The sequence below is a fragment of the Kitasatospora sp. NPDC048662 genome, assembly GCF_055587065.1.
This window is the reverse complement of the sequence record NZ_JBVJHA010000004.1, coordinates 288,022-344,060: the sequence shown is the minus strand read 5'-3', so window position 1 is coordinate 344,060 and position 56,039 is coordinate 288,022. Positions and strand designations below refer to the sequence as shown.

53 protein-coding genes (2 of these 53 only partly in view) are annotated in these 56,039 nt (G+C 73.5%); 22 read left to right on the top strand and 31 right to left on the bottom strand.

From position 1 onward, the window contains the following. The 5 genes in view from asnB to ACZ6R9_RS14830 are tightly spaced (at most 44 nt apart) and all read left to right on the top strand, a layout consistent with a single transcriptional unit that may run on beyond the window. A protein-coding gene (asnB, locus tag ACZ6R9_RS14850) for an asparagine synthase (glutamine-hydrolyzing) (protein WP_380478030.1) crosses the window boundary here: on the top strand, nt 1-534 show its end. The gene continues 1,299 nt to the left of window position 1, outside the view; only the last 534 of its 1,833 coding nucleotides appear in the window; its start codon lies beyond the left edge, outside the window; the stop codon is at nt 532-534. After that, nucleotides 531-1,112: a flavin reductase family protein gene (locus ACZ6R9_RS14845; protein WP_380478031.1), complete on the top strand. Its 582-nt coding sequence runs from the start codon at nt 531-533 to the stop codon at nt 1,110-1,112. Before asnB ends, ACZ6R9_RS14845 begins: the two co-directional genes overlap by 4 nt. Further along, nucleotides 1,109-2,587: a 4-hydroxyphenylacetate 3-hydroxylase N-terminal domain-containing protein gene (locus tag ACZ6R9_RS14840; RefSeq protein WP_465538438.1), complete on the top strand. Its 1,479-nt coding sequence runs from the start codon at nt 1,109-1,111 to the stop codon at nt 2,585-2,587. Before ACZ6R9_RS14845 ends, ACZ6R9_RS14840 begins: the two co-directional genes overlap by 4 nt. Then, nucleotides 2,584-3,468 (top strand): class I SAM-dependent methyltransferase, encoded by an 885-nt coding sequence (locus ACZ6R9_RS14835; RefSeq protein WP_465538437.1) that lies wholly within the window; start codon nt 2,584-2,586, stop codon nt 3,466-3,468. Before ACZ6R9_RS14840 ends, ACZ6R9_RS14835 begins: the two co-directional genes overlap by 4 nt. A gap of 44 nt (nt 3,469-3,512) precedes the next feature. Beyond that, nucleotides 3,513-4,355: a helix-turn-helix domain-containing protein gene (locus ACZ6R9_RS14830; RefSeq protein ID WP_465538436.1), complete on the top strand. Its 843-nt coding sequence runs from the start codon at nt 3,513-3,515 to the stop codon at nt 4,353-4,355. A gap of 10 nt (nt 4,356-4,365) precedes the next feature. Here ACZ6R9_RS14830 and ACZ6R9_RS14825 read toward each other — a convergent pair whose 3' ends face one another. Continuing rightward, nucleotides 4,366-5,277, bottom strand: a complete 912-nt coding sequence (locus ACZ6R9_RS14825; protein WP_465538435.1) for a hypothetical protein — start codon at nt 5,275-5,277, stop codon at nt 4,366-4,368. Continuing rightward, nucleotides 5,274-5,639, bottom strand: a complete 366-nt coding sequence (locus ACZ6R9_RS14820) for a hypothetical protein (protein WP_465538434.1) — start codon at nt 5,637-5,639, stop codon at nt 5,274-5,276. The genes ACZ6R9_RS14825 and ACZ6R9_RS14820 overlap by 4 nt, the downstream gene beginning before the upstream one ends. A 187-nt stretch (nt 5,640-5,826) precedes the next feature. On the opposite strand from ACZ6R9_RS14820, the gene ACZ6R9_RS14815 reads away from it, so the two are divergent. After that, nucleotides 5,827-9,354, top strand: a complete 3,528-nt coding sequence (locus tag ACZ6R9_RS14815; protein ID WP_465538433.1) for a CHAT domain-containing protein — start codon at nt 5,827-5,829, stop codon at nt 9,352-9,354. Nucleotides 9,355-9,414: 60 nt separating this feature from the next. On the opposite strand, the gene ACZ6R9_RS14810 is transcribed toward ACZ6R9_RS14815, so the two are convergent. Beyond that, entirely contained in the window at nt 9,415-10,473 is a 1,059-nt protein-coding gene (locus ACZ6R9_RS14810) for a tetratricopeptide repeat protein (RefSeq protein WP_465538432.1), read from the bottom strand. A 249-nt stretch (nt 10,474-10,722) separates the two neighbouring features. After that, nucleotides 10,723-11,946, bottom strand: a complete 1,224-nt coding sequence (locus ACZ6R9_RS14805) for an MFS transporter (RefSeq protein WP_465538431.1) — start codon at nt 11,944-11,946, stop codon at nt 10,723-10,725. Between the two features lie 206 nt (nt 11,947-12,152). Between ACZ6R9_RS14805 and ACZ6R9_RS14800 the strand changes: the two genes are divergently transcribed. The 3 genes from ACZ6R9_RS14800 to ACZ6R9_RS14790 all read left to right on the top strand — a co-directional run bounded on the left by ACZ6R9_RS14800 (nt 12,153) and on the right by ACZ6R9_RS14790 (nt 15,172). Next, nucleotides 12,153-13,403, top strand: coding sequence for an FUSC family protein (locus tag ACZ6R9_RS14800; RefSeq protein WP_380478040.1), 1,251 nt, complete (start codon nt 12,153-12,155; stop codon nt 13,401-13,403). 336 nt (nt 13,404-13,739) lie between these two features. Then, nucleotides 13,740-14,507 carry a hypothetical protein gene (locus tag ACZ6R9_RS14795; RefSeq protein ID WP_465538430.1) on the top strand — a complete coding sequence of 256 codons (768 nt, stop codon included), beginning with the start codon at nt 13,740-13,742 and terminating at the stop codon, nt 14,505-14,507. Continuing rightward, the gene (locus tag ACZ6R9_RS14790; RefSeq protein WP_465538429.1) at nt 14,504-15,172 is read left to right on the top strand and encodes a class F sortase; all 669 of its coding nucleotides are present in this window, start codon (nt 14,504-14,506) and stop codon (nt 15,170-15,172) included. Before ACZ6R9_RS14795 ends, ACZ6R9_RS14790 begins: the two co-directional genes overlap by 4 nt. Nucleotides 15,173-15,183: 11 nt before the next feature. Here ACZ6R9_RS14790 and ACZ6R9_RS14785 read toward each other — a convergent pair whose 3' ends face one another. The 3 genes from ACZ6R9_RS14785 to ACZ6R9_RS14775 are packed head-to-tail and all read right to left on the bottom strand — an operon-like array spanning nt 15,184 to nt 18,079. Then, nucleotides 15,184-16,770 carry a hypothetical protein gene (locus tag ACZ6R9_RS14785; protein WP_465538428.1) on the bottom strand — a complete coding sequence of 529 codons (1,587 nt, stop codon included), beginning with the start codon at nt 16,768-16,770 and terminating at the stop codon, nt 15,184-15,186. Then, nucleotides 16,767-17,666 (bottom strand): ATP-binding cassette domain-containing protein, encoded by a 900-nt coding sequence (locus ACZ6R9_RS14780; protein WP_465538427.1) that lies wholly within the window; start codon nt 17,664-17,666, stop codon nt 16,767-16,769. Before ACZ6R9_RS14780 ends, ACZ6R9_RS14785 begins: the two co-directional genes overlap by 4 nt. Nucleotides 17,667-17,695: 29 nt before the next feature. After that, on the bottom strand, nt 17,696-18,079 hold the full coding sequence (locus ACZ6R9_RS14775; RefSeq protein WP_380478045.1) for a hypothetical protein: 384 nt from the start codon (nt 18,077-18,079) through the stop codon (nt 17,696-17,698). 314 nt (nt 18,080-18,393) lie between these two features. On the opposite strand from ACZ6R9_RS14775, the gene ACZ6R9_RS14770 reads away from it, so the two are divergent. Both ACZ6R9_RS14770 and ACZ6R9_RS14765 read left to right on the top strand, forming a co-directional pair. Beyond that, nucleotides 18,394-18,585: a hypothetical protein gene (locus ACZ6R9_RS14770; RefSeq protein ID WP_380478046.1), complete on the top strand. Its 192-nt coding sequence runs from the start codon at nt 18,394-18,396 to the stop codon at nt 18,583-18,585. A 106-nt stretch (nt 18,586-18,691) separates the two neighbouring features. Continuing rightward, nucleotides 18,692-19,792, top strand: a complete 1,101-nt coding sequence (locus ACZ6R9_RS14765) for a PRC and DUF2382 domain-containing protein (RefSeq protein WP_465538426.1) — start codon at nt 18,692-18,694, stop codon at nt 19,790-19,792. A gap of 60 nt (nt 19,793-19,852) precedes the next feature. Here the strand turns inward: ACZ6R9_RS14765 and ACZ6R9_RS14760 are convergent, their stop codons facing one another. Both ACZ6R9_RS14760 and ACZ6R9_RS14755 read right to left on the bottom strand, forming a co-directional pair. After that, the gene (locus tag ACZ6R9_RS14760) at nt 19,853-21,112 is read right to left on the bottom strand and encodes an outer membrane protein assembly factor BamB family protein (protein WP_465538425.1); all 1,260 of its coding nucleotides are present in this window, start codon (nt 21,110-21,112) and stop codon (nt 19,853-19,855) included. Nucleotides 21,113-21,538: 426 nt separating this feature from the next. Further along, the gene (locus ACZ6R9_RS14755) at nt 21,539-21,961 is read right to left on the bottom strand and encodes a MerR family transcriptional regulator (protein WP_380478049.1); all 423 of its coding nucleotides are present in this window, start codon (nt 21,959-21,961) and stop codon (nt 21,539-21,541) included. A gap of 55 nt (nt 21,962-22,016) precedes the next feature. Between ACZ6R9_RS14755 and ACZ6R9_RS14750 the strand changes: the two genes are divergently transcribed. After that, nucleotides 22,017-23,018 carry an oxidoreductase gene (locus ACZ6R9_RS14750; protein WP_380478050.1) on the top strand — a complete coding sequence of 334 codons (1,002 nt, stop codon included), beginning with the start codon at nt 22,017-22,019 and terminating at the stop codon, nt 23,016-23,018. 75 nt (nt 23,019-23,093) lie between these two features. Here ACZ6R9_RS14750 and ACZ6R9_RS14745 read toward each other — a convergent pair whose 3' ends face one another. Further along, the gene (locus ACZ6R9_RS14745; protein WP_465538424.1) at nt 23,094-23,765 is read right to left on the bottom strand and encodes a response regulator; all 672 of its coding nucleotides are present in this window, start codon (nt 23,763-23,765) and stop codon (nt 23,094-23,096) included. Between the two features lie 43 nt (nt 23,766-23,808). Beyond that, nucleotides 23,809-25,002: a sensor histidine kinase gene (locus ACZ6R9_RS14740; RefSeq protein ID WP_465538565.1), complete on the bottom strand. Its 1,194-nt coding sequence runs from the start codon at nt 25,000-25,002 to the stop codon at nt 23,809-23,811. Nucleotides 25,003-25,167: 165 nt separating this feature from the next. Here ACZ6R9_RS14740 and ACZ6R9_RS14735 point away from each other — a divergent pair, with 165 nt between their 5' ends. Beyond that, on the top strand, nt 25,168-25,494 hold the full coding sequence (locus ACZ6R9_RS14735) for a putative quinol monooxygenase (protein ID WP_380478052.1): 327 nt from the start codon (nt 25,168-25,170) through the stop codon (nt 25,492-25,494). A gap of 487 nt (nt 25,495-25,981) precedes the next feature. On the opposite strand, the gene ACZ6R9_RS14730 is transcribed toward ACZ6R9_RS14735, so the two are convergent. The 5 genes from ACZ6R9_RS14730 to ACZ6R9_RS14710 form a co-directional block, all read right to left on the bottom strand. Next, nucleotides 25,982-26,611, bottom strand: a complete 630-nt coding sequence (locus ACZ6R9_RS14730; RefSeq protein ID WP_380478053.1) for a hypothetical protein — start codon at nt 26,609-26,611, stop codon at nt 25,982-25,984. 71 nt (nt 26,612-26,682) lie between these two features. Continuing rightward, a complete protein-coding gene (locus tag ACZ6R9_RS14725; protein ID WP_465538423.1) occupies nt 26,683-27,852 on the bottom strand; it encodes an aminotransferase class V-fold PLP-dependent enzyme in 1,170 nt (389 codons plus the stop codon). Between the two features lie 113 nt (nt 27,853-27,965). Further along, complete coding sequence (locus ACZ6R9_RS14720; protein WP_465538422.1) at nt 27,966-30,002, bottom strand: dipeptide ABC transporter ATP-binding protein; 2,037 nt, start codon at nt 30,000-30,002, stop codon at nt 27,966-27,968. Further along, the gene (locus ACZ6R9_RS14715; RefSeq protein ID WP_465538421.1) at nt 29,999-30,973 is read right to left on the bottom strand and encodes an ABC transporter permease; all 975 of its coding nucleotides are present in this window, start codon (nt 30,971-30,973) and stop codon (nt 29,999-30,001) included. The genes ACZ6R9_RS14720 and ACZ6R9_RS14715 overlap by 4 nt, the downstream gene beginning before the upstream one ends. Then, on the bottom strand, nt 30,970-31,956 hold the full coding sequence (locus ACZ6R9_RS14710; protein ID WP_380478057.1) for an ABC transporter permease: 987 nt from the start codon (nt 31,954-31,956) through the stop codon (nt 30,970-30,972). Before ACZ6R9_RS14710 ends, ACZ6R9_RS14715 begins: the two co-directional genes overlap by 4 nt. A gap of 414 nt (nt 31,957-32,370) precedes the next feature. Here ACZ6R9_RS14710 and ACZ6R9_RS14705 point away from each other — a divergent pair, with 414 nt between their 5' ends. Then, nucleotides 32,371-34,068 carry an ABC transporter family substrate-binding protein gene (locus ACZ6R9_RS14705; protein WP_380478058.1) on the top strand — a complete coding sequence of 566 codons (1,698 nt, stop codon included), beginning with the start codon at nt 32,371-32,373 and terminating at the stop codon, nt 34,066-34,068. Nucleotides 34,069-34,119: 51 nt separating this feature from the next. Here the strand turns inward: ACZ6R9_RS14705 and pip are convergent, their stop codons facing one another. Further along, nucleotides 34,120-35,091 carry a prolyl aminopeptidase gene (gene pip, locus ACZ6R9_RS14700; RefSeq protein ID WP_465538420.1) on the bottom strand — a complete coding sequence of 324 codons (972 nt, stop codon included), beginning with the start codon at nt 35,089-35,091 and terminating at the stop codon, nt 34,120-34,122. 140 nt (nt 35,092-35,231) lie between these two features. Here pip and ACZ6R9_RS14695 point away from each other — a divergent pair, with 140 nt between their 5' ends. Continuing rightward, complete coding sequence (locus tag ACZ6R9_RS14695) at nt 35,232-35,606, top strand: helix-turn-helix domain-containing protein (protein WP_465538419.1); 375 nt, start codon at nt 35,232-35,234, stop codon at nt 35,604-35,606. 113 nt (nt 35,607-35,719) lie between these two features. Here ACZ6R9_RS14695 and ACZ6R9_RS14690 read toward each other — a convergent pair whose 3' ends face one another. From ACZ6R9_RS14690 to ACZ6R9_RS14665, 6 genes are all read right to left on the bottom strand, one after another. Continuing rightward, nucleotides 35,720-36,322 carry a ClpP family protease gene (locus ACZ6R9_RS14690; RefSeq protein WP_380478061.1) on the bottom strand — a complete coding sequence of 201 codons (603 nt, stop codon included), beginning with the start codon at nt 36,320-36,322 and terminating at the stop codon, nt 35,720-35,722. Nucleotide 36,323: 1 nt separating this feature from the next. Next, complete coding sequence (locus ACZ6R9_RS14685; protein ID WP_465538418.1) at nt 36,324-36,953, bottom strand: ClpP family protease; 630 nt, start codon at nt 36,951-36,953, stop codon at nt 36,324-36,326. Between the two features lie 115 nt (nt 36,954-37,068). Continuing rightward, nucleotides 37,069-37,518, bottom strand: a complete 450-nt coding sequence (locus tag ACZ6R9_RS14680; RefSeq protein ID WP_380478063.1) for a 2-thiouracil desulfurase family protein — start codon at nt 37,516-37,518, stop codon at nt 37,069-37,071. An 89-nt stretch (nt 37,519-37,607) separates the two neighbouring features. Continuing rightward, on the bottom strand, nt 37,608-39,854 hold the full coding sequence (locus tag ACZ6R9_RS14675) for a protein kinase domain-containing protein (protein WP_465538564.1): 2,247 nt from the start codon (nt 39,852-39,854) through the stop codon (nt 37,608-37,610). Nucleotides 39,855-40,226: 372 nt separating this feature from the next. Next, the gene (locus tag ACZ6R9_RS14670; RefSeq protein ID WP_465538417.1) at nt 40,227-42,464 is read right to left on the bottom strand and encodes a protein kinase domain-containing protein; all 2,238 of its coding nucleotides are present in this window, start codon (nt 42,462-42,464) and stop codon (nt 40,227-40,229) included. A 70-nt stretch (nt 42,465-42,534) separates the two neighbouring features. Continuing rightward, nucleotides 42,535-42,912 carry a hypothetical protein gene (locus tag ACZ6R9_RS14665; protein WP_380478065.1) on the bottom strand — a complete coding sequence of 126 codons (378 nt, stop codon included), beginning with the start codon at nt 42,910-42,912 and terminating at the stop codon, nt 42,535-42,537. A 250-nt stretch (nt 42,913-43,162) separates the two neighbouring features. Between ACZ6R9_RS14665 and ACZ6R9_RS14660 the strand changes: the two genes are divergently transcribed. Continuing rightward, nucleotides 43,163-44,752: an MFS transporter gene (locus ACZ6R9_RS14660; RefSeq protein WP_465538416.1), complete on the top strand. Its 1,590-nt coding sequence runs from the start codon at nt 43,163-43,165 to the stop codon at nt 44,750-44,752. 66 nt (nt 44,753-44,818) lie between these two features. Continuing rightward, a complete protein-coding gene (locus ACZ6R9_RS14655) occupies nt 44,819-45,118 on the top strand; it encodes a CPBP family glutamic-type intramembrane protease (protein WP_465538415.1) in 300 nt (99 codons plus the stop codon). Between the two features lie 51 nt (nt 45,119-45,169). On the opposite strand, the gene ACZ6R9_RS14650 is transcribed toward ACZ6R9_RS14655, so the two are convergent. Both ACZ6R9_RS14650 and ACZ6R9_RS14645 read right to left on the bottom strand, forming a co-directional pair. Continuing rightward, nucleotides 45,170-45,415 carry a DUF397 domain-containing protein gene (locus tag ACZ6R9_RS14650; protein WP_380478068.1) on the bottom strand — a complete coding sequence of 82 codons (246 nt, stop codon included), beginning with the start codon at nt 45,413-45,415 and terminating at the stop codon, nt 45,170-45,172. Then, complete coding sequence (locus ACZ6R9_RS14645) at nt 45,412-46,251, bottom strand: helix-turn-helix domain-containing protein (protein WP_465538414.1); 840 nt, start codon at nt 46,249-46,251, stop codon at nt 45,412-45,414. The genes ACZ6R9_RS14650 and ACZ6R9_RS14645 overlap by 4 nt, the downstream gene beginning before the upstream one ends. 296 nt (nt 46,252-46,547) lie before the next feature. Between ACZ6R9_RS14645 and ACZ6R9_RS14640 the strand changes: the two genes are divergently transcribed. Then, the gene (locus ACZ6R9_RS14640; RefSeq protein WP_380478070.1) at nt 46,548-46,751 is read left to right on the top strand and encodes an ATP-grasp domain-containing protein; all 204 of its coding nucleotides are present in this window, start codon (nt 46,548-46,550) and stop codon (nt 46,749-46,751) included. Then, the gene (locus ACZ6R9_RS14635; protein WP_465538413.1) at nt 46,748-47,842 is read left to right on the top strand and encodes a methyltransferase domain-containing protein; all 1,095 of its coding nucleotides are present in this window, start codon (nt 46,748-46,750) and stop codon (nt 47,840-47,842) included. The genes ACZ6R9_RS14640 and ACZ6R9_RS14635 overlap by 4 nt, the downstream gene beginning before the upstream one ends. 51 nt (nt 47,843-47,893) lie before the next feature. Here the strand turns inward: ACZ6R9_RS14635 and ACZ6R9_RS14630 are convergent, their stop codons facing one another. The 6 genes from ACZ6R9_RS14630 to ACZ6R9_RS14605 all read right to left on the bottom strand — a co-directional run bounded on the left by ACZ6R9_RS14630 (nt 47,894) and on the right by ACZ6R9_RS14605 (nt 54,069). After that, nucleotides 47,894-48,427 (bottom strand): DUF2087 domain-containing protein, encoded by a 534-nt coding sequence (locus ACZ6R9_RS14630; RefSeq protein WP_465538412.1) that lies wholly within the window; start codon nt 48,425-48,427, stop codon nt 47,894-47,896. Nucleotides 48,428-48,587: 160 nt separating this feature from the next. After that, on the bottom strand, nt 48,588-49,523 hold the full coding sequence (locus ACZ6R9_RS14625) for a helix-turn-helix domain-containing protein (protein WP_465538411.1): 936 nt from the start codon (nt 49,521-49,523) through the stop codon (nt 48,588-48,590). 148 nt (nt 49,524-49,671) lie between these two features. After that, nucleotides 49,672-50,349 (bottom strand): YoaK family protein, encoded by a 678-nt coding sequence (locus ACZ6R9_RS14620; protein WP_380478080.1) that lies wholly within the window; start codon nt 50,347-50,349, stop codon nt 49,672-49,674. A gap of 80 nt (nt 50,350-50,429) precedes the next feature. Then, complete coding sequence (locus ACZ6R9_RS14615; RefSeq protein ID WP_465538563.1) at nt 50,430-52,328, bottom strand: amidohydrolase; 1,899 nt, start codon at nt 52,326-52,328, stop codon at nt 50,430-50,432. Nucleotides 52,329-52,369: 41 nt separating this feature from the next. Continuing rightward, nucleotides 52,370-52,972 (bottom strand): CE1759 family FMN reductase, encoded by a 603-nt coding sequence (locus tag ACZ6R9_RS14610; protein WP_465538562.1) that lies wholly within the window; start codon nt 52,970-52,972, stop codon nt 52,370-52,372. A gap of 5 nt (nt 52,973-52,977) precedes the next feature. After that, complete coding sequence (locus ACZ6R9_RS14605; protein ID WP_465538410.1) at nt 52,978-54,069, bottom strand: LLM class flavin-dependent oxidoreductase; 1,092 nt, start codon at nt 54,067-54,069, stop codon at nt 52,978-52,980. Between the two features lie 292 nt (nt 54,070-54,361). On the opposite strand from ACZ6R9_RS14605, the gene ACZ6R9_RS14600 reads away from it, so the two are divergent. From ACZ6R9_RS14600 to ACZ6R9_RS14590, 3 genes are all read left to right on the top strand, one after another. After that, nucleotides 54,362-55,024 carry a hydrolase gene (locus ACZ6R9_RS14600; protein ID WP_380478083.1) on the top strand — a complete coding sequence of 221 codons (663 nt, stop codon included), beginning with the start codon at nt 54,362-54,364 and terminating at the stop codon, nt 55,022-55,024. A 5-nt stretch (nt 55,025-55,029) separates the two neighbouring features. Further along, nucleotides 55,030-55,512 (top strand): DoxX family protein, encoded by a 483-nt coding sequence (locus tag ACZ6R9_RS14595; protein ID WP_380478084.1) that lies wholly within the window; start codon nt 55,030-55,032, stop codon nt 55,510-55,512. A gap of 110 nt (nt 55,513-55,622) precedes the next feature. Then, nucleotides 55,623-56,039, top strand: partial view of an acetate uptake transporter family protein gene (locus ACZ6R9_RS14590; protein ID WP_380478085.1) — the 5' portion only. It continues 291 nt past the right edge of the window; the window shows 417 of its 708 coding nt (coding positions 1-417); its start codon is at nt 55,623-55,625; its stop codon lies beyond the right edge, outside the window.

The following is a 56,039-nucleotide window of genomic DNA, read 5'->3' as shown; positions in this document are numbered from 1 at the left end:
GGCGCTCTCGCCTCGGTGCCCCGACTGGACGGCGAGGACCCGGCGGCGGCGAAGGTGCGGGAGACCTTCCACCTGGCGCTGACCCGCTGGCTGCCGCCGCTGCTGGACCGGGTGGACCGGGTGTCGATGTCGGTCGGGCTGGAGGTGCGGGTGCCGTTCTGCGACCACCGGCTGGTGGAGTATCTGTGGAACGTGCCATGGGAGTTGAAGTCCCCCGGTGGCCGCCCGAAGGGGCTGCTGCGGGACGCGGTGCGCGACCTGCTGCCGCCGCAGGTGGCGGACCGTCCCAAATCCGGTTACCCGTCCACCCCGGCGGTGCGCTACACCGAGGTGCTGACCGCCCGCGCCCACGAGCTGCTGGCCGACCCGGCCGCGCCGGTGTTCGACCTGGTGGACCGGGAGTTGGTGCGCCGCCACCTCGCCGAGGGCCGGCCGCTGCCCGGCCCCCGCACCGCGCCGAACCCGGTCGGCGGCCTGGACCACCTGGTGCAGGTCGACGAGTGGCTGCGCGCCTACCGGGTCGGCCTGCGGTGAGCGCGCCCGCCCGTGCGGCGCTCACCGAGACCGCGTTCCGTTCGGCCGCCCGGCACTGGCCGACCGGCGTCGCCGTGCTCACCGTCCGCTGGGCGGGCGTCGAGTACGCGAAGACCGTCTCCTCCTTCAGCACCCTCTCGCTCGACCCGCCATTGATCGGCGTCGCCGTCTCCCCGCACAGCCCGCTGACGGCCGCGGTACGCGCGGCGGGACGCTTCGCCGTCGCCGTCCTGGGCGAGCAACAGGCGGCGCTGGCAAGCCGGTTCGCCACCCCGGGCGCGGGCCGGGCGATCGGCCGCTTCACCGACCTGGCCACCCTCGCCGACCCGACCGGCGGGCCCGTACCGGTCGGCGCGCCGGCCTGGTTCGACGCCCGGCTGTACGCCGAACTCCCGGTCGGCGACCACCTGTTGCTGGTCGGCGAGGCCCTCACGGCCGGCGAGACCCTCACGGTCGGCGACGCTCTCACGGCCGGCGAGGGCACCGGCCGCCCGCTGCTGCACCACGCCGCCCGCTACCGGCAACTCGGCCCCGAGATCACCCCAACCAACCGCCCCGCGCAAGGAGTTGACGCATGACCCTGCCGCCCCCGGAGCCGCGAGGCCTGCTCACCGGCGCCCGCTACCTGGCCGAACTCGACGACGGCCGCGAGCTGTACCTGGACGGCCGGCGCGTCGCCAACCCCGCCGTCCACCCGGCGTTCCGGCCCGCCGCCGAGGAACTCGCCCGCCTGCTCGACCTCCAGCACCGGCCCGAGCACCGCGAGTTGCTCACCTTCAAGGACCCGGAGACCGGCCGGCGGCTGGCCCGCGCCTACCAACCGCCCACCAGCCTGGAGGAGTTGCGCGTCCAGCGCCGCAGCGCCGAGTTCTGGCACGCCGAGGCGCTCGGCCAACAGGGCCGCTCCCCCGCCTTCATGGCCTCGATCGCCGTCGGCGTGCACGACTTCCGCCACCAACTGGCCACCGCCGACCCCCGGTTCGGGGCCAACGCCGAAGCCTGGTACCGGCATTGCGCGCAGAACGACCTGGTGCTCTCGCACGCGCTGGGCGACCCGCAGATCGACCGGTCGGCGAACCCGCTGGACGATCCCGACCTGGCGCTGCGCGTCCTGTCGGAGAACGAGCAGGGCATCGTGGTGCGCGGCGCCAAGCAGCTCACCACGCTCGCTCCGCTGGCGCACGAGGTGCTGGTGTACCTGTCGGCGTCCTTCGCCCAGGGCCGGGCCGAGCAGTTCGTGGTGTGGTTCGCCCTGCCGCTGAACACCCCCGGCCTGATCACCCTGGCCCGCGAACCGCTCGGCACCGCCCCGTGGGGGCACGGACACCCGCTCGGCGCCCGCTACGACGAGCAGGACGCGATGCTGTTCTTCGACGACGTCCTGGTGCCGTGGGACCGGGTGTTCCTGCTCCGCGATGCCGACCTCGCCCGCCGCGGCCTGGCCCGGATCAACGCCTGGAGCGCGTACGTCGGCCACATCCGCTACCGGGAGCGCCTGCGCACCCTGCTGGCCACCGCCACGCTGCTCGCCGAGTCGATCGGCGTCAGCCAATTCCGCAACATCCAGGAGGACTTGGGCCGACTCGCCGGGTACGCCGAGCTCACCGAGTACTTCCTCGACGCGGCCGAGAACCGCGGCGCCCTCACCGACGCCGGCCTGTTCGCCCCCGGCGACACCTTCGCCTCCCGGGTCTGGTCCGCCGAAGTCGCGGGCCACGCCGTCGAGATCGTCCGGAAGATCGGCGCCTCCGGCCTGCTCATGCAGCCCTCCCCCGGCGACCTCGCCAACCCGCGACTGCGCCCGCACCTGGACCGGTACATGCGCGGACGTGACATCGACGTCGCCCTCAAGTCCCGCCTGTTCAGGCTGGCCTGGGAGCTCACCGGGGACGGCTTCGGCCAGCGCCAGGACCTGTACGAATACGTCCACCGCGGCGACCTCGCCCGCAACCGCATCACCGTCTTCCACCGCTACGACCAGTCCGCGACCAGGGCCCGCCTGCTCGCCCTGCTCGACGACCCCACCGCCAACGCTCAGGAGGCCCGCGCGTGAGCCCGTCCGCCGTCGAGATCCAGGCCCGCACCCTCGCCGGGTACGCCGACGCCAGCCGCCTGCGCCAAGTCCAGGACCGCGACTGGGTGTTGGACCGCGTCACCGGCACCCCCGAGACGCTGATCGACCTGGGCAGCGGCATCGGCCAGCTGCTCGCCACCGCCCTGGACCGCTTCCCCTCGCTGCGCCTCGCCGTCGGCCTGGAACGCTCCGCACACCGGATCGCCGAAGCCACCGACCGGCTCGCCCCGTACGGCGACCGGGCCGTCCTGCACTCCGCCGACCTCACCGCACCCGAGCAACTCCCGTACCGCGCCCAGGTGATCACCCAGACCTCGGTGCTGCACTGGCTGTACCCGGACGAGGACCGGATCTTCGCCTGGGTCGCCGCCCACCTCGCCCCCGGCGGACGCTTCCTGCTCACCACCTACCACCCGGCCCGCGACGCCCACGGCCTGGGCGGCGAGGACGAGTTGGTCCGCGAGGCACTCACCGCGCTCGGCACCCCCGCCGCCGACGTCCCCGCGCTGCTCGCCGCGCACGGCGTCCTGCCGATCGCCACCCGCACCCGCACCGTCGACGACCTGATCGCCGTCCTCGCCCCGCACCTGCGCCTCGCCGGCCACGCCGAACGGGACGCGACCGTGACGGTCGACTCGGCCGCGCAGTACGAGCACTTCCACGCCGCGACCTTCGGCGACTACTACGCCCGGGTGCTGCCCGCGGAACGCCGCGCCGACTTCTACCGGGCCGTCGGGGCCGCCGCGTGGCGCCGCCAGGACACCCGCGGTCAGGTCAGCCACATGCCGGTCCGGCTCTGGGAGTTGACGGCACATGAGGAGTTTGTTTCAGGAACCGGAAGCCGCCCGCCACGCACCTAGGCTGAGGCGACGACCCCGGAACCACCCGCGACGAGGAGCCGCCCGTGTCCACCCCCGCCGTCAGTCAGGAGCTCGGCGCCTTCCTGCGCGCCCACCGCGAACGCCTCCAGCCCTCCGATGTCGGACTCACCGCCACCGCGAGGCGGCGCACCCCCGGGCTGCGCCGCGAGGAGGTCGCCTCGCTGTCCGGCGTCGGCCTGGCCTGGTACACCTGGCTCGAACAAGGCCGCGTCACCGCCTCCCGGCAGGTCCTGGAGGCGGTGGCGCGAGCCCTGCGCCTGGACGCGGCCGGCCTGCGGCACGCGATGCGACTGGCCGGCTACCACGAACCCGCCCCCGCGCAGCTCGCCGCCGAACGGCTGGCCGACGCGGTCCGCCCCGTCCTCGACTCCTGGACCGCCAGCCCCGCCGTCCTGCTCGACCGGCACTTCGACCTGCTGGCCTGGAACGCCGCGTGGACGGCCCTGTGGGGCTCCCCCGAGAAGGTCGGCGCCGACCGCCGCAACCTGATGTGGCTGATGGCCGTGGACCGCCACCTGCGCACCGTCCTGCACGACTGGGAACCGCTCGCCATGAACGTCTTCCAGCACTTCCGGGCCCAGGCCGGCCCCGCGATCGCGGATCCCCGCACCGACGAGCTCTACCGCCACCTCGAAGCCGACGCCCCCGACCTGCGCCAATGGTGGGGCTGCCACACCGTCGCCGAACTCACCGCCCGCGAGGTGGTGGTCTCACCCCCCGCGAGCGGCGCGGTCCGACTGACCCTGAGCTCGTTCCACCCGGTGGACGATCCCTCGGCACTGGTGCTGCTGTTCACCCCGAACACGGCCGCGGACCTCGCCCGGATGACCGACCTGACGACCCGCCCGCTGCGCGCCACCGCGTAGTCGCACCCGTTCAGTGCCCCTTGCGCAGTGTCCGGGTCACCGACTCCCCGTCGGCCGGGGTGAACGGCCCGTCCGGCCGGTGGCCGAGCGCCGCCGCGAGGGTGTGGACGTGCAGGTCGACGGCGGACTCGACGAGTTCGGCGAGGTGTTCCATGCTCTCGCGGCCCCGCCACCGGCCGAGTGCCAGCACGGCCGTGCCGATGGCGGCTGCGGGCCACCACCACAGGCCGAGGGCGAGGTAGAGGATGCCCCAGGCGGCCGTTCGGGCGGCGGTGGTGAACGCGGTCTGTGCTTGGGCCAGCGGCACTCGCACCTCGTCCGGGAGGATCAGCCAGAGCCGGGGCCAGACGGTGGCCAGGTCGAGGTCGTAGGCGGTTCGGACGCGTTCGCCGACGGCGAGCATCCGGTCGCCGGTCCAGGTGGGTCGCTGGGGCCGAATCGACGCGATGCGGTCGCGGGCCGCAGCCGTCGCCACGGTGTCCGGTGCGGTCACGGGACCCGGGCCGGGCTGCCGCGCCGAGCGCAGCAGCCGTGCTTTCTCCCGCAGGGCGTCCTCGTGGCGGGCGGCAGCCTCGTCCCAGCGCCGCCGGCGCCGGCGTACCAGTGGCCGTCCGTACCGGCCCCAGGGGCCGGTCCAGATCCGGACCATCAGCTGTTCGATTCCCTGGGCGGCCGCGGAGGCCGCCACGGCCAGGGTCACCAGACCGAGCGTCACCAGCAGGGTGGCGGCACCGCCCCGGGCGGCGGGCGAGGCGGCCAGCCGGTCGAGTTCGGCGCGCAGCAGGGCCGTGTCCGACCAGTGGCCGTGGCCGAGTGTCAGGGCCACAGCGGCGGCGCCGACGAACGCCACTCCGGGCAGCATCAGGGTGACCAGCCACCGCTCCGCGAGCTTGCCCCCGAGCGAGGCGAGCCAGGAGTTCACCGTTGCCGGTCCGTCCGGAAGCGCGGCAGCGGACTCGCCCACACCGCGCACCTGGGGGCCTGGGCGGCTCCGGGCCGGGGGATCTCGACCCGGTCGCACAGATCGCCGGGGCAGACGTACACCTCCTCCAGCGGTCGCGCCGGGCCGAGACCGGGCAACGGCTGGAAGGGGGCCTGCCCCGGTTCGCCCCGGACGGTGGCTTCGCCGACACCGGCGAGCCCCTCCCGCCTGAGCATTTCCGCCAACTCGGCGATGGTGTCGCGGACTTGTTCGTCGGTGGTGTTCCTGGCCCGCAGCCTGGCGAGCACCCCGGTGAACTCCGGTCCGACCAGCTCGTCCACCTCGACCAGGTCCTCGCACATCCGTGAGAGTCGGGCGGATGTCTCCGGCGTGACACGGACCCGCGCCGCCGGCTCCCGATGGCCCATCCCCGTCCCCTCCCCGTCCGCGCCTCCCGACCGCAGGCCCGGACAGTGCGCCCGCGATCACGCGTATTGTCGAGCGTAGTCGAGAAGTTGACGGTCCGACAGATGATCGGCGGCAGCGGGAATGACTCGAGATGACGGCACCTGGTCGGTGCAGGCGCGCATCCAGGAGGCGCAGCGCCTGATCGCGGAATACCAGCGGGGACTCGGGGACGGGCGCCTCTTGGACAGCGCGGAGCAACTGCTGCACAGCGTCCGCGGCCCGGTTCCGGCGATGGCCCGTGCGACGGTGACACACACCCTCGGCATCGTCGCCGTTCTGCGCTGGGAGTCCACCGGTCTGCGCGAGCGTCTGGCCGAAGCCGTGACGCTGTTCCGCGTCGCGCTGAACGAGGTAACGGGCCCGGGGTCCGAGCCCGCCCCCGTGTTCCTGGTGAGCCTGGCGCAGGCCCTGCTCCAGCACGGCGGCGGACCGGCGGAGCTCGACGAGTGTGTGACGGTCCACCGGCGGCTGCTGGCCGTGGGCAGCGAGGCCGATCCCCGGTACGTCGATCACCTGCACGGCGCCACCGAGGCGCTGAGGGCCCGGTACCGCTCGACCCGGCAGCGCGCCGACCTGGTGGAGTGCCTGGAGCTGTACCGGCGGGAGGCCGAGCTGCTGCCGGCCGGGGACCGGCTCCGCGCCGAGGTCCTGCGTGCCAGGGCCGGCGCTCTCGACGAGCTGTGCCAACGGGACTCCGGACGGCCCGTCGCCGACGAGGCGGTCGCGGCCTGGCGGGCCCTGCTCGCCGTCCCGCCGACAGGTCACCGGGAGCGCCCGGCGGACCGGTTCCGTCTGGGCGCCGCCCTGCTGCGCCGCTACAAGCGCGCTCCGGCGCGGGAGGATCTGGAGGAGGCGGTGCTCGTGCTCGACGCCGCCTATCGGGAGGCGCCGCACCCGGGCGGCGGAACCGTGTCGATGGCGATGGCGCTCTGCGAAGCCCTGACGGCCCGCGCGGCCGTCCGGGAGTCCGGCGGGTCCGCCGCCCACGATCTGGACCTCGCTCTGGCGGTGCTGCGTCACGCGACGGGCGTGCTCGGTCCGGAGAACCCCGACTCGGTCGCCCTCGGGGTGATGACCACCATGACGCTCCGCAGGAAGTACGAGGCGACCGGTGGGATCGAGGTGCTCGACCTGGCCGTCCGGGAAGGCCGCCGGGTGCACGCCGCCGCCCGCAGCGTCGACCGCGGCAACCTTGCCGTCGCCTGCGGAACCCTCGCGGAGGCACTGCTCGCCCGCCACAGACTGACGACCCGCCCGGACGACCTCGACGAGGCGATCGCCCTGTTGCAGGCGGCGACCGCCAGCGCCTCGCCCGCCAACCGCACGGGTCTCGCGCAGACCCTCGCGAACTGTCTGCTCGCCCGGGCGGCGGGCACCCGGCACACCGGCGACGTCCAGGACGCCATCGCCGTCCTGCGCGCGGCCAGGGACGCACTCGGGCCGGGCGACCGGTCCGGCCGGCATGCAGGACTGTCCATGAGTCTGGGCAACGCGCAGCTCAGACTGTTCGAACGTACGGGTGACCCCGCCTTCCTCCTGCGCGCCACCGAGGAGTACGGGGTCGGGCTCGACTCCCTCGACCCCCGTGATCCGCAGTACCGAGGCGCCCTGGCCGATATGGCCCACGCACTGCGCACCGCTCACGAACTCACCCGTGCCCCGGAACTGCTGGATCTCGCGGTGGGCCACTTCCGCCGGGCCTTGGCGCTCTGCCCGGCGGAACACGAGGAGCGCTGGCTGCACCTCGACAACCTGGGCTATGCCCTGCGCAAGCGGTACGACGCCACCGGCGACCTCGCCGACCTGCGGGAGTGCACAACTCTCCTGCGGGAGGCGGTCGCCACGTTCCCCGCGCAACACCCCGGGCAGATGGCCGGTCGTCACTCGCTCGCCCAGGCGCTGCGCGCGGAGCATCTGCACACCGGAGACCTGGCACTGGTCCGCGAGGCCGCCGAGGTCTCCGCCGCGGCCTCGCGGGTGCTCACCGCCCGGGTGAGCGACCGCATCGTGGCCCTGGACAACCTGGGCCACTGCCGGGCGACCCTGGGCGACTGGCCGGGTGCGGCCGACGCCCTGGGCGACGCCGTGGCGCTGCTGCCGCGACTCGCTTCGCGTGACCGGTTGACCATGGATCAGCACCACGATCTCGGCGGCCTGTCGGGGGTGGCCGGCCACGCCGCGGCCTGCGCGCTCAACGCGGGCCGGCCGGAGCGGGCGCTGGAGCTGCTGGAGCAGGGCCGCGGCATCCTGCTCGGACGCCGGCTGGCGGCCGGCGACGGCCTCGCGCCGCTGTGGGCGGCCGACCCGGACCTGGCTCGCGCCTTCGCCGACCTGCGGCGCGCGTTCGATCCACCCGTCCCGGGCCCCGGTTCCGGTCTTCGTGCGGCCGCGCCCTGGGCGTCCGGCCGGGGCGGCGGCCGCGAGGCCGAATGGGCCCGGTTGCTCGACCGGATCCGCGCGCTGCCCGGTCTCGGCGACTTCCTGCGGCCCGCCACCACCGGCGAACTGCTGGCCGCGGCCGCCGGAACCGCGGTCGTCCTGATCGTGCCCGCCAGGTACCGCTCCGATGCGCTCATCCTGCGCGACGGGCGCCTGGAGGTGCTTCCGCTCCCGGAGTTGACACCGGACGAGGCCGCCGACCGGGCCGAGGCGCTGCACGCGGCCGTCGCCGAGGCGCATGACCTGACGGTCCGGGCAGGCCATCGGCTGGCCGCGCAGCAGACGGTCCGCGAGGTCTTGGACTGGCTGTGGACCACCACCGTCCGGCCGGTGCTCGACCACCTCGGCCACCGCACGCCACCACCGCCGGGCGCGGCCTGGCCGAGGGTCACGTGGTGCCCGACCGGGCCGATGGCGTTCCTCCCGCTGCACGCGGCGGGCACGGATCCCGGCCGGTCCCGGGCCGACCGGGGAAGAGCCCGGCGCGGACCGGACGAGTCGGGGTCCGCGCTGGACCGCGTGGTGTCCTCCTGCACGCCGACCGTCGAGGCGCTGATCCGGCTCCGCTCACGCCCGCCGGCCCACCCGGCACGGCGCAAGTCGTGCGTGGTCGCGATGAGCACCACGCCCGGTGGGTTCAGCCCGTTGCCGTCCGCGATCCCGGAGGCCCGGATCGCGGCGGCCTCGCTCCCGAACGCGCGGACGGCGGCGGACGGCGGCGCCAACCGCGCCCGGGTGCTCGCCGAGCTCTCCGACGCCACCCACGCCCACTTCAGCTGTCACGCCGTCGCCGACCCGGCGAACCCCGGGGCGGGGCGGCTGCTCCTCCACGACCACGCCGACCGGCCGCTCACGGTCGGCGACATCTCGGCGATCGGCCTGGACCGGGCCGAGTCGGCCTACCTCTCGGCATGCTCCACGACCCGCCCCGCGCCCCGTCTCGGCGACGAGGCCGTGCACATCACCGGGGCGTTCCTGCTGGCCGGCTTCCGGCATGTCATCGGCACTCTGTGGCAGACGGACGACGCCGCGGCGCTGGAGATCGCCCGGCAGTACTACGCCGCGCCCGGGGCGCCGCCGTTCGCGCTGCACACGGCCGTCCGTGCGCTGCGCGACCGCTACCCCCGCACACCGACGCTCTGGGCGGCGCACATCCACACGGGGGCGTGACCCGACGGCGCGCGGACGGACCGTCCGGCCGCCGGGCCGGGGCGCGGCCCCCGGCGTCGGTCATTCCGCGCGCCCACCGCCCCGCAGGCGTGCCAGCGTCTCCCGGGCTGCCACGGTGTCGGGGTGGGCGGCGCCGAGGGCCCGCTCGTGATCGGCCAGCGAGGTCCGGGCCTGGTGTTCCGCCTCGTGGTGGTCGCCTGCTGCGGACAGCATGCTCACGAAGGCGGCCTGCGCCGCCAGGGTCTGCGGATGGCGGACACCGAGAGCCGACCGGTACTCGGCGACCGTTTCGGCCATGACCCGGACGGCCGCATGGGGCTGTCCCTCGCCGAGAAGAGCGTCGGCCAGACCGTGACGGGCGTGCAGCACCACGGGATCCCTACGGCCGAGTGCCTTCTCGGTGTCGTTCACCAGCCGCTCCGCCAGGCTCACGGCCTCACGGGTCCGGCCGAGGCTGATCAGGACCGTCACATGGTTGCTGCGGGCCTGGAGCGTGGCCGGGTCCGTCGGCCCCTTGGCCCTTTCCAGTCCGGCCGCCGCCGCGGCACAGATCTGCTCCGCGTCGTCGAGCCGCCCCTGGCCGCGCATCGCGCCGACCAGTTTCATCCGGGCGAGCAGGGTCTCCGGGGCGTCCTCGCCCAGCGTCCGGACCATGCCCGCGACGACCGGGCGCAGGACCTGCTCCGACTCCGCCGGCCGGCCGAGCTGGAGCAGGAGTTCCCCCAGGTTCATGCCGCTGACCAAGGTCTCGCGGTCGTCGGGGCCCAGAACCCGGCACCTCTTCTCGTACACCGCCCGCTGCAGCCGCTCCGCCTCGGTGTACTCGCCGCGGATATGGAGCGCGAACGCCAGGCTGTGTTCACTCGCCAGGGTGTCAGGGTGGTCGGGCCCGAGTGCGAAGCGCTTCGCTGCCAGCAGCTCGCGGTGGATCGTCACCGCCGTCCCCGTCTCACCCTGGTCCACCAGCATCCGGGCGTAGGCGGTACCGATGCGCAGGGTCATCGGGTCGGTGGCACCGTACTGCTCCACGGCCTGGTTGTACCTCACCGCCAGGCTCATCAGCGGCCCGAGCTTCACCTCTATGACGGGCGTTCCGTGCGCCTCCGTCGTGCTCGTCACGGTGAAGGGCTCTTCCGGGCCGCCGCCCTGGCCCGTCTTCCGCTCGGCACCGCCGTTCCTTCCGAAGAACCGACGCCATCCGCCACCGCCCACCGCTGCCCCCTCGGTCTCGGCTCGGCCCGGCCCTGCTTCGGGGAACGCCGCCGTGCGGCCGTCGAGTCCTCCCCCAGGAGCGACCGACCGAACGGGCCGTCCGAACAACGACAAGGTTCTTCCCGCTCCCGGAGGACGGCAATCGGGAGTGCCCGCTCACCTCCTCGGCCGCAGGCTCCGCGTCACCAGCCAGGCCCCGCCCGCCGCGACCACCGCCAGCGCGACGCCCACCACTGACGCCCCGTCGGAAACCTTCCCGAAAGCGCCGATCGCCCACGCTCCGACGCCCGTGCCGGCGTACATCGTGGAGGTCAGCCAGGCACTGGACGTCGCCCGGTGGGCGGGGGCGAGGGTGCCCGCCAGCGTCTGCTGGTCCGTCACGAAACCGCCGGAGGCGACGAACCAGACCAGCACGCCCAGCAACGAGAGCACCAGCCCAGGACCGGCAACGGCGAGGGCGATGCCGGCGGCCAGCAGCAGGGCCCAGACCGGGAGCAGCGGCAGGTCGGTCCGGCCCGCCGCGCGGGCCTTGTCGCCGAGGCGGCCGCCGAGCAGGGAGCCCGCCACGCTGCCGGCGCCGACCAGGATGCCGACCAGGCCGAGGGCTTGGACGGAGAGGTCGAAGCGGTCGCCGAGGACGGCGCCGAGGAAGGTGTAGGCGCCGAGGTTGGCGGCGTTGAAGGCGGTGTTGACCAGCAGGGCGCGGCGCAGGGCGGGGTGCTGCCAGGCGGCGAGGACGGCGCGGACGGCGCCGCTGGGCGACGGGGCGGGCGTGCTGGGGGCGACCTGGCGGAGCAGCAGTGGGACGGCGGCAGCCGTGCCCGCGGCGAGCGCCCAGAACGCGGCGCGCCAGCCCGCCGCGCCGGCCAGCAGGCCGCCGAGCGGGACGCCGACGACCTGGCCGGTGGAGAACAGGGCCATGCCGAGTCCGAGGGCGCGGCCGCGCACCGCGTCGGGGGCGGTCTCGGCGATGTGTGCCCAGATCGCGGGGCCGGCGGCCGCGGCGGCGAGTCCGGCCAGGGCGCGGGAGAGCACCAGCAGGGTGAGGTCGGTGGAGAGTGCGGCGGCGGCGTTGGAGAGGAGGAACAGCGCGGTGCCGGCCAGCAGGGTGCGCCGGCGTCCGAGGCGGTCGCTGGCCAGTCCGAGGAATGGCGCGCAGACGGCGTAGACCAGCACGTACGCGGTGACGCTGGACGCCGTGGCGGCCTCGCCGGCGTGGATCGAGCCGGCGATGGTCGGCAGCAGCGGGGAGACCAGGAAGGTCTCCGTCCCGAACAGGAACAGCAGCGCGAACACCCCGGCGTACCGCCACCGCCGGAACGCCGGTTCGGCCGCCGGTGTCTCCGCCGCGGCCTGGGGAAGATCGGACACGTCGCTCACGGCGACCACCACCTCGTCAGCGGCGCGCGGCGCGTCCTCGGACCGCGGACGCCGTCGGCCGCGCGCAGGGGGTACGGAGGTCCGATGCGGCCATCCTGGGCAGCCGCCGGTCCCGCAACCAGACAGGCGTTGGTCCTGTGACCGCCGCTCACACGCTGACGGAGCGCCGCTGTGTGCGCGGCGGCAGGACGCGATAGAAGGGCCGCATGCGTGTTGTTCCGGAGTCGGTGGCGGCGGTGGTGCGTCGCGGTGCCAGGGACCCGTTCGTGGTGCAGACGGTGCGGGCCACGGTGGCGGCGACGCTGGCGTACGTGGTGGCGACCTGGCTGAGCCGGGAGCCGGTGCCGTTGACGGCGCCGCTGACGGCGCTGCTGGTGGTGCAGGTGACGGTGTACTCGACGCTGAAGACCAGCGTGCGGCGGGTCAATTCGGTGGTGGTCGGGGTGCTGATCGCGATCGGGTTCTCCGCCGTGGTGGGGCTGTCCTGGTGGAGCCTGGGGCTGATCATCCTGGCGTCGCTGACGGTGGGGCGGTTCGTGCGGGTGGACGAGTTCGTCCAGGAGGTGGCGATCAGCGCGATGCTGATCCTGGGCGTCTCGCAGGTCACCACGCAGGCCTGGGACCGGGTGCTGGAGACGCTGATCGGCGCGGCCGTCGGCCTGCTGTTCAACCTGGTGTTCGCGCCCCCGGTGTGGGTGGACACGGCCGGGGAGAAGATCGAGGACCTGGCCCGCCGGGCCCGTCACCTGCTGCTGGACCTCGCCGAGGAGTTGGGCCGCCCGGTGCCGGTGGAGCGGGCCGCCGCGCGGCTGCACGAGGCGCGCCGGCTGGACCAGGCGATCGCCGAGGTGGACGGTGCGCTGCGGCAGGCCGAGGACAGTCTGCGGCTGAACCCGCGGATCAGCGAGGGCCTGCTGTCGCGGCTGGTGCTGCGCACCGGCCTGGACACGCTGGAGATCTGCGTGGTGGTGATCCGGGTGATCGCCCGTTCGCTGACCGACCTGGCCAAGCGGCGCACCGTCGACGAGCGGCTGTTCCCGTCGGAGGTCGCGGTGGCGCTGGAGGAGCTGTTCGCGCACATCGGCGGGGCGATGGTGAGCTTCGCGGTGCTGGTCACCACCCAGGTCAGCCGCAACGCGGACGAGGCCGAGCAGCGGCTGACGTCCGAGCTGGCCGCCGCCTGGAGCTGCCGGGAGAACGTCGCCCACCTGCTGCTGCGCCGCATCCAGCAGGACCCGCAGGCCTGGCAGTTGCACGGTGCCCTGCTCGCCGAGGTGGACCGGATCCTGGACGAGCTGGACCTGGAGCACCGCACCCGCCGCCTGATGGAGGAACTCGACCGGGCCTCGGTCGCCGGCCGCGAACGCTTCTCCCGCTTCGCGGGCATCCGCCGCCTGGCCCGCGGCGAACGCCTGCGCCCCCGCCGCCGCCCCCGGCCGGACCGGCAGGCGGCCTGACGCTCCGGCCGGGGACGGCCCGGACCGCCTGCCGGTCCGACGGCGCGTCAACCGTGACGACGGGAGGCGCGCCAGGTGGTGAGCACGCTCGCCGCCACCGCCGTCGTCAGTGACCCGAGCACGGCCGTGGCGAGCGTGGGCAGGTGGCAGGTGCCGGCCGTCCTGCGGTACCTCGGGGCCTGACGGGCCCTCGGGGTGGGGGAGCTCGGCCGTTGGTGCGAAACGTCGTACCGGACCGGAGTGTTGTCGCGGCGGGGCGGCGAGGGCCCGGTGACGCTCGTGGGGTGTCGGCGCGGTGCCGGCAAAAAAACTCCCGTCCACCCTCAGGAGTTCTCCATGGCCTCAACCCTGGCCGGGCGGCGTCTGCTTGCCCTGCGTGCCGGTGTCCTCGCCGGTGCCGCCGCGCTGCCGCTGGCCGCGCCCGCGGTGCCGGCGTTCGCCGCGCCCGGCGACCGCGGCGACGTGAAGATCCACAGTACCGGCGTACCGCTCAACGATCCCCGGGACGAGACGAAGGTCTGCAGGTTCTACCTGGACGCCCTCAACTTCGACACCGTGCCGTTGGTGTCCTGGGAGATCGACCAGCAGCAGCCGGCCGGCACCAAGGCGCTGTCCGGATCGATCGTGCTGACCGGCGGCACCGGACACACCACCAACCTCTCGGTGCCGGACGGCAGTTACAGGCTGACCTGGAGCTTCGTCGGCCAGACCGGGCCGGCCCGGCAGAAGACGTTCACGGTCGACTGCGCGTCCGGCGACCCGTCCTCCCCGGCGCCCAACGCGGCCAACGCGCCCGCCGACCCGCCGGGCAACCAGCAGGGCAGCCAGCCAGGAACTCAGCAGGGCGCCCAGCAGGGCAGCCAGCAGGGCAGCCAGCCCGGTTCCCAGCAGGGCTCCCAGCACGGCAGCCAGCAGGGTGACCCGCCGGCCGCGCACCCGGCCACCCAGCCCAAGCACCAGGGCGACATGCCCAAGGGCGGGATCGCGGCCGGTGTCGGCGGCGCCTCGCAGGGCATGAACCCGGCGGAGATCGCCGTCGGCGGCTCGCTGCTCGTCGGGGCCGCCTGGCTGGTGACTCGCCGACTGCGCCGCTCCCGCCGTTGACGGCACCTCGGCGGACTCCCCGCCACCGCCCGGTCCGTGGCGCCGACCCCCTGGTGGTCGGCGCCACGGCCGTGGCGTTGCTGTTCGGCGCCATGCTGGTGCGCGACGGCCTGTCCGGCTCCCAGCCGCCCCCGCCCGGCGCCGCCGCTTCCGTCCCGTCGCACGACGGCGGGCTCGCCGCGGACTCCCCCGCACTGGCCCCGTCCGCGCCGCGCCGCCTGCGCATCCCGTCGATCTCCGTGGACGCCACCTTCACCGACCTCGGCCTCGACGCCAAGGGCGCGCTGGAGACCCCGCCGGCCGAACGCGCGAACCTGGTCGGCTGGTACCGCGACGGCGCCGCCCCCGGCGAGGACGGCACTGCCGTGGTCGTCGGCCACGTGGACGACCGCCGCGGCCCCGGCGTGCTGTACCGCCTCGGCCTGCTGCGCCCCGGCCTGGCCATCAGCGTCACCCGGGAGGACCGCAAGGTCGTCACCTTCACCATCGACCAGGTGCGTTCCTACCCGAAGACCGCTTTCCCGTCCGAAGAGGTCTACGCGAGCACCGGCCGGGCCGAACTGCGGGTGATCACCTGCGGCGGCCACTACGACCACAAGAACGGCTACGATTCCAACACCGTGGTGTACGCCCACCTGACGTCCAGCAGCCCGGCCCCCGCCTGACCGGTCAGCGTCTAGCGTTTGACGTCGCGTCGGGCCGCGCCGGTCAGGAACGCCGCACCGAGCAGGGCCGCCGCCAGGGCCGCGACCAGCAGCGGGTTCAGCCCCGCCGGGTGGCCCGCGTCGCGGACGGCGCCCATGAAATCGATCGGGGCGACGTGGTTGATCAGCAGGTACCACAGGGGCAGGTACAGCGCCTGGAACGGCCGGTGGCTGCGGGCAAGCGTGCCGAGTCCGAGGGCCAGGGCCGGGACGAACAGTGCACCGGCGAGCCAGTGGGCGGCCCCCGTCGAGTCGCCCGCGACGAGCATCCGCAGCAGCGGGCCGAGGCCGGCCACCGCCGCCAGTGCCACGCCTGACGCCCATTCGGCCAGCAGGCGCAGGCGAGGCGCGGGGTAGGCGGCGAGCAATTCCTCCAGGCCGTGCTCGACCTGCTGGGTGCCCAGGCGGGACCAGATCAGCACCGGCCAGAGCCACAGCACCGGCAGCAGCAGCCCGGTGGCGAGCGGCAGCGGCACCGCGAGGGCGGCCGCGCCGAGCGCACCGGTGACGGCCCACCAGGTCCATGGCACGCCCTGCACCAGGATCCGGGCCTGCCCGGCCAGCAGCCGCCCGAACGCCCCGGACCGGACCGGCGCGGCCGTGGGCAGCGCACCGAAGGGCGCGGGCGCCGCCATCGGTTCGTCGGCCACCGGTTCGTCGGCCACCGGTTCGTGGGCCACCGGCGCCGAGGCCGTCCGGCCGGGGTTGCGGGCCGGGTCGAAGCGGCCGAACCACAGCGCGGGCAGCACCGCCAGCACGGCCGCGCACAGGACGATCACCGGCCGGGTCGCCAGGAAGCCGCCGGTGAAGTGCGCGCCGTCCCAGACGAAGGTGTGCAGCGGTTGCGGCACCTGGGTCAGGCCGAGACTGAACTCACCGTCGCCGACCGCGAGTTGCTGCCGGTCGAGGGCGTCGGTGAGGGACTGCGTCAGCTGCTGCACGCCGATCCCGCCGAGCGGGGCGCCGGCCGACTGCCCGCCGATCGCGAACACCAGCGACAGCACGAACCAGACCACGTTGCCGAAACCGGCCCGCAGCGGCGGCACCGTCTCGAACAGGACGGCGGCCGCGGCGGTCAGCGCGATCAGAGGCAGGGCGATCAGAACGAACGGGCCGAACAGGGCGAGCGGATCGACGGACCGGTCCTCGCCGCGGACGAGTTGCAGGACCAGCGCTGTGCCGGCCAGCACGCCGAGCATCGAGCCGAGCACCAGCAGGTTGGCGAGGAACTTCGCGGCCAGGTAGCCGCCGGCGCGCAGCGGGGTGGCGGCGAGGATCTCGCCGACCCGGCCGGCGGCGTCCCGGGCGATGCCGCCGCGGACCACCCAGAATCCGCCGACCGTGAGCCACAGCGCGCCGGCCAGGGCGGTCGCGGTGCCGACCCAGGCGCTGTTGTAGACGCCCCGGTTGCCGCCGACGTCGAGGATCACCCAGTGGCTGTCGGCGGCGGGCACCGCGAGGTAGCCGAGTGCGACGGCGGCCAGCAGTGTCACCGCGTACACGGGCCGGCGGACCCGGTCGCGGAAGTCCCCGGCGGCGAGCCGGACGAGCGCGGTCATCGCAGGGCCTCCGGCCGGGCGGGGGCGCCGTGCACGGCGGCCAGGTAGGCGTCCTCCAGGTCGGGCGGCACAGGCACGGCGCCGGGAGTGGGCGGGTGCCCGGCCAGGACCCGCAGGCGGACGCCGTCGGCGGTGCGCACCGCGCGGCCGACCTGGTGGCGGGCCTGCACGGCGGACACCTGGGAGGGTGCGACCAGCGTCTCCCAGACCTGTCCGTCGAGTTCGCGGAGCAGCTGGTCGGGGGTGCCGCGGCGCAGCAGCCGGCCGTGGGCGAGGACGGCGAGGTCGGCGGCGGCCGCTTCGACGTCGGAGACGATGTGGGTGGACAGCAGCACGATCCGGTCGGCGGCGAGTTCGCCGAGCAGGTTGCGCAGCCGGACGCGTTCCTCGGGGTCGAGTCCGGCGGTCGGCTCGTCCACCACCAGCACCCGGGGGTCGGCGAGCAGTGCCTGGGCGATGCCGACCCGGCGCAGCATGCCGCCGGAGTAGCCGCGCAGTGGGCGGCGGACGGCCTCGGTCAGGTTGACGAGTTCGATCAGCCGGTCGATCCGGGCGCGGGCGGAGCGGGCCGAGAGGCCCTTGGCGGCGGCCAGGTAGGCCAGGAACTCGCGCGCCGTCAGGTTCGGGTACACGCCGAAGTCCTGTGGCAGGTAGCCGAGTTCGCGGCGCACCCGATCGGGCTGGGCGAGTGCGTCGGCGCCCCGGTAGCGGTAGCTGCCGCGGGTGGGGCGGGTGACGGTGGCCAGGATCCGCATCAGTGAGGACTTGCCGGCGCCGTTCGGGCCGAGCAGTCCGGTCAGTCCGGGGCGCAGGGTCAGGGTGAGGTGGTCCAGGGCGCGTTTGCCGCCGCGGTACTCCTTGCCGATGCCGTCGAGTTCGATGGTCAGGTCCGTCATGGGTGGGTCTCCGTGGTGCGCGGGGGCGGTCAGCCCTTGAGGTCGGTGGGGCGGCCGTCGCGGGTGACGGCGACGTTGCGGGGCACTTCCACCCGGAACCTGGCCTCGCAGTCGGCCAGACCGGTGCAGCCGGCGTGCAGGTCGAGGGTGCCGTCCTCCAGCGTCCAGCTGAGCTTCTTGCCGCCGACCTGGGCGCCGGTGTCGAACCAGCGGGTGACCTTGACGTCGGTACGGTCGGCGGGGATCAGGTCGGTGGGGTTGCCGTGCGCCTTGACGTCCAGGGTGGTGCCGGTGAACGCGAAGGTGTGTTCCTCGGGCTCCGCCTCGGAGGCGTCGGCGCAGGCGGTCAGCGGCAGCAGGGCGGCCACCGCGAGGGCGAGCAGGACGGTCTTCGGGTACGGACGTCGGTTCACCGGTTCCTCCGGGCGATTCGGTCGGGTACAGTGCCGAGCCTCGCCGATCCGGGCGCGCCTGCCATCTGCCGTTCGGCAGATATCCGCCGGGCCGTGGGGTCTGCGCAACGACCGGTGCCGGGCCGCGAGTTCGGCGAGAATGGCGGCCGCCGCCCCGGACCCGGGGCGAGGAGGGGCGGTCATGGCTGGTCGAGGGCCACCCCCGGCTGGGTTTCGGCCTGGGCATCCGCCGCGCGCCCGGCCGCGGCGGGCCCTCGCCCGAGCCGGAGGGCGAGCGCACGCCGTTCCTCGGGATCCTGTGCGAGGACGACCGGTTGCGCGACGCGATCGCCGGCCGGCTCGGCGACAGGCAGTGGGGCGGGTACTGGGCCTGCTGGGAGTACGCCCCGCTCACGCCGCAGCCGGAGGGCGCGGAGTTCCTGCCGCACGCCGCCCGGGAGATCGCCGGGGCGGTCGAGCGGCTCTGGCGCGACCACCTGCCCACCGTCGAGGCGCTGAGCGGATGACCTCACCGCTTGCGTCCGGCCGGTCGCGGGCCGTACTGCCGGGGCTTGGACTCGCGCGGGCAGACCATCCGCCCTGACGCTGGACAGGTGAAGGAGGCGTGAATTCATGATCACCGAAGAACAGATCCGCTCCGTGCTGCACCACCCCGTGCACGACGCCGACGGCAACAGAATCGGCACCGCGGACCACCTTTTCCTCGACGACGCCACCGGCCGGCCGGAGTGGGTCAGCATCAAGACCGGACGGTTCGGGTCCAACCAGTCCTTCGTACCGGTCCGCGACGCCGAGATGGTCGGGGACCACCTCCAGGTCCCGTACGGCAAGGACAAGGTCAGACGCGCCCCGAACGTGGACGTGGACAGCGGCGGCCACCTCTCCGAGCAGGAGGAACGCCGGCTGTTCAGCCACTACGGCATCGAATGGGACGATGCCTGGAAGGCGGCCAACGAGCCCGGCGAGGGAGGCTGGGCGCACCGCGACAGCGGGAGCGCGGCCACCACGGGCCGGGCCGGGGGGACGGGTCGGGACGAGACCACCACGGCGGCGACCGCCCCGACCACCCCGACCGCTCCGACCGCCACACCCGCGCCGACCGACACCCCGGCCGCCGGCCGGGACACCTCCACCCGGGTCACCGCCACCAGCGGGGCGGGCACGACCGGCGCCGCGGCCACCGGCGTGGCGGCGACCGGCGGCATGGCGGGTGCCCGGACCACCGAGGCCCGGACGGCTCGGGACGAGACCATGGCCCGGTCCGAGGAGCGGATGCGCGGCCGGACGGGGCAGGACGAGGTGATGACCCGGTCCGAGGAGCGGCTGCACGTCGGTGTCGAGCGGTACGAGACCGGACGCGCCCGGCTGCGCAAATACGTCGTCACCGAGGAGGCACGGCAGACCGTGCCGATCCGGCACGAGGAGGTCCGGGTCGTGCGCGAGCCGGTCACCGAGGCGAACCGGACCGCCGCGATGACCAGTGAGCCGATCGCGGAGGCCGAGTACGACGTCGTCCTGCACGCGGAGCGCCCGATCGTGCACACCGAGGCCGTACCGGTCGAGCGGGTGCGGCTGGTGACCGAGGAGCACGTCGAGCAGCGGACCGTCACCGGCGAGGTCCGCAAGGAACGCATCGAGGCCGAGCTGCCCGACGGGACGGCGGCCCGGCGGTCGATGACCGGCGAGGACAAGGGCGGCCCGGCCCCCCGCTGACGGCACCTCGTTCCGGGCCGGGGACCGCGACCGGCCGATCCGGTCGCGGTCCCCGGGCCGTCAGTGGTACACGCCGTAGGAGTCGATCGAGTTGGTGCCGGGCTGCTCCGACGACTCGCAGACGGTGAGCAGCCTGCCCGGGGCCTTGACGAACTCACAGCCGGCGGCGGGACCGGGCGAGTGGCCGTCCGGGCGCGTCAGTGCGCCCTTGACGGTGGGCTGATCGGACTTCAGGTCGTAGGCGATCAGATCCTGATGGCCGGCGACGCCGCCGGTGGTGTCGCCGTCGGTGACGAACAGCACCTGGTCGGGCGAGATGTCGTCGACCAGTCGGTAGATCTTTCCGGCGGGCGTGCGCCAGAGCAGTCTGCCAGTGTTCAGGTCGAGCGCGGCGTAGCCGTGGGTCTGCTGGTACTCGGCGATCAGCAGGTGCTTGTCGGCGACCATCCGGTACCGGCTGTCGAAGTGGAACTTCTCCAGCTCGCCGGTGAGTTCGATGAGCTTGCCGGCGCCCTCGTGGGTGAAGGTCTGGATCCAGCGGTGCTCGGAGTCGGTCTCGAACAGCACCGTCACCGGGTCCTCGCCGAGCACCGCCAGGACCTTGCGGCCGTCGGCCGGGTACGAGTCGTTTCCGCCCTTGGTGTCCAGCTGGGAGAAGACCGTCACGCCCTCGCCCGGGCAGTCGCTGGTCATCACGCCGTGGTAGTCGCCGAGCGCGTACCGCTTCGTGCACTCGCCGCTGTGCGGGGCCGGCCGGGGCAGCGGGAGGGTGGTGCCGAGGCGGGCGTCGAAGCGGGTGACGCCGGCCTGCCCGAGGTCCGCGGTGATCATGTTGTCGTTGGCGGTGAGGATCGGCGTGGAGCTCTTGACGCCGCCAGCCAGGTTCTTGGACCACAGCACGGTGCCCGCGTTGGTGTCCACCGCCGCGATCACCGAGCAGTCGCCGCCGCCCGCGTCGTACGCGACGGCGCCCAGCCCGTTGGCGGTCGCCCGCCAGGACATCGCGCACGGCCGGCCCACGTGGTCCGGCGGCTTCAGCGTCCACTTCGGGGCGCCGGTGGCCCCGTCGAAGCCGCGCACCCCGCCGCCGTCGGCGAACACCACGGTCTGGTTGACGGCCCACAGGCCCGGCAGTCCGGTGAGCCCGGTCCCGCTCGGCTGCGTGCGCGGCACGCTCTGCTCCCAGTCCCGGGTCAGCGTGTTGCCCGGCTCCCGGACCCTGGTCGCGGCCGCGTCGCCGCCCTGGTGCCGGAAGTACACGAAACCCCCGACGCCGAGCAGCCCCAGCACCACCACGACCGCCACCACGGCGATCGCCACCGCCGCGCCCCGTCCGCGCGGAGCGGACCCAACCGGCGGCCCGGGCGGGCCGGGTGGCACGGGCGGGCCGGGTGGCACGGGCGGGCCGGGCGGCCGGCCCCAGCCGGGCGGCGGCGGATAACTGGCGGGCGGCGACGGGTAGTTGCCTCTGGGCGGTGGGGGCGGCGGTGCCGGGTAGCCCCCCGCCGGGGGTTGTGGTCCCCAGGGCGGAGGTGGTGCCGCCCCGCCGAAGCCTTCGCCTGCGCCGCCGTTGTTCGTCATGCCCCCGTAGCTTTCTTCGCCGATCCGTCCGGGCGGCGGCACGGTGCGTGTGCCACCGACCGCCGGTAGGGCACGGTAACCAGCCGGTCCGTGACGGGTCGTCAATCCAGGGGTTGACCTTCCCCGGCCCGCTACCGCGCTGGTTGCAGCGCCCCCGTGCGGGTGTCAGGCGGTCGGGTCCCAGAGGCCGCCGGCCTCGCCGCGGGCGAGGTGTTCGGCGTAGACGCCGACCTTCCAGGAGATGACGGAGCGGCACTCCTCGAGTTCCCGGATCCGGGCGTCGACGCGCCGCCGGTGCGCTTCGAGCAGGCCGAGGCGTTCCGCTTCGTTGCCGGGCCCGGAGCGCACCAGCTCGGCGAAGCGCCGGAGTTCGGCCAACGGCATTCCGGATTCCCGGAGTTTGACGCAGATCAGCAGCCACTCGACGTCGAACGCGGTGTATCTGCGACGGCCGCCGGCGGTGCGTCCGACCGGTCCGACCAGCAGGCGTTCGCGCTCGTAGAAGCGCAGCGTGTCGATGCTGAGTCCGGTCCGCTCGGCGACCTCGCCGATGCCGAGCGGCTCCGCAGGGGTCCCGGTGGCTGCCATGGCCGACAGCCTAGGACTTGAGCTGGACCTCGCTCCAGCTCGTAGCGTCCTCGCCATGACCAGTTCTGCCATCACCCGCCCTGCCGTGCCCGCCACCGTTCAGCGGCCGATCGGCTCGCCCTTCTCCGCTGCCAGTACCGCCCAGGACGTGCTGGCCGGCCTCGACCTGTCCGGCACGAACGCCGTCGTCACCGGCGGCTCCTCCGGGCTCGGCCTGGAGACCGCACGTGCGCTGGCCGCCGCCGGGGCCCGGGTCGTCGTCCCGGCCCGACGTCCCGGGCCGGCCCGCGCCGCGCTCGCGGGGGCGGCGGGCTGCGAGGTGGTCCCGATGGACCTGGCCGACCTCGGCAGCGTGCGCGCCGCCGCCGACCGGATCGCCGACGCGCTCCAGAGGATCGACCTGCTGATGGCGGTCGCCGGGGTGATGGCCACCCCCGAGCGGCGCGTCGGGCCGGGCTGGGAGAGCCAGTTGGCCGTCAACCACTTCGGACACTTCGCCCTGGTCTGCGCGCTCTACCCGCGGCTCGCCGCCGCGGACGGCGCGCGCGTCGTGGTCAACAGCTCGGCCGGCCACGCCCTGACCGAATTCCGCTGGCAGGACCCGCACTTCGGTACCGGCTACGACAAGTGGCTGGCCTATGGCCAGGCCAAGACCGCCAACGCCCTGTTCGCCGTCCACCTCGACGCGCTCGGGCGCGGCGACGGTGTCCGGGCCTTCTCGCTCCACCCGGGAAAGATCATCACCGGCCTGCAGCGGGAGATGACCCTCCGCGAACAGATCGACCGCGGCTGGATCGACGAGCAGGGCACGGTGATCGGCGCCGGGTTCAAGACCCCGTCGCAGGGCGCCGCCACCGGCCTGTGGGCCGCCACCTCCCCGCTCCTCGCCGGACACGGCGGCCTGTACCTGGAGGACTGCGAGGTCGCCGGCAGCGCCACCCCGGGAACGCCGATGGACGACGGCGGCGTCCACCCGCACGCCGCCGACCCGGACGCGGCCGCCCGTCTGTGGGAACTCTCCCTCGCCGCGACCGGCGCGCCACCGATCACCCGCTGACGCCCGCCGCCCGCGCCCGGGGGCCTTCGGCACCGGACCTCCGGACGCCGCCGATCACTCGCTGACGCCGCCCGCTCAGGGGCTGTCGCTGCCCGGGGTCACCAGGCCGCTCTCGTAGGCCACCACCACCGCCTGGGCGCGGCTGGTCAGGGCGAGTTTGGACATCACGCGGTTGAGGTGGGTCTTGACGGTGGCGACGGTGACCACCAGGCGGGTGGCGATCTCCTCGTTGGTGAGGCCCTGGGCGACCAGGTGGAGGACGGCGGTCTCGCGGTCGGTCAGGGCTTCGAGGGCGGTGGGGCGCCGGCGGGACGGGTCGGCGCGGCGGGCGAAGGCCTCGACCAGGCGGCGGGTGACGGTGGGGGCGAACAGCAGTTCGCCGCCCGCGATCAACTCGACTGCGGCGAGCAGGCGTTCGGGCGGGGTGTCCTTGAGCAGGAAGCCGCTGGCACCGGCCTTCAGGGCGGCGTAGACGTACTGGTCCAGGTCGAAGACGGTCAGCATGACGACCTTCGGCTTGGGTTCGGCGGCGTCGGCGAGGATGCGTTCGAGCGCGGCGATACCGCTGATGCCGGGCAGCCGGATGTCCATCAGCACCACGTCGGGGCGGTGGCGGGCGGCGAGTTCGACCGCCTCCTCGCCGGTGGCGGCCTCGCCGGCCACCTCCAGTCCGGGTGCGGCGCGCACCAGGGCGGCCAGCCCGGCCCGGATCAGCACCTGGTCGTCCACGATCAGAACGGTCGTCACCCGCACCGTCTCCCCCCGTCGGCGGAGCGGCCCTGCGCCGCCCCTACCCATCGGCCGCCGGAACCGGGAGCGAGAAGGCCACCGCGAACCCGCCGTGCGGCCGGGGGCCGGCCTCCACCGACCCTCCGTAGAGTTTGACGCGCTCACGCATTCCGATCAACCCGAGTCCACCGCCCGGCAGTTGGGTACCGGGGCCGCCACCCGCGCCGTCGTCGGCCACCTCGGCGTCCAGGCGGTCGGGACGGTACCGGAGGGCGATGGTGACCCGGACGGGCGGGCCGGCGTGCTTGATCACGTTGGTCAGCGCCTCCTGGACGACCCGGAACGCGCACAGGTCCACGCCCGGGGCGAGCGGGCGGGGCCGCCCCGTGACGGCGACCTTCACGTCCAGCCCGGCGGCGCGGGCACGTTCGACCAGGTCGTCCAGGCGGTCCAGGCCGGGTGTCGGCGAATAGGGGCCCTCCTCCTCGCCGGACGCCTCGGGGGCGAGCCGCAGCACCTGGAGCAGGCCGCGCATCTCCTCCAGCGCCTCCCGGCTGCTCGCCCCGATCGAGGACAGTGCCGCCCGCGCGGCGGGCGGGTCGGAGTCGAACACGTAGCCCGCAAGACCGGCCTGCACAGCCAGCGCGGACAGGTGGTGGGCGACCACGTCGTGCAGCTCGCGGGCGATCCGCACCCGCTCCTCGACCACCGCGTGCTGCGCCCGAAGCTCCTGCTCGCTCCTCAACCGCTCGGTCAGCTCGGCCAGTTGGGCGTTGCGCCGGGCCAGGCTCCGGGTGCCGGTGGCGAACAGCCACACCGCGCCCGTCCCGATCAGCGACTGCGCCAGCGACACCTCGACACTCACCCGGGCCGCGAACCCGGCCGCCAGCCACAGGCCCGCCACCACCGCCGCCGCCCCGGCCGCCGACCGGGCCGGGCGGCGCACGATCACGCTGTAGCCGGCCAGCAGCGGCGACCACGGGTTCACCGACGGCTGGTACCCGGCCGCCAGGTACACCAGCAGCCCGGCGGCCGACACCAGCAGCACCGTCCACGGCAGCCGCCGCCGCAGCGCCAGCGGCAGCGTCACCAGCAGGCACAACCCGACCGCCCAGCCGTCGAAGGCCCGCCAGTCCTCGAACCGGTACCGCTCCTGGTACGCCTGCACCGAATAGACGACCGTCACCGCCGCCAGCACCACCGCCAGCACTGTGTCGACCACCAGCGGATCGAGCCGGATCCGCCTCCCACCCATCTGCACACCGGCAGCGTAGACACCCGCCGACCGCGGCACGTCAACCCTGGGGTTGACCCCGGTGCGCACGTGACAGCGCAGGTGGGGGATCGTTGGAGTTCGCACGAACGACTTTTCCGCGGGCCCGGCCCGGCCCCGGAGCACGAGAACGACGAAGGAGACCCCATGATCTTCATCGCGGTGAAGTTCACCGTCCGCCCCGAGCGCAGCGACCAGTGGCTGGACCTGGTCGCCGACTTCACGGCCGCCACCCGCAACGAGCCGGGCAACCTGTTCTTCGAGTGGTCGCGCAGCGTCGAGGAGCCGCACCAGTTCGTCCTGCTGGAGGCCTTCGCCGACGACGAGGCCGGCGCGCAGCACGTCAACTCCGCGCACTTCAAGGACGCCATGGAGAAGATGGCCGGCGCGGTCGCCACCACCCCGGAGATCGTCAACGTCAAGGTCCCCGGCAGCGGCTGGTCCGAGATGGCCGAGCTGCGCCCCACCAACTGACCTTGCCCAGCCCGGTTTTCGGGCACCGGCGCAGGAACGGCCCGTGGCCGCCGGCCGTCTCGGGCGCCGCCGGCAGGATCCGGATGATGGGGATTCGCGCCGGGGGTGCCCGGGACGCCGGGGAGGTCGCCCGGCCCCACGTCGAGCCGGGAGCACGCGCATGCGGGGCCGATGCGCGGCGAGTGCCTGTCGGGGCCGCTGGAGCCGAGCAACTCGGCTTGTGACAGCGAAGATTGACGGATCGCTTCCACCTGGCGCCGGTGGAGAACGGGGCGGCGACGTGCGTCATGCCGCGCAGCGTGCGCGAGGCGGTGAGCCGGGCAGAGGCACGGTCGGGTTTCTCGGCGGGCGCCGTCGGCAGGATCGGCCCGTGGCCGGCGGCCGTCACCGTTCGCCGCCCGATCACGGCCCGTGCCGCGCGTGGTGGCCGGGCGCTCCGTGGTGGTGCGCCCGGCCCGGGGCGGGCGGGGTGTCCGGCGCGTCCCGGTCAGCCGGCCTCGCGGCGGGCGGGGCCCTGGGCGGTGGCCGCGCGCAGCAGCGCGGCGACCGTGCGGCGGACGGCGGTGCGGCGGGTGGTGGCGGCCCGGAGCAGCCGGGCGTCCACGCAGAGGATCTCGGCCAGCAGCCGCAGGCCCGGGTCGGGCGCCGACAGGCGGGCCGGCACGGGTGGCTCGAACTCCTCGTCCAGTTCCCGTAGTTCGTCCGGTCCGTACTGCTCCGGGTTGCCCAGCAGGGCCAGCCAGCCCAGGTACAGCGCCCGGTGGTCGCCGGCCGCCAGGCCCGCCCGGACACCGGCCAGCCGCTCCAGCGGGTGGTCCGCCCTGGCGCCGCGTCCGGCGAAGTCGGTGCGGAACGCGATCAGGCCGTGTTCGCCGACCGTCCACGCCTCGGCGCCGTACTGCTGGGCGAGCTCCGGCGGAACGCCGCCGCCGGGCAGCCGGAGGATCACCTCGCGGGTGCCCCAGGGCGAAGCGGCGAGGTGGATGTCGAAGTGGCGTTCCATCAGCCGCCTGGGGTCGGTGCGGAACACCCCGATCGCGGTGCTGGTGAGCAGCGCCTCCCCCGCCGGGCCTTCGACGGGACGGGCGTCGTCAACGGTGAAGAACCGGTACGTCATGCCTTGCTGCCTCGCCTCGGTGCGGGAGCGGTCGCCGGGGCGCGCGCCGGTGCCGCGGTCGGTTCCCGGTGTCACAGCTGCGCGACGCCGTCGAGCAGCCGGCCGATTTCGGCGTCGGTGTTGTAGTAGTGCACCGAGGCGCGGACCACCTCGAACGGCTTCTGCGCGCGGGTGTCGAACCTGGCGGCGGACGGCCGGGACACCATGGCGGTCACTCCGGCGGCCCGCAGGCCGTCCACCAGGTGCTGGGCGTCGCGGCCGTCCTTGGTGAAGGTGACGATGCCGCTGCGGACCTGCCCCCGGTCGTGCACCCGGACGCCGTCGAGCCCGGACAGGCCCGCGCGCAGCCGGTCGGCCAGGGTGTCGATGCGCTCCCGGATCGGGTCGAGGCCGAGGTCGAGGGCTTCGTCCACGGCCGCGCCGAGGCCGAGCAGGTCGGCGTAGCCGCGCTCCCAGCTCTCGAAGCGGCGGGCGTCGGGGCGGATCTCGAAGGTGTCGGGGCCGGTCCAGGTGGCGGCGTGCAGGTCGAGCACCGGCGGGTCGAGGCTGGTCACCACGTCCCGGTCGACGTACAGGAAGCCGGTGCCGCGCGGGCCGCGCAGGTACTTGCGGCCGGCGGCGGACAGCAGGTGGCAGCCGATCTGCCGGACGTCCAGCGGGAGTTGGCCGGCCGACTGGCAGGCGTCCAGCAGGTAGAGCGCGCCGGCCCGGCGGGCCAGCGCGCCGATCTCGGCGGCGGGCTGCACCAGGCCGTCGTAGGTCGGCACGTGGTTGACGGCGACCAGCCGGACGCCGCCCTGGTCGAGCATCTCGGCGAGGGCGTCGAGATCGACCTGCCCGTGCTTGTCGTCGGGGATCGGTTCGACGGAGACGCCGAAGCGCTGCTTGGCCTGGAGGAACGCCAGGCCGTTGGACGGGTATTCGCTGCGCGAGGTGAGGATGCGATCGCCGGGGCGGAACGCGATGGCGTAGAACGCCATGTCCCAGGCCCGGGTGGCGCTGTCCACCAGGGCGATCTCCTCGGGCCGGGCGTTCAGCAGGCGGGCCACCGAGGCGTACACCGCCTCCACCCGCTCGCTCTCCCGCTCGGCCGCCGCGTAGCCGCCGATGCGGTTCTCCAGTATCAGGTGGTCGATGACGGTGTTGGTGACGCGCTCGGTGCGCAGCGCGGACCCCGCGTTGTCGAAGAACGCGGTCTCGGTACAGCCCGGCGTCCGTGCCCGCAGGTGCGTGATGTCCATGGTGCCAACTCTCGTTCGGGCGGGCGCGGTCGCCCACCGCCGCGCTACTCCTACCCCGCGCACGGCGGCGGGCATGCCTGGCTCGGTGCCCGCCCCGTCGGGCCGGCGGGGCGTCAGGCGCCGGTCGGGAAGTGGCAGGCGGCTGTGTGGTCCACGCCGGGGGCGGCAGGGGTGGGGGGCGGCGGTTCGGTGGCGCAGCGGGTGCGCCGGTCGGGGGTGAGGGCGGCGTGGACGGGGCAGCGGGCACGGAAGGGGCAGCCGAGGTGGCGTTCGGCGGGGGACGGCGGGTCGCCGGCCAGCAGCAGCCGGGGGCGGGCCCGTTCGGCGGCCGGGTCGGGCAGCGGGACGGCGGCGAGCAGGGCGCGGGTGTAGGGGTGGCGGGGCTCGGCGAAGACCCGTTCCACGGTGCCGGTCTCGACGGTGCGGCCGAGGTACATGACGCTGACCCGGTCGGCCAGGTGCCGTACCACGGACAGGTCGTGGGAGACGAACAGGTAGGCGAGGCCGAGTTCGGCCTTCAGTTGCTGGAGCAGGTTGAGCACCCCGGCCTGCACGGAGACGTCGAGCGCGGAGACCGGCTCGTCGAGGACCAGCAGGTCGGGGCGGACGGCGAGGGCGCGGGCGATGGAGATGCGCTGGCGCTGGCCGCCGGAGAACTCGTGCGGGTAGCGGTCGGCGTGGGCCGGGTCCAGGCCGACCTGGCGCAGCAGTTCGGGGATCCGGCGGCGGGCCTCGGCGGCGGGGGTGTGCTGGGCGAGCAGGGGTTCGGCGATCACGTCGCCGACCGGCATCCGCGGGTCGAGGGAGGCGGCCGGGTCCTGGAAGACGATCTGGACGCGGGCCCGCAGGCGGTGCGCGGCGGCCCGGTCGAGGTGGGCGGTGTCCTGGCCGAGCAGGTCGATCCGCCCGCCCTGCGGGGCGGCCAGACGGAGGATCTCGTACAGGGTGGTGGACTTGCCGGAGCCGGACTCGCCGACCAGGCCGAGGGTCTCACCGCGCCGGATGTCCAGATCGACGCCGTCCACGGCGAAGGTCTCGCCGGTGCGGCGGCGCAGCAGGGTGCCGCGGTAGCGGGGGAAGCTGCGGGTGAGGCCGGTGACGGTCAGTACGCTCTCGCGTTCCTCGCGCGGCCGGGGTTCGGCGGCGGGCACCGCGGGGACGGGGTAGACCTCGGCGGGGGCGGGCCGGGTGGCGGCGAGGTGCTCGGCGCGCACGCACGCGGCCAGGTGTGCGCCGTCGCCCGCGAGTGGTGGTTCGGCGGTGCGGCAGCGGTCCTCGACCAGCGGGCAGCGGTCGGCGAACGGGCAGCCGGGGCCGCGCAGTTCACCGGCCACGGGCGGGCGGCCGGGGATCGGGACGAGTGGTCCGCCGCGGCCGTCGAGGCGGGGGACGGCGCCGATCAGGCCGAGCGTGTACGGGTGCCGGGGCGCGGTGAACAGCTCGTCCACCGGGGCGGTTTCGACGATCCGTCCGGCGTACATGACGGCGACCCGGTCGGCGCTGCCGGCGATCACGCCGAGGTCGTGGCTGACCAGGACGAGTGCGGCGCCGGTCTCCCGCTGGGCGGTGCGCAGCACGTCCAGCACCTGGGCCTGGATGGTGACGTCGAGGGCGGTGGTGGGTTCGTCGGCGAGCAGGATGTCGGGGTCGTTGGCGACGGCCATGGCGATCATCGCGCGTTGCCGCATGCCGCCGGAGAACTCGTGCGGGAAGGCGTCCAGGGCGCGGGCCGGGTCGGGGATGCCGACCAGGTCGAGCAGGTCGGCGGCGCGTTTGCGGGCGGCGGCCCGGCCGACGGCCTGGTGGACCCGGACGGCCTCGGCGATCTGGTCGCCGATCCGGTAGACGGGGGTGAACGCGGACAGCGGGTCCTGGAAGACCATGGCGATCCGCCGGCCGCGGATCTCCGCGAGCTGCCGGGCGGGCAGCCCGACCAGTTCGCGGCCGTCGAGCCGGACCGAGCCGCCGATCCGGGCGGTGCCGGGCAGCAGGCCGAGCACGGCGAGCGCGGTGACGGACTTGCCGGAGCCGGACTCGCCGACCAGGCCGAGGGTCTCACCGCGCCGCAGGTCGAGGTCGACGCCGCGGACCGCCGGGTGGTCCCCGAAGTCGACGGTGAGGTTGCGGACGGTGAGCAGGTCGGGGGTCACGGGGTGCTCCGGCGCGAGGGGGTGACGGTCTTGCGGTTCTGTGCCCGGCGGGAGGGCCGGCGTCCGGCCGCGGCGGTGGGGTCGAGGGCGTCGCGCAGGCCGTCGCCGACCAGGTTGACGGCCAGCACGAACAGCACCAGCAGGCCGGCGGCGAAGTAGAACAGCCAGGGGAAGACGGGGGCGTCGCCCGCGCCGGCCGCCAGCAGGGTGCCGAGCGAGACGTCGGGCGGGCGCACACCGAAACCGAAGTAGGAGAGCGCGGCCTCGCTCATCACGGCGCCGCCGACGGTGATGGTGGCGTCGATGATCAGGAAGGAGGAGACGTTCGGCAGGATGTGCCGCCAGATGATCCGGAACGGCCCGACGCCCATGAACCGGGCGGCGGCGACGAATTCGCGCTCGCGCAGGGAGCGCGTCATCGAGCGGATCACCCGGGCGGTGATCATCCAGTTGAAGACGGCGAGCAGCAGCACGAACGCGATCCAGCCGCTGCCGCGCAGCCGGGGCGAGATCACCGCGATCACCAGGAACGCCGGGAAGATCAGCATCAGATCGACCAGGAAGGTCAGCAGCCGGTCCGTCCAGCCGCCGAAGTACCCGGCGCAGGCGCCGACCAGCGAGGCCAGAGCGGTGGAGAGCACCGCCACCAGCAGGCCGATCACCAAGGACTTCTGGAGGCCTCGGACGGTCTGCGCGAACACGTCCTGGCCGAGGCCGTTGGTGCCGAACCAGTGCTGCGGGGACGGGGGTTGGCGCAGCGCGGTGTAGTCGGGGGTGGCGTAGTCCCAGGGCGTCAGGTACGGCCCGAGAAAGGCCAGCAGGAACAGCAGCGCCAGCACCACCAGCCCGAGGACCGCTCCGCGAGAGGCTGCGAGCCGCCGGGCCGCCAGCCGGAGCCGGCCTGCGGGTGCGGCGCCGGAGGTGGTTTCGGCGGTCACCGGGCCGGTGCCCGGGACGGACTCGGTGCTCATGCCGTCCTCACTCTGGGGTCGAGGGCGGCGTGCAGCGCGTCGGCGAGGAAGCCGGCGGCGAGGACGACCACGGCGGCGAAGAGGTTGACCGCGACGACCGAGTTGACGTCCTGTTCGTTGACGGCCTGGATGAACCACTCGCCCATGCCGTGCCAGCCGAAGATGGTCTCGGTGAAGGCGGCGCCGGTGAACAGGCCGAGGAAGGCGTAGGCGAACATCGTGGTCATCGGGATGATCGCGGTTCGCAGGCCGTGTTTGAGCAGGGCCCGGCCGCGGGTGAGTCCCTTGGCCTCGGCGGTGCGCAGGTAGTCCGCGCCGAGCACGTCGAGCATGGTGGAGCGCTGGTAGCGGCTGTAGGTGGCCAGGCCGCCGAGGGCCAGCGAGAGGGTGGGCAGCAGCAGGTGCAGGCCCCAGTCGGCGAGGTGGGTGCCGAGGCCGCCCGCCAGGTTGGGCGTCTCGTAGCCGGTGAACGGGATGACGTCGTGGCCGGCGGCGTTCTTCGCGGCGATGGCGCCGTTCTTGAGCAGCAGGGCGAGCAGGAACACCGGGGTGGAGAGCAGCACGAAGGACAGCACGGTGAGCGCCCGGTCGGAGAGCCGGTACTGCCGTACCGCGCTCCACGCGCCGGCGGCCACGCCGAGCAGCATGCCGAGCACGCTGCCGATCAGCAGCAGTCGCAGCGAGACCCAGATCCGGCGGCCGAACTCCTCGTTGACGGAGGTGTCGTGGATGGTGCGGCCGAGGTCGGCGTGCAGCAGGACACCGTCCGCCCAGGTGGCGAAGCGTTCGACCACGGGGGTGTGGTCGTTGAGGTTGAGCGCGGTCAACTGCCGGTCCACCGCGGCGGCGGAGGGTCGCGGCTGCTTGGCCTCGAAGTAGGCGCGCGGGCCGAGCGCGCTGCCGGTCAGCGCGTAGGCCAGGAACACCGCGGCGGTCAGCAGGACGACGTAGTAGCCGAGCCGCCTGGCCAGGTAACCCGTCACGGAGCCCCTCCGGCCTGGTTCGCACACCTGCGGAACATGGTCATTTGCCTTCGCTAGTACGGACTTTGACGCACTTTTGCGCAGCAGTTGTACGCCACGCCCGACCGGCCCGTCCAGGGTCGATCGCGTCGGCGGTTCGTCCGGTCCGGCGAACCCGCTGGTCACAGCTGATCAGACGGGTACGGACGGGGTGTTGCGGCGGTGTTTCACTCCGTTTCGTTTCGATCAGTTCCGCGCATCACCCTGGTGGGGGCAGCTGATGGGCTGTTACGTTCGGCCCGCCGGTATCGATTTGGCTGCCCACGATCAAGCGCCGCCACACCTGACGACGGCCACTGGCTCTTCGAAACCCTCCGAAGCCCCCCGAAGACCCCGCGAACCCCCCGAACCCTCCGAAAGCCGAGGACTCCGCCGATGGACACATCGCCCGCCACCCGTCGAATCGGCCGCGCCGCTGCCGCCGCTCTCGCCGCGCTCCTGGCCGCGACCGCCTGCAGCAGCAGCCAAGGCGGCTCGGCGGACGGCGCCACCAAGACCGTGGTACCGACCGTGGACGCCGAGGACAACAACCCGCAGCCGCTGGAGAACATCAGAGACGGCGGCGAGCTGCGCGAACCACTCCAGCAGTGGATCACCCAGTGGAACCCGTACCAGGTCGACGGCACCTACGGCGACGCGGTCGAGATCATGGGCTACCTGGAGGCCAAGCTCTTCCGCTCCGACGCCCAGGGCGTCTACCACCCCGTCCCCGAGTACCTGGTCTCCGCGCAGGTCACCTCCACCTCGCCGCAGGTGGTGACGTACAAGCTCAACCCGAAGGCGGTCTGGTCCGACGGAACGGCAATCGGCTACCGGGACTTCGAGGCGGTCTGGAAGTCCTCCAACGGCAAGGACCAGGCGTTCAACCTGGCCGACTCCTCCGGCTACGAGCAGATCTCCGCCGTCGAGCAGGGCGCCGACGCCAGCGAGGTCAAGGTGACCTTCTCGGAGCCGTACGCCGACTGGCAGAGCCTGTTCAGCCCGCTGCTGCCGGCCTCCGGGATCTCCACCCCGCAGGCCTTCAACGAGGGCTGGATCGAGAAGGTCCCGGTCTACGGCGGCCCGTTCGTCCTGGCGAACGCCGACAAGACCGCGCAGACCATCACCCTGACGCCCAACCCCCGCTGGTGGGGCCCGAAGCCGAAGCTGGACCGGATCACCTTCCGGGTCCTCGACGCCGCCGCGATCACCCAGTCCTACCTCAACAACGAGATCGACTTCGCCTCGGCCGGCACCGCCGCCTCCTACGGCCAGCTCAAGGACGCCAAGGACTCCGTGATCCGCACCGGCACCCCCTGGGACGAGGTGCACATCTCCTTCGGCGGCAACGGGGCGCTCGCCGACCAGAAGGTCCGCCAGGCGCTCGGCAAGGCGCTGGACCGGGCATCGCTGATCAAGGTCGCCAACAAGGGCGTGCCCGTGGAGTTCAAGCCGCTCGACAACCACCTGTTCATGACCAACCAGAGCGGCTACCGGGCCAACGCCGGCGACTGGGTGACCTACGACCCGGCGACCGCCAAGAAGTGGCTGGACGAGGCGGGTTGGAAGGACTCCGGCGGCACCCGCAGCAAGGACGGGCAGCCACTGGAGCTGCACTACGTGATGAGCGACGGCTCCACCCAGGCGCAGGCCGACCTGGCCACCGCCACCCAGAACATGCTCCAGCAGGTCGGCGTCAAGCTCACCATCGACAAGGTGCCCAGCAAGGAGTACTTCTCCAAGTACATCGACCAGGGCAAGTTCGACCTGGCCAGCTGGCGCAACACCGGCTCCTTCCCGCTCTCCAAGACGGTGCCGATCTTCCGCGCCCCGCAGGGCGACAACGTGTTCGGCAACTACTCGAAGCTGAGCACCCCCGAGATCGACGGCCTGCTGCGCAAGGCCGCCGCCACCCTCGACCCGGCGAAGGCCGCCGAGCTCTACAACCAGGCCGATGTGAAGATCTGGGAACTCGGCCACACCGTCGAGCTCTACCAGCGCCCCAGCATCGTCGCCGTCCGCAAGGGCCTGGCCAACTACGGCGCCGGAAGCCTCGCCGACACCGTGATCACCTCGGTCGGCTGGCAGAAGTAGCTCCGCCGTGGACGCCCCGCCACGCGCTGCGACGGGGCGTCACTTTTCCTGCTACCGGCGGTGCTTGAAGTCCTCCAGGGCCTGTCGGACGGTCTCCGTCATGGCCTGGCTCCCCACGTGCCCGGAGTCGTCGAAGATGTGCAGCTTCGCGTCCGGCCAGGCCTTCGCCAGCTCCCACGCGGTCTGCGCCGGGCAGCCCATGTCGTACCGGCCGTGCACCAGCACGCCCGGGATGCCCGCCAACTTGTGTGCATTGCGCAGCAGTTGGTCCTCCTCCAGCCACGCGCCGTTGCTGAAGAAGTGCGAGCAGATCCGGACGAAGGCGATCCGGTCGTCCATCTCACGGTTGCTGTACATCCCGGGGATTCCGTTCGGCTCCCCCTCGATGACCGCGTCCTCCCACGCCAGCCACTCGTTCGCGGCCTTCTCCCGGACCGCCCGGTCCGGGTGCTCCATCAGCCGCGCGTACGCCGCGAGCAACTGGTAGACGTCACCGCCGCGTTCACTCTCCGGGACGCCGTCACGGAACCGGTCCCACGCCTCGGGCCGGAACCCGCCGACGCCCCGGTAGAGCCAGTCGGTCTCGGCGCGGCGGGTGGTGGTGACCGCCTGGATGACGATCTCGCCGACCCGCTCCGGGTGCTGCTGCGCGTACGCCAGGATCAGCGTCGATCCCCAGGACGCGCCGTCCAGCAACCACCGATCCACACCGAGGTGTTCACGCAGCCGCTCGATGTCGTCGATCAGGTGCTGCGTGGTGTTCAGCGCCATGTCCGCCGCCGGGTCACTGGCGTGCGGGGTACTGAGCCCGCAGTTGCGCTGGTCGTACCGGATCACCCGGTAGCACTCCGGATCCCACGCCCGGGTCGGCCGCTTCGGAAACCCCGCCCCGGGCCCGCCGTGCACGTACAGCGCGGGCTTGCCCTCGGGGTTGCCGAGCTGCTCGTAGTAGATGCGGTTGCCGTCTCCGGTGTCCAGGAAACCACTGTCGTAGGGGTGCATCGGCTCGTAGAGATCAACCATGACCGTCGATCCTAGGACGTGGACCGCCCGCACCGCTCAGCTTTTCTGACCTGCCGTCAATCCGCCCGGGCAGGCGGTACTTCACCCACAGCAGAACGGCGCTCCCTTCCCCTCGCGCGCGGGATGTCTACGCTGAAGAGGTGAGCACTCAAGGCCAGAACGAAGCCCGTGTCATCCCGCTGCGCCCGCAGGGCGGGGGGGCCAAGCAGCCGCCGGCGCCGAAGGAACCGCTGTGGCGCGATGTGGTGGGCGGTGTGCTGCGGCGTGAACGGCTCGCCCAGCAGCGGACGTTGAAGGACGTCTCGGAGGCGGCCCGGATCTCCATGCCGTACCTGTCGGAGCTGGAGCGCGGCCGCAAGGAGGCCTCCTCCGAGGTGCTCGCGGCGGCCGCCCATGCGCTGGGGCTCGGGCTCGGCGATCTGCTGTCGCTCGCCCAGGACGACCTCGTCCGCTACTCGCAGATCCGCCGCGCCGCGCCGGCCACTCCGTACAACGGGCTGTGCCTGGCTGCCTGATGAAACGCGGGTGAGTGCGAAGCCGGGGGCGGGAGGTACCCCCCCGTGCCCCGGTTTCGCACCCCTCGCACCCGCTCGCACCCGCTCGCGCCCCTGATGTGCATTCACCTGGGTCAGACTGGAAGCAACCGCCGGCTCAGCACCTCGTCGGCCAGGCCGTAGGCGACGGCCTCCTCGGCGGTGAACACCTTGTCGCGGTCCATGTCCGCGCGCAGCGTCGCCGGGTCGTGGTGGGTGTGCCGGGCGAGCACCTCCTCGACCTGCGAGCGGATCCGCAGCATCTCCTTCGCTGCCAGGCTCAGGTCCGAGACCGTCCCCTGCCGCCCGCCGCTGGCCGGCTGGCCGAGCAGCACCCGGGAGTGCTGGAGCACGAACCGCCGCCCCGGGTCGCCGCCGGCCAGCAGCACCGCCGCCGTGGACGCCGCCTGGCCGACGCAGAACGTCGAGATCGGCGACTGCACGAAGGTCATGGTGTCGTAGATCGCCATCAGCGAAGTGAACGATCCACCGGGCGAGTTGAGGTAGATCGCGATCTCCTCCCCCGGGCTCGCCGACTCCAGGTGCAGCAGCTGCGCGATCACCACGTTGGCCACGCCGTCGTCGATCTCGGTGCCGAGGAAGATGATCCGCTCGTTCAGCAGCCGGCTGAACACGTCGTAGGAGCGCTCGCCCTGAGCGGTCCGCTCGATGACGTAGGGAACCGTGTACGAGCCCATGTCACAGCCCCATCCGTCGGCGGTTCGCGGCCGGGCGGATGTCGGCCAGCGACTCCACCACCTGGTCCACCATCCCGTACTCCAGGGCCTGTTCGGCCGTGAACCAGCGGTCCCGGTCGCCGTCCCGGGCGATGGTCTCCGCGCTCTGGCCGGTGTGCGCGGCGGTGATCCGCTCGATCGCCTGCTTGGTGAACTCGAGGTTCTCCGCCTGGATCGCGATGTCCGAGGCGGTGCCGCCGATGCCCGCCGACGGCTGGTGCATCATGATCCGCGCGTTCGGCAGCGCGAAACGCTTGCCGGCGGCGCCCACCGTCAGCAGGAACTGCCCCATGCTGGCGGCGAATCCCATCGCCAGCGTCGAGACGTCGTTCGGGATCAGCCGCATGGTGTCGTAGATCGCCAGGCCCGCCGTCACCGACCCGCCCGGGCTGTTGATGTACAGGCTGATGTCGGTGCGCGGGTCCTCCGCCGAGAGCAGCAGCAGCTGCGCGCACACCCGGTTCGCCGACACCTCGTCAACCTGGGTGCCGAGCAGGATGATCCGCTGCGCGAGGAGCTGCGCCGCGAGGTGGTCGTCGAAGCGGCTGGGCGGCGTGTCGCCGTCCTCCGCGCGGGGTTGGAGCGAACTCATCGGGGTCTCCTCGTCGGGGCCGGAGTACGTCGTTCACTCCACTGTTCACCCCGCACGGCCCCCGGCAGACGCTTCTCTGCCCGCCGCAGATTCGCCGACGGCAGAGCCCGCCGGCTCAGACCCCGGGGGCAGGGCGCACCGTGATCCCGTTGCGCTCCAGCAGCGCCGCCGTCACCCCGTCGCCAGGCACCAGCACACCCGCGAACGAGCCGTCGTACACCGCGCCCCGGCCGCAGGACGGACTCCTGGGCATCAGCACCGCCTCCGTGCACCCGGCCCGCTGCGCCGCGACCAGCGCCCGCTCGGCCCCCGCCACGAACTCCGCCGTCACATCCTGCCCGCCGTCGTCCACCACCCGCGCGGTCCCGTCCAGCACGTCGTACCCGTCGCCCCCGATCAGCTCCGCCGGGGGCCGAGGGGTGGGCAGCCCGCCCGCCACCTCGGGGCAGAACGGCACCGCCCGCCGCCCGTCCAGGAGCTCCGCGAGCGCGGGCGACGCCTTGTCCCGCCCGTCGAACCGGCACGGCACCCCGCGCAGACACGCACTGACCAAAATCGCTTCCACCCACCCAGGCTACCGGGCCCCACCCCCACCCGACCCCGCCCCTGACCTGCCGGAACCTTCAACCGGCCACCCGCCGCACTGGCGGGCCGTCAGGCCTTGCCGGTGGCGGCGACGGCTGTCAGGCCGCCTTCGGTGGGGCCGTAGACGCGGCCGCCTCCGGCCCAGAGGGGGACGGTGAGGGAGATGGTGGGGGCCTGGAAGTCGTAGGTCCAGCGGGCGGTGCCGGTGGCGGGGTCGAGGGCCCAGGTCTTGCCGTGGAGCCAGAGGTAGAGGGTGTCGTCGGCGAACTGGGCGCCGAGGTTGGTGACGAGGGCGCCGGCGGGGAGGGTGCCGGCCCAGCGGACGGTGCCGTCGGTCGCGTTCAGGGCCTGCACCCTGAGGGTGAGGGTCTTGTAGTCGATGCCAGCGGCGAAGACGGTCGATCCGTCGGTGTTCGCCACGACCGCCTGGTAGGTCATGGTGGCGTCGGTCTTCCACGCCACCGTCCCGTCGGCCGGGTTGAGGGCGTAGACGCGGTCGGCGAGGTAGAGCAGGTGGTCGCCGGCCGAGGTGTGCGGGCCGTCGGTGAAGGTCTGGAAGAGGGCTGCCGTGCTGGGGGTGGTACCGGGCGGGCTCTGGTGCCAGGCCGAGATGCCGGCGTCCTGGGTGTCGAGCCCGGACAGGGTGGACGTGCCGTTGGACATCTCGGTCCGCTCCCAGAGCAGGTGGGTGCCGGTGGTGGGGACGGCGAGGCGGCCGCTGCCGAAACCGGAGGTCGGATATCGCTGCTCCCAGCGCCTCGTGCGGGTGGCGGTGTCCACCGCCCACACGAACATCGTCTGGCCCGCGACCCCGACGGCCGAGCCGTTGCCCTGGACGTAGAGGGTGCCGTCCAGGACGCCGCAGACCGCGCCGACGGTGGCGCGCATCGCGGCGTCGGTGTACGTCCACGCGGTTTCGCCGGAGGCCAGGTCGATCGCCTTGAGGGAGGTGCGCATGCTGAAGTTCGGAGGCGCGCTCTGCTCCCAAGTGAGGTAGTAGCCCTTGCCGTTGGCGGCGACGACCTGCCCGAGTGTCGGGGCCGGCATGCTGCCCTGGGCGGTCTTCGGCGCCCAGCGGGGCTTGCCGTCGCGGTCGAACCCGCGAATGGCCTTGGCGTCAACGGTGAGGATGCTCTCGCCGTCACCGACGATCTGGGTGAGCTGTTCGGACACGGGCACCGTCCACAGCGCGGTGGCGATGTTGGTGGTGTCCAGCGAGCGTTCCGGGTTGGTGAGGTCGGGCGCCGGTGCCGAACCGCCTTTCGCGGTGGCCGACTTGTCGGCGGTTCGGCCCATCGTCAGGTACACCGCCGTCCCGCCGCCGGCCAGCGCGACCGCTCCGCCGGCCAGCCCGTACAGCAAGGTCCGCCGCGTGGGACGCTTCGACTCCGGCTCGGCGGGCGGCAGTTCCATCGTGGGCGGAAGCGGCGGCGGTGGCAGCGTGGGCGCCAGGACGGCCGCCGAGCGCTCGACGGCGGCGAGCAGCGTGGGGTGCAGCCAGGCCCCGGGAGGCAGCGGTTCGAGCCGCTGGGAGTCGACGAGTTGGCGGGGTGTCGGCCGGTCGGCCGGGTCCTTGGCGAGGCAGGCGGCGACCAGTAGCCGCAGCCCGGCCGGGACGCCGCTCAAGTCGGGTTCCTCGGCCGCGACCCGGCGGACCACCTCGATGGGATGGCCGCCGCCGAACGGGCCCGCGCCGGTGGCGGCGTGCACCAGGGTCGAGCCGAGCGAGAAGACGTCGGCGGCGGGGCCGGCCGGGCGGGCGAGGGCCTGTTCGGGCGACAGGAAGGAGGGGGTGCCGAGGATGACACCGTCGGCGGTGAGCACGCTGTCGTCGGCGGCGCGGGCGATGCCGAAGTCGATGACGTGCGGGCCGTCGAGGGCGAGCAGGACGTTGCTGGGCTTGATGTCGCGGTGGACGAGTCCGGCGGCATGGATGGCGGCGAGTTCCTCGGCGATCCCGGCGGCAAGGATGCGCAGCACGGACTCGGGGAACGGCCCGACCAGGCGGACGGCCTCGTCGAGCGGGATGCCGGGGATGTACGCGGTGGCGAGCCAGGGCAGCGGCGCGTCCGGGTCGGCGTCCACGACGGGGGCGGTGAACGCGGAGGACGCGGTGCGGGCGGCCGAGACCTCACGCCGGAAGCGGGCCCGGAACCGCTGGTCGTCGGCGAGTTCGGGCCGGATCAGCTTGATCGCGACGGTCCGGCCACCGGCCGACCGGCCGAGGTAGACGGCGCCCATCCCACCCGCGCCGAGTCGGCCGAGCAGCAGGTAGGGGCCGACGTGCGCGGGGTCGGTGGGTGCGAGCGGGTGCATCGTCGTCAACTCGCTTTCGCAGATGGGTCGGTGAGGATCGACGGGCTCGGGGTAGCGAGGCACGGGCGTCGGGCGCCGGGCGTCCGGATCACGGTCAGGGGGCTGCTCGGGGCGAGTGGGTGCATCGTCGTCAACTCGCCTTCACAGGAAGGGTAGTGAGGATCGAGGGATGCGAGACGGCGAGGCGACGGGCGCCGCGCGGCGGCCGTCCGGATCAGCGCCCCGGGGGCGAGCGGGTGCATCGTCGTCAACTCGCTTTCGCAGGCGGGGCGGTGAGGATCGACGGGCTCGGGACGGCAAAGCATCGGCGCCGCACAGCGGCCGTCCGCATCAGCGCCACGGGGCCGTTCGGACCAAGCAGGCGCATCGTCGTCAACTCACCTTCGAAGGAAGGGCGGTGAGGATCGAAGGACTCGGCGCGGCGACGTACACCCGTCCAGAGCCGGCCGTCCAGACCAGCGTCGCGGGGTCGGTGTCCTTGTAGCCGGAGTACTTCCAGCGGGGTTTGCCGGTGGCGGGGTCGAGGGCCCAGACGACCGCGTCGCGGCCGATCCGGTAGAGGGTGTCGTCGGCGTAGAGCAGGTCGGCGCCGTATCTGCCGGTGCCGGTGCCGGTGCCGTCGGGTGGGAGGGGGGTCTTCCAGCGCGGGGTGCCGCTTTTCAGGTCGAGGGCGCCGATGGAGAAGTCGCCGTCGCTGTCGGTCCATTGGCAGTACAGCAGGCTGTCGTCGGGTCCGTGTGCGAGGGCGCTGCCGTGCAGGCGGGGGATGGTGATGCCGGGGGCGTTCCAGGTGGGTTTGCCGGTGGCGGGGTCGAGGGCGGTGAGGGCGCCGTCCTTGTCGGGGGTGAGGAACCAGCCGCCGCCGGCGGCGATGCCGAAGGATTGGATGCCGGCCTGCCAGGTGACGGTGCCCGAGCCGTCGATGGCCTTGAGGCGGTCGGCGCTGGAGACCAGGATCCGGTCGCTCCCGGGCAGCAGGGCGGCTTCCACCAGCAGTGCGCCCTCGCCGTGGAACCAGGCGGTGCGCCGCCCGGCCAGGTCGATCGCCCACACGTTGCTGCCGTCCTGGCGCTGGCCCTGGCCCAGGCCGATCACGTACGCGGTGCCGCCGCGGATCCCGGCGAAGCGGAGCACCCCGGCCGCGTGCGGCTGGTCGAGCGTCACCTTCCCGTCGGTTTTGCCGTTGGTCGGGTCGATGGCGAGCAGGACGGTCGTCATGCCGCCGGGGACACTCGTGCCGCCCGTGCCGGCCATGCCGCCGATGCCGGCCAGTTGGATGCGGTGGCCGTCGAACCCGGCGACGGGGCTGGACTGGGACGGGTCGAGGGCGAAGGTGACGCCCGTCGTGGCGGCGTCCAGCGTCCACGTGGGCTTGCCGTCGTCGCCGACCGCCCAGGCCTGCCGGGTCGTGATGCCGACCACCGCGCCGTCCAGCGACAGCAGTTGGGCGCACGGCAGGGTGACCTGCCGGTTCTGCCAGAGCGGGACGGCTTCCTGGACGTCCGCGCTCGGCCGCACCGGCGGGGCGGCTTGTTTGCCGGACGCGCCGTCGTCGCGGCCGCGGTCGATCAGCGCGACCGCCGTGCCCGCCGCACCGGCGAGGAGGACGGCGCCGCCGAGGCCGAGCAGCGTCCGGCGGCCGAGCCTGCGCGACGGCGCGAGGCCGGGCGGCACCTGGTCAACGGGTGCGGGCTCGGGGGCGTGCGGGGGCATCGGCGGTGGTGCGGGCGGCGCGGTGAGCACGGCGCGGACGGCGCGCACCTCGGTGGCGACGGCGGGTGGCAGCCAGCCGTCGGGGTCGGCGGGGTGGCCGGCCTGGGCGACGTGGGCGACGAGTTGGCGGGGTATCGGCCGGTGCACGGGGTTCTTGGCGAGGCAGGCGGCGACCAGGGCGCGCAGCTCTGCGGGCAGGTCGCCGAGGTCGGGTTCGGTGTTGACGATCCGGAACAGCACGGCCGCGCCGGCGCCCTCGCCGAACAGGTTCCGGCCGAGGGCGGCGTACGCCAGGGTGGAGCCGAGCGAGAACACGTCGGCGGCGGGGGTGAGCGGATCGCCGAGGGCCTGCTCGGGGGACATGTACGGCGCGGAGCCGATCACCGAGCCGGTGGTGGTCAGTCCGCTCTCGTCGGCGGCCCGGGAGATGCCGAAGTCGATGACGTGCGGCCCGTCGAGGGCGAGCAGGACGTTGCCGGGTTTCAGGTCGCGGTGGATCAGTCCGGCACGGTGCACCTCGCCGAGCGCCTCGGCGAGTCCGGCGGCCAGCGTGCGGACGGTGGCGACGGGCAGCGGGCCGTGCCGTTCGACGGCCTGCCGCAGCGACAGACCGGGGACGAAGGCGGTGGCCATCCACGGCAGGGCGCCCTCGGGGTCGGCGTCCACCACGGGCGCGGTGAACGCGCCGGAGACCCGGCGGGCGGCGGCCACCTCCTGCCGGAAACGCTGCCGGAACCCGGTGTCCTCGGCGAGCTCCGGCCGGACCACCTTGACCGCGACGGCCCGCCCGCCGGCCGACCGCCCCAGATAGACCGCACCCATGCCGCCGGCGCCGAGCCGGCCCACCAGGGTGTACGGCCCGACCTGGCGCGGATCGGTCGCGTCGAGTGCTTGCACCTGCCTGTCCCTTCCCCGTCGGGTGCGCGGTTCCGAACCCTACGGTCTGTGGCGGGGGCGAGGCAGCCGATCACACCGAATCCTCACCCGGGCAGGTGTTTTGGCGTTGCCTCAGGTCGGTACGGCCCGGTGGACGAAGCGCGCGGCCCGGACACGGTTTCTCCAGCGCGAGGCGGGCGAGGATCGGGCCGACCCGGCTCTTCACATCCACTTCGCCCAGGCCGGGGGCGTCACCGGTCCGGGCGCGGACGGCCAGCACCAGCACCTGGGGTTCCCGCTCGGCGAGCAGCTCGACAGACGGACTTTTTACCAACGCATCGTCAAGTGTTGGCAGAAGGACGGGCCGCAACGCGGCGAGCGTGTCGATCAGACGGCGGGCGACGCCCGGGGCGCGCACCGACTCGGCGTCGGGCGGCGCGGTCGCGTGGCGCGTCTGCTGGATCAGCACGGCGGTGGCTCGCTCGCTCCAGGAGTTCGCGGAGTGCGGCGTCTTCCGGTGACCAACGCCGCCGGCCATCGCACGCGGCCCGGCCCTGCGGGGCTCCCGCACCGCCTGACCGCCCGTCGAACCGTGCGGTCTCGGGCCATTGCCGGGGCGCGCAGCGGACAGGCGGGTGGGAGGGCGCGCGCTAGCCTCGGCGGCTCGACCGGCCGTCGCGGATGGCGGCGGTGTGCGAGGAGCCGAGGGTCTGGTGACGATGAGACGCAGTGCGACCGAGGAGTCCGCCTGGGCGCCGCTCGGGGAGAAGGTGTTCCGGGCGCTCTGGGTGGCTCAGTTCGTGTCGAACGTGGGCGGCTGGATGCAGACCGTCGGCGCGCAGTGGCTGCTGGTCGGGCACGGGGCGGGGCTGGTGTCGCTGGTGCAGGTCGCGGCGGGGCTGCCGGTGCTGCTGCTCGCGCTGCCGGCGGGCGCCCTCGCGGACCTGGTGGACCGGCGCCGGCTGCTGCTGGTGGTGCAGGCGGCGATGGCGGCCGTCGCCGCCGTCCTCGCGGTGCTGGCGCTGCTGGGGGTGCTCGGGCCGTGGCTGTTGCTGCTGCTCACCTTCCTGCTCGGCTGCCTGGCTGCGCTGAACGGCCCGGCCTGGCAGGCGGTGCAGCCGAGCCTGGTGCCGCGTGAGCAGTTGCGGCAGGCCTCGGCGCTGGGTGCGGTGAACATGAACGTGGCCCGCGCGGTGGGCCCCGCGCTGGGCGGCCTGCTGGTCGCGGCGGCCGGGGTGGGCTGGACGTTCGCCCTCAACGCGCTGTCGTTCCTGGGCATTCTGCTGGTCCTGCTGCGGCGCTTCCCCGATGGCCCGGCGCCCGTCCGGGAGCGGGAGCGCGAGCAGGTGCTGGCGGCGCTGCGGGCCGGCGGGCGGTACGTCCGCCGGGCGCCGGGGGTGCGGCGGATCCTGTTGCGCTGCGCGCTGTTCGTGCCCGGCGCGGCGGCGCTGTGGGCGTTGCTGCCGGTGGTGGCGGTGCGGCGGCTGGGCCTCGGCTCGTCCGGGTACGGCCTGCTGCTGGCCGCCGTCGGGGTGGGTGCGGTGGCGGGCGCGGGGGCGCTGCCGCGGCTGAGTGCCCGGCTGCGCGGCAACGGTGTGCTGGCGCTGGCGGGGCTGCTGACGGCGGGCGCGCTGCTGGTGGTGGCGCTGGCCGGGAACGCCGCGCTTGTGGGCGTGGCCCTGGTGGGCGCGGGCGCGGCCTGGATCTGGGGGCTGTCCACTCTGAACGCCGCCCTGCAACTGGAGTTGCCGAACTGGGTGCGGGCCCGCGCGGTCGCCTTCTACCTGCTGGTCTTCCAGGGCGGCAACGCGCTGGGCGCCCTGGTCTGGGGCCAGTTGGCGCAGCACGCGGGCCTGGTCCTCGCGCTGACCGTCCCGGCCGCCCTGCTGCTCCTCGGCGTCCTCTCGCTGCGTCAACTCCCTTTGCTGGACGGCCAGGTGGACCCGTCGCTGTCCGACAGCTGGCCGGAGCCGCGGCTGATGGTCGAGCCCGCGGCGGCCGACGGCCCGGTGCTGGTCACCGTCGAGTACCGGGTGACGGAGGACCGCGCGGGGGCCTTCGTGCGGGCGATGGACGAGGTCGAGGCGTCCCGGCGGCGGACCGGCGCGGTCAGCTGGGGCCTGTACCGGGACGCGGCCGAACCGGCCCGGTTCGTCGAGACGTTCACGGTGGCCTCCTGGGCCGAGCACCGGGCGCAGCACCACGAACGGTGGACCGGCATCGACCACGCCTTCGAGCGCACCGCCCGGGCGCTGGTGACGGGCGAGCCGGTGGTGACCCACGCGGTCACCGCCCGGGCGGCGGGGTGAGGCACCGTCGGCCGGTGGCCCCAGCGACCCGACACGGCGTCAACTTCCCTGCCCGGACGGGCGCCGGTGGGCGCCGAGATAGGTGAGGACGGCGAGGACACGCCGGTCGCCGTGGTGACGGCGACGCTGCTCGGCACCGTGATCGCCACCGTCCGCCTGTCCACCGGCTCGGTCTGGGCGGCCATCGCGGCGCACCTCTCGCTCAACGAGTTCGCACTGCCGCTGACCCGCGAGGTCTCGGACCGGCTCGTCGATCCGCTGCTCGCCGGCCCCCTGAGCATCTCGACCTGGCCCGCAACGACCCAGGCGGTGCTGGGAGCCTGGCTGACCCACCGCCGCCGCACGGCGAGGGCGGCAGCGGCGTAGGCCGGAGCGCGACGAGACCCCGCTGCTCGGACGGGCAGTGGGGTCTCGGGCTCAGACTTCGCCGAAGCGCCCGGCGGCTGCGGCGGTCACGAAGGCGCCCCACGCTTCGCTGGGGAAGCCCAGGACCGGACCGCTCGTGTCCTTGCTGTCTCGGACAAGCAGCACACCGTGCGAATCGGAGTAGCCAATGCTCCACTCCACACAGTCACCGTTACCCGCCGCGTCGCTGTACGACGACTTCCGGAACTCCACCTTCGCGGGGTCTACTCCAACAGGCAGACGATTCGGGGTGGTCATGTTCGGATCTCCTTCATGGCGCATCGAAGCCACTGCCGCGACTCCTCCGGCGGCAGTGCAGCCGCCTGCAAGAGATCGTAGGTGAGGGCGATCTCATGCACCCGGTACGGGGACTCCAACAGCTGGCCGGAGACGGAACCTTCGACATACGCAGCGCGGGGCGCGTCCAGGAAATCCAGCAACGTCACCGAGCCGCCCATCGCACCGTGACCACCTGCGGAGAACGGCAGTACCTGGACAACCGCGTTGAGGCCGTCACCGAGATTGAGGACGTGCTCGATCTGACGGCGCATGACCGAGCCGTCTCCGATCTGCCGCCGGACCACAGCTTCGTCCAGCACCACCCACACGTGCGGCGGAAGGTCCCTGGCCAGAATGTCCTGCCGCGACTCTCGCGCCGCCCAGACTCGTTCGACCTCCTCCACTCCTGCGCGTGGTCGGCCAAGTCGGATCGCGGCCTTCCCGTACTCCGCTGTCTGCCACAGGCCTGGGAACAAGCCGGCCGAGTACTTCCGCATGTACGACGCCAGCTGCTCCAACTCCATGAACCGGCGCGACCAGGCCGGGAAGCTCTCCAGATGCACCAGCCGATACAGCCGACCAAAGAGCCCACCGGCCCCAAGTGCCGTGTCCAGCTTGGCCGGTAGGTCCGGCGGAATCGCGCGGTCGGCCGTCTCGATGTTGCCCAGGTGGGTCTTGCTGTAGTCGACGACCTTGGCCAGCGCAGCCAGCGACAGACCGAGACGCCTCCGGGCCTCCCGAAGCTCGAACCCGAACAAGTCGGCCACCGACCGGTCGGGTTGGAGCGCACGTTCCTGGAACACCACCGCTGACACCGCCTGTCCTCAGACGCTTTGCGGACGCGCCGCAGCTTCCAAGGGTAGCGCCGGGGCGCCACGCTGGAACTACTCACAGTGAAGACAAGCGGAGCCGAACGTCCGTACGGAGCTTGCGTCATGACGGCACATCGACCCAACGCGGCGCACTCTCTCTACGGGTCGCCACCGGCCAACCCGTACGAGCCGTCGGTATTCGGGGAGCTGGTCACCGACGCCCGAACCGGACAGCCCGTGCGGCGTCCCGAATCGACTTCCGAACCGACTACGAGAGCTTGACGTACAAGGTGTGCGGCGTGCCCGAAGTGGTCGCCGACGGCGTGCGGTCGTTGATGGCCGTGTTCGGACTCCGGTACGCGGCACTGGACTTCCTCGTTGACAACGACGGGACGTGGTACCTCGTGGACCTCAACCCCAACGGTCAATTCGGCTTCGTCCCGGACCTCCGCGAACCGATCACCACCGCTCTTGCGAACCTCCTCGAAGGAGTCCCCCGATGACCCTCCCGACGGCACCGGCCGACCTTCGTCTCCAACTGGCCGACCACCTTCGGAACACCGGTGCCATCAAGTCCGACTGCTGGCACGAGGCGTTCGCCGCCGTTCCGCGCGAGGCATTCGTTCTGGCCTTCGCCGTCGGTACGCCACATGGCCCCGTCCACCTGACACCCGACGACCCCCGGTGGTTGAGCACGGTCTACAGCGACGACTCCCTGTTGACCCAGTTCGACACGGCCGGAGTTCCGACCAGCTCGTCAACGCTGCCAACTCTCATGGCGTTGATGCTCGAAGCCCTGGACGTGGCCGACGGCGACAAGGTGCTCGAAGTGGCCACCGGAACCGGGTACAACGCCGCTCTCCTGAGCCACCGTGTCGGCGACGGGAACGTGACCACGGTCGAAGTTGACCCGGACCTGGCCCGCGACGCCGAACAACGCCTCGGCCGGGCCGGATACCGCCCCACGGTCCTCGCCGGCGACGGACGGATCGGCCACCCCGACGGAGGTCCGTACGACCGGCTGATCGCCACCTGCGGCTTCTCCAGCGTTCCCCCGATTTGGCTCACGCAGCTGCGCCCCGGCGGCGTCATCGTGTGCTCGGTCGGCGGCGGCATTGTGCGGCTCGTGGTCCGGGGCAACGGGACCGCCACGGGGGCGTTTCTCCCGGACGCGGCCTTCTTCATGCCCGTTCGCGGGATCGGCTGCACCGGGACGACGCCCGTTCCGCCGCCCCTGCCGAACAGTTGCAGCTCCCGTCCGTGCTCCGTGAAGCCCGCGGACCTGCTGGACGACGGAATCCACTTTCTTCTGACCCTCGCCGTGCCCCGGGCGATGCACCGCTACACGTGTGACGACGCCGGCGAGATCACCGCTGTGCACATCTGGCAGCCGGACGGGGCGTGGGCCGAGCTGCGAGGTGGCATCGCACGGCAGTCCGGGCCCCGAAGGATTCTGGACACGGTGGAAAGCGCCATCACGGCCCACCAGGCCGCCGGGCGTCCGGCCCGTGACCGGTACCGGCTCACCGTCCACGCGGAGCGGCAGTGGGCATCTGTAGCGGACACCGAAGGCCCCCGGTGGGAACTGGGCTGATTCGGGCGGAACCCGCCGCCGCCCCTCGCGGCAGCTCCGGGCACGAGCCTCTCAGTCGGTGGCCAGCCGGTAGCGGCCGGACTCGCGGGCCAGCAGGCCGTCGTCCACGAGGGCGCGGCGGAGCGAGACGGCGTCCAACGGGCCGTCCTCGCACCAGGGTTGCAAGTGCTCGGTGACCGTTCGCTCGTCGCATTCGGCGCCGGAGGCGAAGGTGTTCTCGGCGATGTGCCCGAGGACGGCGCGGCGGGCGTCCTGGTCCTCCTCGGGGAGGTCCACCAGGGCGCCGCCGCGGACGTGGCCACGCAGCCGGGGGTCGGGCTGGTCGGTCGCCGCTTCCTCGGCCAGGCGCCGGGCGGCGGTGTCCGCGGCGGCGGCGAGCGCCTCGCCGTTCAGGGCCACGGTGCCGCGGCCCTGGACGAGCAGGCCGGAGCGGACCAGCCGTCCGATGGCGGGGGCGGCGTCCGGTGCGGCGAGGCCCGAGACGGTGAGCACCTCGGCTGAGGTCGTCGCGCCCAGGGCGACCGCCGCGAACACCCGGCGCTGGACCGGATCGGCGAGCTGGAGGGCGAGTTGATCGGGTGTCATGCGGGGAACGCGTCCTTTCCGGGGCCTGCGCGATCCCGGACGGGCTGCCCGGAACCGCAACTCACGTTACCCGCAGCCGAGTTCGGCTCCGAAGCGTTTTTGCCGTCAGCCCGCCCGCCGACCCGCGCTGCCAACTGACGACGCCGGCCGACGAAGGCCGTTAGCCCGCGGTGCGCCGCGCCCGCCACTGGCTCGGCGGGACGCCGTACGCGGCGCGGAAGGCCCGGCTGAAGTGCGCCGGGCTCACGAACCCCCAGCGCTGTGCGACCGCCGAGACCGGCGGACCGGCGGGGCCGCGCCGGGCGAGGTCCTGGGCGGACGCGTCCAGCCGGGCCCGCAGGATCAGTCGGCCGACCGTCACTCCCTCGCCCTCGAACAGCCGGTGCAGGTAGCGCACCGAGATGTGGTGGGCCCGGGCGATCGTCTCCGGCGACAGGTCGGGGTCGCCGAGGTTGCGCTCGATGTGCTCCCGGATCCGCCGGATCAGCGGGCCGTTGGGGGCGCGGGAGTCGTCGGCGGTCCGCGCCGCGGACAGTTGGGCGACCATCGTGCCCACCAGGTCGGCGACGCTGCCGGCCAGCCGGTCGGCGACCGGTGCGGCGTAGGAGGGCGCGGAGTCGGCCAGGGTCCGCAGGAACGGCAGCAGCACCGCCCCGAACCCGTCGGCCGCCGTCACCGGGGTGCCCGTCACCTGCTTCAACTCGCGCTCCGGGACGCCCAGCAGCCGGCGCGGCAGGTGAAACAGGTGCGCGCGGGACGGCCTCGGGTACTCGATGACGTACGCCCGTGCGGTGTCGTACAGGACGAACTCGCCCTGGCCCAGCACCGTCCGCTGCCCGTCCTGGGTGATCATGCACTCCCCGGCCAGCTGGAGCCCGATGCCGACCATCGGCTCCTGCCCTGCCCAGGCGTACCGGCCCGCGAGGCGGGGCGGCAGCGCCACGGCCGTCTCCAGCGTGGCGACCCGCAGGTACCCGAGCCGGGACAGCATCGCCCGCTCGCCCGGCGAAGCCCCCGCGAACGCCGGGTCCGGCGCGGCCGGCGGCCACGGCCACGCCGCGCCGGGCACGCACCCGTTCGCCATCCACACGCTCATCCGACTGCCTTCCGGGGTGTTGCCGAGCTTCGGGAGCACCTTGCGCAGCTGTGCCCCCGCCCGCGCGGAGCCCCAGGCTATCCCCCGCCGGTCCGGCCCGGCACCGCGCCCCTGAGCTGCGCCGATCACCCCGGTGAAGCAGGCCGGTTCACTCCCGGTAGAGCAGCGCGGTGAGGCCGGCCAGCGCCGCGCCCGCCACCAGCGCCCAGGCGAGCTGGCCGTGCAGGACCAGGACGGCGCCGGGGATCGCACCGGCCAGCATGGTGGCGACGGACAGGATGCGGCGGCGCTGGCGGGGTGCGGCGCCGCCGGCCAGGCGGGAGTCGGCGGCCAGGCCGGTCAGGGTGAGGGTGAGCACGGTGGTGGTGAGGTCGGGCACGCCGAGGGCGCGCACGGTGCCGTTGCGGATGCCCATCGCGACCGCGCCGAGCGTGATCACCGCGTACCGGGCGGCGGACCCCTCGACGCTCCAGGCGAACGCCACGGCGGCGGCCGCGCCGTGCAGCGCGACCTCCAGGGCCAGCGCGGCGCGCAGCCGGCCGGTGGGCCGCCCGGTGGTGAACCGGCCGGCCAGCACGGCGCCGAGCAGGAACGCGCCGAGCGAGGTCACCGAGGCGGCGACGGAGAAGCCGGGTGCGCCGGCCAGGGCGAACGCGATGACGACCACGTTGCCGGTCATGTTGGCGGTGAAGACGTGCCCGAGGCCGAGGTAGCTGACGGCGTCGATCAGTCCGCTGGCCATGGTGAGCCCGAACAGGGCCAGCGCCAGCGGGTGGCGGTCGGTGATCTGCGAGGTGGACGGGGCGGGGGGTGCGGGGGTGGACACGGCGGCGCCTCCGGAGTGCGGGATGCGGGCGGGGGCACCGCCGTTGGCACACACGGCGATGCCCCTGGACGAGGTGTGCGTCAGAGGAAGCAGGGGTCCTGCGGCGCCGCCGACTGCCCGGGAACGGCGTGCCCCCTGGCCAGTCGCCAGGCGTACTGCTCGTCGGAGGCGGCGGCGGCCTCCAGCACCCGGTCGGCCTGCCGGGCGCCGGCCAGGCCGGGTGCGGCGCCGGCCAGGCCGGGTGCGGGGCTGGCCTGGTAGCCGCCGAAGCGGGCGACGGGGCTCCACTCGGGGCTGATGGCGGGCAGCTCGGCGGCCAGTCCCTCGTGCTCGGCGACGGCGTGCACGATCCGGCCGCCGACCACGGTGAGGACGGACTCTATGTGCGCGATGTCGGCCTCCTCGACCGTGAAGTAGTCGGCGCTGAGCACCGCCAGGTCGGCGTAACTGCCCACCACCAGACGGCCCTTGACGTCCTGCTCGCCGGTGAGGCGGGCGCCGCCGAGGGTGAACAGTTCGAGTGCCTGGGCGCGGTCGAGGCGGTTGTGCTCGGCGGCGAGGCGCCGCCCGCTGACGGCCCGGCCGGAGACCAGCCAGTGCAGGGCGACCCACGGGTTGTAGGAGGAGACCCGGGTGGCGTCGGTGCCGCCGGCGACGGTCAGGCCGCGGTCGAGCATGGCGCGCAGCGGCGGGGCCTCGGCAGCGGCGGCGGCGCCGTAGCGGCTGACGAACGCCTCGCCCTGGAAGGAGAGCCGGTTCTGCACGGAGACCGCGCCGCCGAGCGCGGCGATCCGGTCCAGGCTCTCGCCGCCGACGGTCTCGGCGTGGTCGAACAGCCAGCGGTTGCCCTGCGGGAAGAGTCCTTCGGCGGCGAGCTTCTCGAAGACGGCGAGGTCGCGCCGGATGGTCTCCTCGTAGGTGGCGTGCAGCCGAAAGCCCCAGCCGTTTTCCATCAGCAGCCGGACGGCCTTCTCGAACTCGCTCTCGTAGGAGCCGAGTTGGGGGCGCGGTTCGGTGAAGTTCTCGAAGTCGGCGGCGGCCCAGGTGAGGTTCTCGCCGGCGCCGTTCAGCCGCAGCCACTCGTCGCCCTCGCCGGGGCGGACGGTGTCGATCCAGCGCTTGAGGTCGTCGAGTTCCTGTCCGGCGGTCTGCGGGAACAGGTGGTAGGCGATGCGCAGCGTCAGTTCGCCGCGGCGGGCGAGTTCCATGACGGTGCCGTAGTTCTCGGGGAACGCCTGGAAGCCGCCGGCGGCGTCGATCGCGGAGGTCAGTCCGAAGCGGTTGAGTTCGCGCAGGAAGTGCCGGGTGGAGTCGAGCTTGTCGGCCTCGTCGAGCGTCGGCGCCTTGGCGAGGGTGGAGTACAGCAGCAGGGCGCCGGGGGCGGCGATCAGCAGGCCGGTGGGTTCGCCGTCGTGGCCGCGGACGATCTGGCCGCCGGCCGGGTCGGGGGTGTCGCGGGTGAAGCCGGCGGCGCGCAGCGCGGCCTTGTTGAGCAGCGCCGACTGGTACAGGTGCAGCACGAAGACGGGGGTGTCGGGGGCGGCGGCGTTCAGCTCCGCGAGGGTGGGCAGCCGCCGTTCGGCGAACTGGTCGGCGGACCAGCCGCCGACCACCCGCACCCACTGGCCGGGCGGGGTGCGCTCGGCCTGCTCGCGCAGCATGGCGAGGGCCTGGCGGAGCGAGCGGACGCCGTCCCAGCGCAGTTCCATGACGTAGTTGAGGCCGCCGCGGATGACGTGCAGGTGCGCGTCGTTGAGCCCGGGGACGACGCGGCGGCCGAGGGCGTCGACCACCCGGGTGTGGGGGCCGACCAGCGCGGCGATGTCGGCGTCCTCGCCGACCGCCCGGATCACCCCGTCGCGGATCGCGACCGCGGTGGCCTGCGGGCGACCCGGGTCGTTGGTGTGCACCTTGGCGTTGCGGACGACCAGGTCGGCGGGCTGTTCGGGGGTGCCGGGGCGGATTCCGGCGACGGGCATGGTGGACAAGGCGGGTCCCCTTCGGGCGGTGCGGGTGGTGGTCAGTGGAAGCCGAGGACGGGGGCGGTCGGTCCGGACTGCGGCTGCTGGTCGGCGGCGGCGGCCGCCAGGGTCAGCGCGGCGAGTTCCCGCCCGGCGCGTTCGATCCGGGTGGGCAGGGTGTCGGTGTGCGAGTCGCCGGTGCCGCCCCAGTCCTCGGAGGCCGCGAACACGGCGGTCGGGGCGACCAGGGCGCGCTGGTAGGCGAACAGCGGGCGCAGCGCGTGGTCGAGGGCGAGGCTGTGCCGGGCGGTGCCGCCGGTCGCGCCGATCAGCACCGGTTTTCCGGCCAGCGCGCCGGGGTCGAGCAGGTCGAAGAAGGACTTGAACAGGCCGCTGAAGGACGCCGAGAAGATCGGCGAGACGGCGATCAGCGCGTCGGCGCCGCTCACCTCCTCCAGCGCGGTGCCGAGCGCGGGCGCCGGCCAGCCGGTCACCAGGTGGTTGGAGATCGGGCCGGCCAGCGGGCGCAACTCTTGCAGCTGGACGCGGACTTCGCGTCCGGTGGCGGCGAGCGCGGCGGTGGTGGCCTCGGTGAGGCGGTCGGCCAGCAGGCGGGTGGAGGAGGGGACGCTGAGGCCTCCGGAGACCACGGCGAGGGTGATCGCGCTCACTTGGCGCCCTCCGTCCGCTGCCCGGCCGCCACCAGCGAGGCGTGGGTGGGGGCGTCCGGCACCCCGGCGGGGCGCAGCTTCGCGAACTCCTCGCGCAGCACGGGGACGACCTCCTCGCCGAGGATGTCGAGCTGCTCCAGGACGGTCTTCAGCGGCAGGCCGGCGTGGTCCATCAGGAACAGCTGGCGCTGGTAGTCGCCGACCGCGTCGCGGAAGCCGAGGGTGCGTTCGATGACCTGCTGCGGGCTGCCGACGGTCAGCGGGGTCGCCTCGGTGAACTCCTCCAGCGAGGGGCCGTGGCCGTAGACGGGGGCGTTGTCGAAGTAGGGGCGGAACTCGCGCACCGCGTCCTGCGAGTTCTTCCGCATGAACACCTGCCCGCCGAGGCCGACGATCGCCTGATCGGGGGTGCCGTGGCCGTGGTGGGCGAACCGGGTGCGGTACAACTCGACCATCCGCCGGGTGTGTTCCTGCGGCCAGAAGATGTTGTTGTGGAAGAAGCCGTCGCCCCAGTAGGCGGCCTGTTCGGCGATCTCGGGGCTGCGGATGGAGCCGTGCCAGACGAACGGCGGGGTGTCGTCGAGCGGGCGCGGGGTGGCGGTGAAGCCCTGCAGCGGGGTGCGGAAGCGGCCCTCCCAGTCGACCACGTCCTCGCGCCAGAGCCGGCGCAGCAGCGCGTAGTTCTCGGTGGCGAGCGCGATGCCCTGCCGGATGTCCTGGCCGAACCACGGGTAGACCGGGCCGGTGTTGCCGCGGCCGAGCATCAGATCGACCCGGCCGTCGGCGACGTGCTGGAGCATCGCGTAGTCCTCGGCGATCTTCACCGGGTCGTTGGTGGTGATCAGCGTGGTCGCGGTGGACAGCACGATCCGCTCGGTCTTCGCCGCGATCCAGCCGAGCATGGTGGTCGGCGAGGACGGCACGAACGGCGGGTTGTGGTGCTCGCCGGTGGCGAAGACGTCGAGGCCGACCTCCTCCGCCTTGAGCGCGATCGCCAGGATCGCCTTGATCCGCTCCCCCTCGCTGGGCGCCCGCCCGGTGGTCGGATCGACCGTCACGTCGCCGACGCTGAATATCCCGAACTGCACGGGGTGGTACCGCCCTTTCACTGGCTGCGCACGACCCGATCGGGCCGCGCCTCGACCGTACGCAGCGGGCGGGGGGGCCGAACGCCGTTCCAGCGCATGGCCAATTGCCCTGGAGTGCACTGAAGTTGCCGCCCCCGGACGGTGTGCGTTGTGAGAACAGCGCCGGGCGCGCAGCGGGCAGAACCGGCCGCCGATCGCGGATTAGCTTGGTGGACGTGGCACCCCGGCAGAACCGGCTGAGTGCCCGACGCCCCGTCAATTCCCCCCGATTTCCCACGAAGAAGGAACCGTCATGGTCGACTTCGCCAACGTCAAGGCTGCCCCGAGCCCGGACCTGCTCACCCCCGACAACTCGATGATGCTGTTCGTCGACCACCAGCCGCAGATGTTCTTCGGCACCGGCTCCGGCGACCGCACCTCGATCATCAACTCGACCGTGGGCCTGGCCAAGGCCGCGAAGATCTTCGACGTGCCGGTGGTCCTGTCGACCGTCGCCGCCGAGTCCTTCTCCGGCCCGATCCTGCCGCAGCTGAAGGCGGTCTTCCCCGACCACCGGATCATCGACCGCACCTCGATGAACGCCTGGGAGGACGAGGCGCTGGTCGAGGCCGTCAAGGCCACCGGCCGTAAGAAGATCATCCTGTCGGGTCTGTGGACCGAGGTCTGCCTGGTCCTGCCGGCGCTCTCGGCGCTCGGCCAGGGCTACGAGGTGTACGTCGTGGCGGACGCCTCCGGTGGCGTCAGCCCGCTGGCCCACGAGCACGCCCTGCAGCGGATGACCGCCGCCGGCGCCGTGCCCGTCACCTGGGTGCAGGTCCTGCTGGAGCTCCAGCGCGACTGGGCCCGCTCGGAGACCTACGTCGCCGTCACCGACCTGGTCAAGGAGCACGGCGGCGCCTACGGCATGGGCGTGTTCTACGCCCAGTCGATGATCAACCCGCACGCCGCGGGCTGACCGACATGAACACCGGTCTCCTCCTGCTCCGCCTGGTCGTCGGCCTGCTGATCGCCGGACACGGCGTCCAGAAGGTCAGTTACCACCTGGGCGGCAGCGGACTGGCGGGCGGCACCGCCGAATTCCGGGGTGACGGCTTCCGGGGCGGGATGCTCACCGCCCTGGCGGCCGGCGGTACCCAGATCGGCGCCGGGCTGATGCTCGCCGCCGGCCTGCTCACCCCGCTGGCGGGCGCGGGCGTCATGGGCGTCATGACCGTCGCCCTGACGGTCAAGTGGCCGCACGGCCTGTGGGTCCAGCACGACGGCTACGAGTTTCCGTTCGTCCTGATCGTGGTCGCCGCCGCACTCACCGCCACCGGCCCCGGCCAGTGGTCGGTGGACGGCGCGCTCGGCCTGGCCGACTGGCCCCTGTGGTGCCTCGCCCCGGCGCTGGTCGCCGGTGTCGGTGGTGGTCTGGCCACCCGGTTCGCCCTGCACCGCAAGTAAGGGCAGCACCGCAGACGGGCTCGGGCCCCTGGAGCGAGCGATCGCCCAGGGGCCCGAGCCCGTCTGCGCTCCATCAACTCCCCCATTCCCCAGCGCAAGGAGCAGAACAGATGACGGCAGCGACGACGGAAGAGCACCGGCAGGCCGCCCCCGCACCCCGGCCCGAGCTGCACACCATGACCAGGATCAGCCTGCGGCCGATCGCCTCCCCGATGCCGCTCGGCTTCTTCGCGGTGGCGATCGCCTCGGCCGTCACCAGCAGTCTTCAGCTCGGCCTGATCGACGGCGCGTACCGGCAGGCCGTGTCGCTCACCGTGTTCTCCGCCTTCGTCCTCCAACTGCTGGTCGGCATCCTGGCGTTCGGCGCCCGGGACGTGATCGCGGCGACCCTGATGGCCGGGTTCGCCGGGGCCTGGCTGTCCTTCGGCCTGGTCACCGCGACGGACGCGCCCGGCGGCGCCCGGGTGCTGGGCGTGCTGAACCTGACGTTCACGGTCTTCGCCGCCCTGATGGCCTCGGTGGCCCGG

Coding starts and splice junctions, on each gene's coding strand:
- ACZ6R9_RS14840 (WP_465538438.1), top strand. CDS start 1,109: ATGACCCTGCCGCCCCCGGAGCCGCGAGGCCTGCTCACCGGCGCCCGC.
- ACZ6R9_RS14820 (WP_465538434.1), bottom strand. CDS start 5,639: ATGTGCGAGGACCTGGTCGAGGTGGACGAGCTGGTCGGACCGGAGTTC.
- ACZ6R9_RS14815 (WP_465538433.1), top strand. CDS start 5,827: ATGACTCGAGATGACGGCACCTGGTCGGTGCAGGCGCGCATCCAGGAG.
- ACZ6R9_RS14800 (WP_380478040.1), top strand. CDS start 12,153: ATGCGTGTTGTTCCGGAGTCGGTGGCGGCGGTGGTGCGTCGCGGTGCC.
- ACZ6R9_RS14795 (WP_465538430.1), top strand. CDS start 13,740: ATGGCCTCAACCCTGGCCGGGCGGCGTCTGCTTGCCCTGCGTGCCGGT.
- ACZ6R9_RS14785 (WP_465538428.1), bottom strand. CDS start 16,770: ATGACCGCGCTCGTCCGGCTCGCCGCCGGGGACTTCCGCGACCGGGTC.
- ACZ6R9_RS14780 (WP_465538427.1), bottom strand. CDS start 17,666: ATGACGGACCTGACCATCGAACTCGACGGCATCGGCAAGGAGTACCGC.
- ACZ6R9_RS14765 (WP_465538426.1), top strand. CDS start 18,692: ATGATCACCGAAGAACAGATCCGCTCCGTGCTGCACCACCCCGTGCAC.
- ACZ6R9_RS14755 (WP_380478049.1), bottom strand. CDS start 21,961: ATGGCAGCCACCGGGACCCCTGCGGAGCCGCTCGGCATCGGCGAGGTC.
- ACZ6R9_RS14750 (WP_380478050.1), top strand. CDS start 22,017: ATGACCAGTTCTGCCATCACCCGCCCTGCCGTGCCCGCCACCGTTCAG.
- ACZ6R9_RS14740 (WP_465538565.1), bottom strand. CDS start 25,002: ATGGGTGGGAGGCGGATCCGGCTCGATCCGCTGGTGGTCGACACAGTG.
- ACZ6R9_RS14735 (WP_380478052.1), top strand. CDS start 25,168: ATGATCTTCATCGCGGTGAAGTTCACCGTCCGCCCCGAGCGCAGCGAC.
- ACZ6R9_RS14730 (WP_380478053.1), bottom strand. CDS start 26,611: ATGACGTACCGGTTCTTCACCGTTGACGACGCCCGTCCCGTCGAAGGC.
- ACZ6R9_RS14725 (WP_465538423.1), bottom strand. CDS start 27,852: ATGGACATCACGCACCTGCGGGCACGGACGCCGGGCTGTACCGAGACC.
- ACZ6R9_RS14715 (WP_465538421.1), bottom strand. CDS start 30,973: ATGAGCACCGAGTCCGTCCCGGGCACCGGCCCGGTGACCGCCGAAACC.
- ACZ6R9_RS14705 (WP_380478058.1), top strand. CDS start 32,371: ATGGACACATCGCCCGCCACCCGTCGAATCGGCCGCGCCGCTGCCGCC.
- pip (WP_465538420.1), bottom strand. CDS start 35,091: ATGGTTGATCTCTACGAGCCGATGCACCCCTACGACAGTGGTTTCCTG.
- ACZ6R9_RS14690 (WP_380478061.1), bottom strand. CDS start 36,322: ATGGGCTCGTACACGGTTCCCTACGTCATCGAGCGGACCGCTCAGGGC.
- ACZ6R9_RS14685 (WP_465538418.1), bottom strand. CDS start 36,953: ATGAGTTCGCTCCAACCCCGCGCGGAGGACGGCGACACGCCGCCCAGC.
- ACZ6R9_RS14675 (WP_465538564.1), bottom strand. CDS start 39,854: ATGCACCCGCTCGCACCCACCGACCCCGCGCACGTCGGCCCCTACCTG.
- ACZ6R9_RS14660 (WP_465538416.1), top strand. CDS start 43,163: ATGAGACGCAGTGCGACCGAGGAGTCCGCCTGGGCGCCGCTCGGGGAG.
- ACZ6R9_RS14650 (WP_380478068.1), bottom strand. CDS start 45,415: ATGACCACCCCGAATCGTCTGCCTGTTGGAGTAGACCCCGCGAAGGTG.
- ACZ6R9_RS14635 (WP_465538413.1), top strand. CDS start 46,748: ATGACCCTCCCGACGGCACCGGCCGACCTTCGTCTCCAACTGGCCGAC.
- ACZ6R9_RS14630 (WP_465538412.1), bottom strand. CDS start 48,427: ATGACACCCGATCAACTCGCCCTCCAGCTCGCCGATCCGGTCCAGCGC.
- ACZ6R9_RS14625 (WP_465538411.1), bottom strand. CDS start 49,523: ATGAGCGTGTGGATGGCGAACGGGTGCGTGCCCGGCGCGGCGTGGCCG.
- ACZ6R9_RS14615 (WP_465538563.1), bottom strand. CDS start 52,328: ATGCCCGTCGCCGGAATCCGCCCCGGCACCCCCGAACAGCCCGCCGAC.
- ACZ6R9_RS14600 (WP_380478083.1), top strand. CDS start 54,362: ATGGTCGACTTCGCCAACGTCAAGGCTGCCCCGAGCCCGGACCTGCTC.
- ACZ6R9_RS14595 (WP_380478084.1), top strand. CDS start 55,030: ATGAACACCGGTCTCCTCCTGCTCCGCCTGGTCGTCGGCCTGCTGATC.